A 57,671-nucleotide genomic window follows, 5' to 3' on the forward strand; every position below is an offset into this window, starting at 1 on the left:
TTAGGCTGTTTTATTGAAGAAGAAGCCTATCGAGGACATCACCTTTTGGGCGTATACCTCCCTGATCATATTGCTATAGATCCTTTGAAAGCTACACTTAAAGAACACCATATTGTAGTGTCTTATCGTGGTAATGCCATCCGCATATCACCACATATGTACAATACCATTGAAGATCTAAATCTTTTAACAACACAGTTTACCAAACATTCAAAAATTCACTCTTAAAAGGGCTATCTGTTTCTTGTTAAAAAATACGGCTCATAAATAATGGTTATCATGTTTTTAGAATTTTATCTGTATCCATTATATTTGCCCAAAATTTATATTTCGTGAGTATCACCCAAATCTCGCAAATTGTCGAAAAGTCTCCGCAACAGCAGAAACTAGGAACTGCTATTGCCCAATCTCAAAATAATATACATCTACAAGGACTGATCGGTTCGGCCTTGTCTTTTAGTATTGCAGATGCATTTCAAAAAGCAGAACTGCCATTTTTGTGCATTTTTAATGACAAGGAAGAAGCTGCATATTACCTCAATGATCTAGAACAATTGTTGGGGGATAAAAATGTACTGTTTTATCCGGGAAGCTATCGCAGACCGTATCAAATTGAAGAAACCGATAATGCCAATGTACTCTTGCGAGCCGAAGTACTGAACCGAATCAATTCCAGAAAAAAACCTGCACTGATCATCACCTATCCGGATGCTTTGTTTGAAAAGGTGGTGACGCGAAAAGAACTGGAGAAAAACACCTTAAAAATCGCAACCAACGATACGTTGTCCTTGGATTTTGTAAACGAGGTTTTGTTTGAGTATCAGTTTCAGCGGGTAGATTTTGTAACCGAACCTGGAGAGTTTTCGGTACGAGGAGGGATTGTAGATGTCTTCTCTTTTAGCAATGATGAGCCCTATCGTATTGAGTTTTTTGGAGATGAAGTCGATAGCATCAGAACCTTTGATGTAGAGACGCAATTGTCTACCGACCAGATCAAGAAAATTACCATCATTCCCAATGTTGAAAACAAAGCGCTTCAAGAAACCAGAGAGAGCTTTTTAAAATATATCGCTGCAAAAACTGTTGTGTTGGCCAAAGATATCGATCTGCTATCAGCCAGGATCGATAAAAACTTTGAAAAAGCTGAACAAGCTTTTGAAACGCTTTCCAACGAAATTAAACGCAGTACTCCCGAAGAGCTTTTTGCCACTTCGGCACTCATTAAAAAACAACTACTGGATTTTACGCTGGTAGAAATCGGAAATCGCCCTTTGACCAAGGCAGATTATACCATTAAGTTTGATACCAAACCTCAACCTTCTTTCAATAAACAATTTGATTTATTGATTCAAAATCTAAATGAAAATAACGAAGAAGGTTATAAGAATTATATCTTTTGCGTAAGTGAACAACAAGCCAAGCGTTTTCATGATATTTTTGACGATGCCGATCTGGATGTAAAACAATATGAGACTATTGTTTTTTCAGCATTTCAGGGATTTATCGATCATCAGCAAAAGGTGGCTTGTTATACCGATCATCAGGTTTTTGAGCGGTATCACAAATTCAATCTCAAGAATGGATATGCCAAAAAGCAAGCCATTACTTTAAAAGAACTTACGAATCTCGAAGTAGGTGATTATGTAACCCATATTGATCACGGTATTGGTAAGTTTGGAGGATTGCAAAAAATCGATGTCGACGGCAAAAAACAAGAAGCAATCAAGCTTATTTATGGAGAGCGGGATGTGTTGTATTTGAGCATCCACTCTTTGCATAAAATCTCAAAATTTAATGGGAAAGACGGCAAAGCACCACAGATCTACAAACTGGGATCCAAAGCCTGGAAAAACCTAAAACAAAAAACCAAGGCTCGGGTTAAGCATATTGCTTTTAACCTCATCCAGTTGTACGCCAAACGAAAGTTGCAAAAAGGGTTTCAGTATGCTCCGGATAGTTATTTGCAGCACGAGCTGGAAGCTTCCTTTATTTATGAAGATACTCCCGATCAAAGTTCGGCTACACAGGCGGTAAAAACTGATATGGAAAGTGAGCGCCCGATGGATCGACTGATCTGTGGAGATGTAGGATTTGGTAAAACCGAAGTGGCCATTCGCGCTGCATTCAAAGCAGTAGACAATGGTAAGCAAGTTGCCGTGTTGGTACCTACTACCATACTTGCTTTTCAGCATGCCAAAACCTTTAGAGATCGTTTAAAAGATTTTCCGGTTACGGTGGATTATATCAATCGTTTCAGAACTGCAAAACAAAAAAGAGAAACACTAGAAGATCTAGCCGCAGGAAAGGTAGATATCATTATTGGCACCCACCAGTTGGTCAATAAAAATGTGAAATTCAAAGACCTGGGGCTCCTGGTTATCGATGAAGAGCAAAAGTTTGGAGTTTCTGTAAAAGACAAGCTCAAAACCATCAAGGAAAATGTAGATACACTCACACTTACGGCCACACCAATACCAAGAACATTGCAGTTTAGTTTGATGGCCGCTCGAGACTTATCTACCATCACCACGCCACCTCCTAATCGATATCCGATCGAGACCCATGTGATTCGATTTACAGAAGAAACGATAAGAGATGCGGTGAGCTATGAGATACAACGTGGTGGACAGGTATTTTTTATTCATAATCGCATTGAAAATATCAAAGAGGTAGCCGGTATGATCCAGCGTCTGGTACCTGATGCAAAAGTTGCGGTAGGACACGGGCAAATGGAAGGTAAAAAACTAGAAAACCTGATGCTGTCGTTTATGAATGGTGAATTTGATGTATTGGTATCCACCACCATTGTAGAAAGTGGTTTGGATGTGCCTAATGCCAATACCATATTTATAAACAACGCCAATAACTTTGGGCTTTCGGATTTGCACCAAATGCGTGGTCGAGTAGGTCGAAGTAACAAAAAAGCTTTCTGTTATTTTATCACACCACCCTACTCTGCAATGACCGAAGATGCCAGAAAACGAATTACCGCATTAGAACAATTCTCAGAATTGGGTAGTGGTTTTAATATTGCGATGAAAGACCTTGAGATTCGAGGTGCAGGAGATTTGCTAGGAGGAGAACAGAGTGGTTTTATCAATGAAATTGGTTTTGATACGTATCAAAAAATCCTGAACGAAGCCATTGAAGAACTGAAAGAAAATGAGTTTAAGGAGCTATACGCCGAAGAAGGTGAAGTAAAAACGTATCTGAAAGATACACAAATCGATACCGACTTTGAGCTGTTGTTTCCTGATGATTATATCAATAACATCACAGAACGATTAAATCTCTATACCGAACTCAATACCATCAAAGATGAAGAAGGATTGCAAGGTTATGAAAAACGATTGATCGATCGCTTTGGGGAACTCCCAGATCAGGCCTTGGATTTGATGAATTCTGTAAGAATAAAATGGATTGCCACATCTATCGGGATCGAAAAGATCATTCTGAAGCAAAATAAATTGATTGGTTATTTTATTAGTGATCAGCAATCTGAGTTTTATCAAAGCCCTGCTTTTACCAAAGTCCTACAATTTGTACAGCAAAATCCTAGAGTGTGTAAAATGAAAGAAAAACAAACTCGTAATGGATTACGACTACTACTCACTTTTGAACAAATCAATACCGTAGACAAAGCACTGAACGCCCTACAGCCACTGCAACCAGTACAAACGGAGGTAAAGACTGCTTAAAAAACCAGAAGAGGAATAGTAAAATTCACACAAAAACATGTAAGAAACATCTGTATTTTTGCTATTTGAAATGGAAAAAATTATCCATAATTTGCATCAAAACCCGTTTAACCACAGAAAAACGCATTTCGTCGAAAAACTTTAACCGCTCACCGTTAGTTAATCTTTGATGTGATCGTTTGTTTTTAATTTTAACCAAAATTATGACAATAACACCAACTAAGATCATGAAGAAAAGAGAAGAGTTTAGCTTTTTAAAAGGAACCTTAAAACAATTAGCAAAGTTGAATCAAAGCGTAAACCAGTTGATTCAAAACCTAAATAACGACAAGTTATATGCAATCAACTACGCCAATGTAAAAGGAAGGTTTCTTGAAGAATTGAAGAATTATAAAAACAATCCGGAATTAATTGATATCGATGAGTTCTCTATGAACTATTCTTTTGGATACCACACCTGTAATAACATCGATGACCTTTTAAGCAAGCAAGCGATGTTTGTAGAAGTAAAAAGCTACCTGAATACTTTGAATCTAAGAGCATAAATTAAAAACTATACGTATCGAATATACTTTTACGCTACCCAAACACATCTGAATACACTCCCTTTTGTAGTAACCTACATGCAAATACTTGCCTAAAAAAGTAGTCTACTCCGCATAATTATTCCTATATTTCCAAATCAAAAAAACTACCTTGTTTGTCTTGAATCCCTTATGACATCTGCTTTGTCGGGTAAATGGCGGGTTAAAGACGAGCAAAAAAATTTGAGAACCTATTTCTGGAAACTAATATTGCTGAAGAAAATGAATACAAGTTCTAGTGATCACAAGAATGCAACTAAAAACTTAAAAGTCATGAAACAGCCAGAATTAGGAATAAAAATTTCCGAACTACGAAAACTAAAAGGTCTTACTCAAGAAGAGCTTGTTGAGCAATGTAATATTAGTGTTAGAACTATTCAACGCATAGAATCCGGAGAAGTTACTCCCAGAAGTTATACGATCAAGACCATCTTATCCGCATTGGATTATGATTTGAGTCAAATTCAAACCGAAGAATCCAGAGTTACCAAAGAGTTTAAAAAACTATTCTTGTTAGAAATAGACGACAGCAAAGAAGCTGGATTTTTGAATAGACAACTCACCATATCCTGGATCAGCGGTGTTATCTACTTTATTTTAGGGTTTGGAGAATTTACTCTGGATTACTATCGATATTTTCAAGATGAAATCCTAGGAGGAAATGTTGTCTATAGCCTTACCAAATTAGTGACATTATTGTCGTTGATCTTTTTCTTTAGAGGTTTCGTGTTGTCCGGTAAGATTTTAAAAAACTATTTACTTAGAATTGTCGCTTTCATCCTCATTTTTGTTGGTGGTGTGTTCTATACCTATGATATTTTATCCCTTTATGTTGGCGAAATCGATTATCAAGTTGTGATAGGTGCCTACAGTATTACCTTTGGTATTCTTGGAATTTTATTAGGTGTAGCCGTAATCCGTTTACAAAACGCGCTGGGAACACTTGCCAAAGTGACCGGTATTTTTGAGATTATTGCTTATGGATGTATGGCAACTGTGATACTTGGTATTGTGGGTTATATCGTCCTTACCCCTACGATCATTCTAGAAATTATCCTACTCTACAAGATTTCTGAAATGCTCAAAGCAAAGCAGAAGGAAATCGATATCGACTAGATCAATTCCAATCTTTATTAGTACGTAAAATCATTGATTGCTGATTCAATGCATGCTTTCTATTGCCTAATTTTAACTCCTTTACAAAATGAAAAAAATAATCATTTCAGTCTTTGTACTCATCATACTTATATGCTCTTATTTCCTTTTTGAACCTATTTTTGTGTATACCACGGGATGGAAGCCTCTATCAAAAATCAAGGTAACCAACCCGGTGGTTCATCATAACGATGTACAATCCAAAAAAGCAGATAGTATTCTTAAAGCTATCCATCAACGCTTACAGTCTCCAGCTGTATCCATAGCTGTTGGGCAACACGGGAAAATACAATGGGCAAATGCTATCGGATATCAAAATCTAGACGATCAAATCCCGGTTGCACTGGATACCAAATTCAGGATAGGAAGTACTTCGAAAGCAGTTACTTCTTTAGGAATCGGGGTATTACTGCAAAACCAAAAACTTCGACTAGACAGCAAGGTCAAAGACTTTGTTTCGTATGCCAGTGGTCACTTATCCAATATCAATTTGCGACAGCTAGCTTCTCATACTTCGGGAATCAGAAATTATGGATCATGTCTTTGCTTTCCTATATGGGAGTATTATAATAACGATGAGTATACAGGAGTAGAAGAAAGCGTAGGTATTTTTAATAATGACGATTTACTGTTCGAACCAGGATCCGATTTCAGTTACAGCAGTTATAACTATACCTTACTCAGCGGAATGCTAGAGGGAGCTTCTCAACAAAAATTCCCGGATTTTATGAAGCAAAACGTTTTTAAACCTATCAATATATCCAACATTGAAGCCGAAACTGCTACCCTCATTAAAAACACCGCCAGGTTTTATGACGTGGCAAAAGGCACCTACAAAGAAGTCTACAAAGTAAACAACAGCAATAAATGGGCTGGCGGTGGTTTTTTGGCAACACCAACTGCCTTAGTAAAGATTGGGAATGCTTTTTTGAATCATCAATTATTTGATCCGGATATACAACACCAACTCACCCAACCTGTTTTGTTAGACAATGGAAAAGTAAACCCACAGGAGTATGCTATTGGTTGGAGAAATCATCGCAAAGATCTCTTTAGAAACGGGCAAAAAATCACCGTATGGCATCATGGTGGGATTGCTAATGGATCGATTTCATTATTGGCTTTGTTCCCAGAATACAATTTATCGGTATCGATGCTGGCTAACAAAAACGGCAACTCTGGAGAGTTGTTCGAAAATGTATATGCTATCGCAAAGTTATTTATACAACAAACATCAAAATAGGTCATTCTTCATATCAAAAAACGAACATCAAAAAACCGGGATAAAAATATCCCGGTTTTTTTGATTTTCTAAGAGAATCAAGAATCATTCAAACAAAACCGGATCCAAAGAGAGTTTTTCAACCTCAATTTCTTTGCCTTTAAAAAAGTCTAACACCAATGCTACAACCAAAGGGGATTGCATATATAAATCATGACCCCCATTTTCGACAATCACATGATAACCTTTGGTAAAATCTTTGGCAATTTCTTTTCCTGACGAAACATAAGTGCGTCCATCCATAGTACCACTAAGCAATAATGCATTTACATTATTTTTCTTCTTTGTTCTGAACTCTTTAGGAAGTTTTGGAACATCCAGTCCCATCATCCATTCATAGAGAAAGAAATTTATGGTACTCCCTAAAATAGTTCGATCTATTTGTTCCTTCACTATCTTCATACGACCTTTAGATATTCCTGATTGCATATCCATGGCAAACGGCATTGGCCTGGGCGGCGGCATCATAAACCTTTTCATCATCATCACTTGCGGAGCGATCTGCGAGAAGTCTCCTTCATACAGTTTATTGTAAACTTTGGGCAGTCTTTTTGAATCCCAGGGATTCTTGAGGTAAAATGCGGCGATCGTAGCCTGTAACTCAAAATTTGAAATCCCTACGGTAACTGTTTTTCCTCGACGATTTTCATAGGTAACCACTTGTGGGCTCTCTTTTAACTTTTGATGAACTGCCAAGATCTTATTTTTTAAATTTGGATATTTTGTCTTCGACCCGTAATTATCCTTTGCTTTCTCGGTAATATGAAAGATAAATTGTTCTGTACTGGCAGGCAATTTTATGGTATGATCAGGGCCTTCCAGACTGGCCAATACTGCTTTATCAATATGCTCTTCAAATAATCGTATGTACTCAAAAGCTAGATGAGATCCATAACTAATCCCCCACAAAGATATTTTATCACTGTTAAGTGCTTTACGTAATTCATCAATATCCCTTGCGTTCTCGGTCGTGTTGTAGGCAGCAAGATTCACCTTATTCCTCTTCCAAAACTCCAGGCATTTATTACAATTATCTTTCGTTTTTTGAAGATACTCAGCTTTATCAATAGGCTTAGCAAAATCAATTTCTACCCGAGATTCACAATTGGGTAAACGATGTGACATTCCTGTACCTCTTTGATCAAATGCGATCACATCTGCTATCTCTCTAAGTTTCATAAACAACTCAAAACGTTTTCCTTTTGCTGTACTTATTCCTGATCCTCCTGGGCCTCCTGCCAAATAGACAATAGGACTACCCGGATTTGGGTTTGTGCTCTTGAAACGTATAAAAGAAAGAGGAATCGAATCTTTGCCGTTTTCTCTGTTTTCTAAGACCTTAAAAGTTCCCAACTCAGCTTGCAGGGTGTCTTTTGCTTTAGACACAAATGTATAGGGTTCGATCTTTAGTCGTTGTCCATGGCAGTATATGGATACTAATCCAAAAAATAGTAATCCTAAACAATATTTTGATTTCATCATTAACGGGCTTTAAATCATTACTAAAGTAATACGAGTTCGATTGATTGTACAACCGAACTCATATTAATCAACAAAACTAACTACTTCACTCAATCATATTTTTATCTCAAGGAAATTTTGCGTACTGCTCCCGTGCCTCCAAACTCAGAGATATATAGCGCTTTATTGTATTTGTCTGCTGTAATTCCGTTAGGTCCATTAAAAGACGCTTCTTCTACCGGTCCATCTACCACTGCAGCATCTCCGGTTCCGGCAAATTCTTCAACTTCGCCATCTAGAGTCACCCTAAATATCTTGTTAACTGCAATACCTGTTGCAAAAACCGAATTTCCCAACACAGTAATGTATCCGATACCAAAACCGTTAACCACGATATTCGGAATATTAGCGATCAAAGACACTTCACCATCTGGAGTAATCGACAAGATATCGGCTGTAGCAAAATTACCGACTACCAAATTTCCTCTGCGATCAAAATCAATTCCTACACCTCCTGCTAATCGAGAATCACTGGCAAATACAGTTACTTCTCCTTCTGGTGTGATTTTATGTACAGTAGGGGTCAAAAAATTAGATACATATACATTATTTTGATGATCCAATGTAAGTCCCGTGGGCCATCCATCTATAGTAGCCAATACTGTTTTGGTGCCATCTGGGCTTACTTTAAGAATATCCCCTCTTTGCGTATTGTTGTCGTTACTCACGTAGAAATTCCCCTGGAAGTCAATCGCGTTTCCTAGAGGACCCGAGAGATCAGTGATAAAATCTGAAACCTCTCCTTGTCTAGATACTTTTAATACTCGTGTTCCATTACCCCCGGTATTTTCAAACTGTCCATATTCTGAAACATACACATTTCCTCTTTTGTCGATGGTAACCGCATCGTTACCAGCAAAATCAGATACTATGGTTTCTACTTCGGGTTCCCGATCAACCCCGTCTCCATAGCAAGAAACAAATAATACAGACGCACTTAACAGTACGAATAGCTTACAACTTTTGATGATTTTTTTCATGATTTGATTTTTAATGTTTTCCTCGAATCTATCTCGATATCCATTAAAAATCGACGCTTTGGATCAAGTCGTACCCTTTTTCATATAGTAGACTGATCTTATATTCTGAAATGTAGTTTTAAATCGATACAAGTTGTTTTATGTAATTACTAGGAGTATCATTCATCTCCAACTTAAAAGCTTTATTAAAAGTGGATTTTGAATTAAACCCAACATCCATAGAAAGCGCCAAAATGGTATGCTGATGATGTTCGTTATTGTCTATTTTCTTGATAAACTCCTTTATACGATAATGATTGATGTAATCATAAAAGTTGGTTTGTAATACCTGATTAAGATACCAGGATAGATTATGTGTTGATGTATTGAGATGTTGCGCAAGACCCCTTAATGTAAGGTTGCTTTGTAAGTATAATTTATCTTCCTCAATAGCATGCTGCAAACGTTCTTTTAATAAAGAAATCGCTCTTTCGGGCATTCGTTGCGGTTTGGATTTGGTTTTTTCGACGGGTAAAGGGATTCTAAAAAGCTCGGGTTCTTTCAAACTATAGTATCCAATTACAAAAATGAAAACCGATAGCCCTACCCACAAGGAATCGTACCCTATAGGATATAGCGAATAACTAAAAAACTTCAGTGCGATAAAACTGATTAACCATACCAACAAAAAAACACCCACCGATATCTGAAAGAGGATCAAAAAAGAGATCAGATTTTGACTGTAGGACACCCTATTTTTTTCCTCCCGCTTATATTTTGTGATCAAATTTACGTTTAATCCCCAATAGAACAGATTCGATAATATCCCACCTCCTTCAATGATAAAGAAAGGAAGGTTAAAAGCTCCTGAGTTCACCTTTTGGATATAGTCCTCTAAACTAAAGGTTATTCCATACACAAAAAACAAAAAGTGAAGTCCAGCCGGAATAAAATGGATCCAGGAGAGTCTATACTGTTCATTTTCTAGAAAAGCTAAACGACGTATGTAGCAATAACAAAGTGGCCCAAAAATGAGAATCACCATATCGATCAAAACCGTCCATCGAAATAACATTGGTGTTAAAAACCGAAAGTAAATCATTCTGCCTATGAGCATCACCACAGCGATCAACAGGATAGAGGACAATATGGTATTTGCTCCTTTGTTCTTCCCTTTTAAAAGCTGTATGGTAATCGCCAAAAAGATACCTTGGCTTATACCTAAAAAAAGTATGAGATCAATAAATTCGAATGTAATCACTAACAAAGAATTAAACTGCATACAAAATTATATTTCTTTCTCACTTTTTTCGACCGAATGGATATGCTCGTACCTAAAAATTATCGATGCTGCGCATATATTTTGGGGATATTACTCTTGCCTAACATGGCATATATTTCATTGCTCAAATTAGTTGAGTGAGATGATGAAAAACCTTCTTCTAACTGTTTTTGACTTCTTATTCCTAATACCGCCGAACTAATCGCCGGATGTTGAAGCACATACTGTATTGCTGTTCTGCCCATGGGTTGATCTGATACTGTTACCTCTTTCAATACATCTATGGTGTTTTGTACCTCTGCCACAGTATATCCAAGGTATTCTTTTGCTGGTTTTCCTGCCAAAAGCCCTTTGGCCAATGTACCTCTAGCCAAAACACCAATGTTATTTTCATGAAGCAACGGCAAACAAGCTTCTTCTGCCCTTCTATCAAAGAGACTATATTGCATCATTACACTTGTTATGTTCGATCGATCCACATACTCTCGAATCACATTGGGGCGTATAGATGAAATACCATAATGCCGTATTTTGCCTTCTTTTTGAAAGGTTTCAAAAGCGTCAATAATCTCATCTATTGGATCATCTATAGTTCCACCATGCAATTGGTACAAATCAATATAATCGGTTTGCAATCGCTTAAGGCTTTGTTCTACTGCTTTTACAATATAATCTTTGCTAGGATTCCAATCCCAACCGCTTCCGTCTGGCCGTAACTGATTACCCACTTTTGTCGCAAGAATTATGCCTTTTCTATGTTCCTTTAAAGCGTTTCCTAACAAGGTTTCATTGTTACCACCATCATATAAATCTGCAGTATCAAAAAAATTAACTCCGTAGTCGATGGCCGAATGTAACAGGCGTTCGCATTCGGGATTTTTCCAATCCAACGACATACCGCCAAAAGAAACTTCGCTGATGTTAATGTCTGAATGTCCTAGTTTTCGATAGTTCACCTGTTTCATTTTATCTAAAGATACTTTCAAAAATGATAAAATGCATCTTCAAGATGCTCAATCCGTGTTCCTAATTTATTTTGAATGATCGCAATGATGTCAAAACGTACCTGATGATCCAGATCATTTTCGGTCATAAAATGATCCATTGCTTTTACCAAAGATTGTATTTGTTTCGGTTTTACAAAATCCTGGGGATTCCCAAACTCTGGGGTACTTCTAGTTTTTACTTCTACAGCAATGACCACCTCATCTTTTTGTGCAATGATATCTACTTCTGATTTCAGATACCTAAAATTTCTTTGTAAAATAGCATACCCTCTTTGCTGCAAATGATCTACAGCCAACTGCTCTCCTTTTTTACCTAGCTTGTTGTGTTCTGCCATTGCTATTTATAATTTAGCTTCACCTGATTTGTACCTACTTCTAAAGAAGCTTCGGCTCCAAAAACAAGAGCTCGATTATCTTCTATATGCCCCATGGGAAATTTAAACGCCACAGGGAAATCGTATGCTTTTACAACATCCAAAATGATCTGTTTGGACTTTTTACCAAAAGGGATATTGTTGTCGTGCATTTTTTTCATTCCACCTACAATCAAGCCCGCCAGGTTATCAAAATATCCGTTTCGCTTTAGATTTTGCAGCATACGATCAATATGGTACAAATACTCATCCAGATCTTCGATGCATAAAATCTTACCAGAAGTGTCTATGGCCGATTCAGAACCACAAAGTGAATACAGAATAGATAAATTTCCTCCCACCAATTGGCCAGAAGCTTTACCCAAAATATTTTTCTTTGAAGTTTCGACCGAATACCCTTCACTATGCCCGAAAATTGTGGCTTTAAAAGCATCGATTGCAGTCTTTGTACCACGATGAAAATCTACTGGCATTGGTGCATGTATAGTAGCAACTCCCAAGTTATGAATATGAGAGTGTAAAACGGTGATATCAGAATAACCGATAATCCACTTTGGATGTTTCATAAACTTAGAGAAATCGATTTGATCTATGATTCTAACCGTACCATACCCTCCTCGAGCACACCAAATCGCCTTTATTTCTGGGTCATCCAACATATTTTGAAAGTCTACAGTCCTGTCCTGATCAGACCCTGCAAATTGATGTGCCGCCTTCTCGATTGTTGAACCTATTACCGGCACTAAACCCCAGTTTTTTATGATACTCAAAGAATCCTTGATCTCTCTGTTTTCGATCTTTCGAGCGGTAGATACGATAGCTATTTTGTCTCCTTCCCTTAAAAATTCAGGCTTAAACATGTATTAAATTTTCAAAATATGATACTAATTAACAAATACTTTCGTTATAATCTATTATATTGTGTTGAATTTGTCCCTCAACTTTACGATTAAAATCTTATGCCTATGATCTCTGATACTACATGTAATCTGGATTCCTTGGATGTATATGTTCCCACACCGGAGAACCCTTGGAATGTTACGAAAATAAATCATTTGTATCGTCGGATTGGTTTTGGTGCTTCAAAAGCTGAAGTACTGGCCGCACTATCCCAAAATGACCCCTCTGCACTTGTTGATGCTTTAATTGACGAAGCTCTTGCACTAAATGCTACTCCACCTCCGCTATGGGGATTCTGGAATAGAGACCAATTTGAAGCTGCCGAGGATGCCAACCCCGATAACGATACTGGTTTTTACCGTAGAGAGGGAAAAAATCAAATGATCAACGACCTTATTCAAAATAAGGTTCGTGAACGACTTACTTTATTTTGGAGCAATCACTTTGTAACCGAAGACGATACTTATCGAAGCCCTGCATACCAATCGCAATACTATAATCTATTGCAGATTCATGCGCTTGGGAATTTTAGAGATTTTGTATATGATATCGGTATCTCAAATGCAATGTTGGTCTACCTTAACGGAGATGAAAACGTAAGAGATAGACCTAATGAAAATTATGCTCGAGAGCTGTATGAATTATTTACCCTTGGTGTAGATAATGATTATACCGAAGATGATATTCAAGAAACTTCAAAAGCTTTAACAGGTTATGTAGACACTAATGATATTCCTTGGGGAGACATCTTGTTTAACCCAGGGCAATTTAGTAATGATACCAAAACTATTTTTGGACAGACCGGAAACTGGAACTACGATGATGTGATCAATATATTGTTTCAGCAAAGAACAACTCAGGTAGCTACTTTTATTTGTACAAAACTGTACGCATATTTTGTAAGTCCTACTTGTAGCGAAGCTATTGTTGCGCAAATGGCGCAGACCTTTATCGACAACAATTTCCAAATTGCTCCTGTTCTTCGTCAATTATTTAAAAGTCAGCACTTTTTCAATCAAGAAGCTATTGGAGCGATTATTAAGAGCCCTTGTGATCTATTGATTTGTTTCTATAACGAATTAGGATTCCAGCTTCCTGTTGATGTGAATGATTATGTACGAGGAGCAGTGCGAGTGTTAGGTCAGGATGTACTTAATCCAATTGACGTAGAAGGATGGCAAGGAGATGGAGACTGGATAAGCCCGGATCTTTTGATTGGTAGATGGGAAAGTGTTCGATTCATTATCAATCAAAGCTGGAATCAAAATCAACAGCAATTTAGAGATTTTGTAGTAGGTCTTCCTATCGGAAATACTACCGACGGTAACCTAGACCCAAGTCTTAGTGGTCCAGAAGTAGATATTGTTGTACGTGCTCTTGTTAATTATTTCTTTCCAAGAGGAATAGCAGACGACGTTATTTTTAATGAAATTTCAGGTGTTTTTAGGGATATAGATGCATTCCCGCCTAGTTACTACGAACCAGACGCAGTAGATCCTGCTATCTGGAGGTTAGATCGCCCCGAAGTGGCAGAGCAGTTTGTTGCCCTTCTGAATTATATTGTAGACATCCCTGAATTTCAACTTAAATAAACCGCTATGTGCCAAAATCATAATCACAACCCCAGTAAAATAAAATTAGATAAGCACGGTAATTGTAATACCGACGAACATAAAAAGTGGAACCGAAGATCATTCTTACAAGCTCTTGGTCTTGTAGGTGGAGGAAGCATGATGTTAGCCAACACTCCTCTATCGGTATCGGGACCATCAGCCTTAAGTAGAGCTCTTGCTCAAGGAACAGATCCCGAAAACGATAAGATATTGGTTATTGTACGTCTGCAAGGAGGTAATGACGGTTTTAATACCATTATTCCCGTATACGACTATGATGTATATGCCAATGCACGACCGTTGATCAGGATACCTCCTAGTGAGTTTATCTCTCTAACCGATGATTTTGCAATGCCAAAACCCATGAACAAACTAGAAGGCGTATGGGGAGAAGGACAAATGCGAGTTGTACATGGTGTGGGATATGAAGGTTCTTCATTATCACATTTTAAGGGATCGGATATTTATGCGAATACCAATTTGCAGGAAGATGATCGAACTGGGTTTATGGGACGATATTTTAGTGATATATACGACGATTACTATTTTAACCCACCACCAAGCCCACCATCGATACAAATCGGAAGTATTGGTAACTTAATTTTTAAAGGTCCTGAAAACGATTTTTCTTTTGCGGTTTCCGACCCAAGAAGATTATTACAAATCATTGAAAATGAAACGTTCTATAATCTGGACGATATCGATGAAAACTGTACTTATGGAGATCGATTAAGGTTCTTAAGAGAAGCGACAAATACTACATTCAATTATGCCGATGTCATTAGTGCCGCATATGAACGCTCTACAGATTTTGGTGGGTATTTGGATGATAGTATGGGTAGACAATTTAGTATCATTGCCCGTTTAATTAAAGGAGGACTAGGAACCAAAGTATTTTTGGTTACTCTGGGAGGTTTTGACACGCACAATAATCAAATCCAAAGACATCAGCAATTGTTGACCTCTTTCTCTGAAGGAGTAAGTAACTTCTACGCCGATCTTGCTGCTGCAGGATGGGATGACAAAGTATTGTCGATGACCATTTCAGAATTTGGAAGACGATTTAGAGAAAATGGTTCACTAGGTACTGACCACGGTACTGCCGCGCCTATCATGTTCTTCGGAACCGGCCTTAATGGTAATGGCTTTGTTGGAGAACATCCAGATATCAATAGCTTAACCCGTGGTGGAAATGTTACAGAAACTATGGATTTCAGACAGGTATATTCTACGGTAATGAAAGATTGGTTATGTATCGACCCACAAATGGTCGATAGAGCATTACTTGGTGCTCAGTTTGAATCCTTGGATATTGGATTTAACTGTTCTGGAACAAATCCAAATATTCCTAACGACGGCGAAAGCTTAACACACATCCCTACCTACAGTGACAGCCAAACCTTTATTAATATTGTGAGTCCAGCGACCACACATATTGAGGTTTCGCTTTACAATATTGTAGGGCAAAAAGTAGCGGTGTTGGCCAACGAAATGCTTATGGAAGGTAGAGATCTTATCATTAATGTGAAAGAAGCTGCCAATACCCGATTAAGCACGGGACCATATGTATATCAGATTGAAACCAACAGCGGTAACTTTAGCAAGTCGATTGTAATTTCGTAAACATACTATAACCCGTCATACGTATTCTTAAAATTGAATCTTTGACGGGTTCTTTTTGACCTCGTTTTTATTACCTTTGTGCCTTTATTTTAAGTTATGAGCACCAAGGGAAGATACACCATTACAGCAGCATTACCGTATACCAACGGGCCAATTCACATTGGACATTTAGCAGGAGTTTATGTGCCTGCTGATATCTATTCGCGTTACCTAAGAATAACTGGGCAAGACGTTGCCTTTATTTGTGGTAGTGATGAACACGGAGCTGCCATCCCGATGCGTGCCAAAAAAGAGGGTGTATCTCCACAAGTGATTATCGACAAATACCACGCTATCATCAAAAAGTCTTTTGCTGATTTTGGAATTTCGTTCGATAACTACTCAAGAACCTCCGCTCCTATCCATCATAAAACAGCTTCAGAGTTTTTTGAAAAAATGTATGCCAATGGGCAGTTTATCGAGGAAACCTCTGAGCAATTATACGATCCCGAAGCCGATCAATTTTTGGCCGACAGATTTGTAACGGGTACTTGTCCCAAATGTGGTCATGAAGAAGCTTATGGAGATCAGTGTGAAAACTGTGGGAGCTCTTTGAATGCTACCGATCTTATTAATCCAAAATCTACAATATCAGGTGCAGAACCCGTTTTGAAAAAAACCAAGCACTGGTTTTTACCACTGGATCAATATGAAGATTTTCTTAAAGAGTGGATACTAAAAGGACATAAAAAAGATTGGAAAGCCAACGTATACGGACAAATAAAATCCTGGATCGATGATGGTTTACGCCCAAGAGCGGTAACTCGCGATTTGGATTGGGGAATCCCCGTTCCGGTAGAAGGAGCTGAAGGAAAAGTGTTGTATGTATGGTTTGATGCTCCTATTGGTTATATCTCTTCTACCAAAGAATGGGCAGAACGAGAAGGAAAAGACTGGGAACCTTACTGGAAAGATAAAGACACCAAATTGGTGCATTTTATTGGGAAAGACAATATCGTTTTTCACTGTATCATTTTTCCGAGTATGTTAAAAGCAGAAGGAAGCTATGTATTACCAGAAAATGTTCCTGCCAACGAGTTTTTGAACCTGGAAGGAAATAAACTTTCTACCTCCAAAAACTGGGCGGTTTGGCTACATGAATATCTGGAAGAGTTTCCCGACAAACAAGATGTATTGCGTTATGTATTAACCGCCAATGCGCCAGAGACCAAAGACAATGATTTTACCTGGAAAGACTATCAGGCGCGTAACAATAATGAGCTTGTAGCCATTTTTGGTAACTTTATTAATCGTGTAGTGGTATTGACGCATAAATACTACAATGGGGTAGTTCCCACACCAGGTCAATTCTCTGAAGTTGATGAACAAACCCTTAAAGAATTAAAGGCCTATCCTGCAGTTATTGCAAGCTCTATAGAACGTTACCGTTTTAGAGAAGCCAGCCAGGAACTGATGAATGTAGCTCGATTAGGAAATAAATTTTTGGCAGATGAAGAACCTTGGAAGTTGATCAAGACCGATGAACAACGCACAAAAACAGTAATGTATGTGGCTCTGCAGATTGCTTCTGCCCTGGCAACATTGTGTGAACCGTTTTTACCATTTACTTCCGAAAAATTGAAACAAACCCTGGCGATTTCATCCAACGATGAGGCTACTGGATGGAATGATATTGCCCAAAAAGAAGTGCTACTTCCTGCTGGACATCAAATCGAAAAAGGAGGATTACTATTCTCTAAAGTAGAAGATGCTGAAATCCAAAAGCAATTAGACAAACTAGAAGCTACCAAAAAAGCCAACGAAGCTGAAAATAAAACAATAGAACCTCAAAAAGACACGACTACTTTTGAGGATTTTACCAAATTGGATATGCGCGTAGGTACCATCATTGAAGCCGAAAAAATGCCAAAGGCCAAAAAATTATTAGTCTTAAAAGTGGATACCGGTATCAACACTAGAACTATTGTTTCAGGTATTGCCGAGCACTTTTCTCCAGAAGAAATCGTGGGTAAAAAAGTAACCGTTTTGGTCAATCTAGCCCCAAGAAAACTACGTGGTGTAGAAAGTGAAGGTATGATTTTGATGACCGAAACTCCGGAAGGTAAATTGGTCTTCTTAAATCCAGATGAAGATGGCGTTCTTCCTGGAGCTACGATTAACTAATCCATTTTCTAGGTAACATAATACACATCTAAAACATAAATAAGAAATTCTTATTTTATGAAACATACTATTGTAGTAGTTCTATCCATTTTATCTATACATTCTAGCATTCTTTCTCAGGAAACCCTTTCTATAGAGGAGATGCAATTGAAAGGAGGATTAAGTGACAGACGAGAATCAATTCCTGTTATTAATGATAAAACTGATGAATTATCTCTTTTTATTGTAGACAGAAAAAAATTCTATCTTAACAAATACAATACGGCATTCAAATTAGTAGATCAAAAACAATTTGATCGCCCCAAAAAAAGTGCAAAAAACATCATCAAGGCCATTGTGACAGACCATCAATATGTCTTTCTTTTAGCCAATGATAAAAAAACACGGTTTGAATTATTAAAGTTTGATGCTGTGCACTCAACAACAATCGTAAACAAAGATCCTCTATTTCCTGATGACGAAAGCTATGTAGACGCATTTACCTATCGAAATCAGATTTGTGTAATGACTTTACAAAAAAAGACCTCAAAACTAAATATCTACAAAATTGATGTTACTGGAGCAAAAAAGGCTATGCATTATGACTTTGGCGATGTAGTTTTTTTGGATAAACTGGGTAAAGAAATACCCTTACATAAATCCTTACAAAAATCAACTACAGGGCTTATGAAATCTTCTTTTGATTTAGGAATGATTGAAACCGATATCCCTAACGCTCTTGAAATTGCCGCTAAATCCAAAAAAATATACATCGAGGAAGATTCAATTATCATATCCATAGATAACGATCATAAAACAACACAACTCCTAACACTCCATCTAGAAGATAACACCTACGATGCTCGTAGTTTTAAAAAACCTGATCTACTCTATGTGAAAAACAACGAGAATATTTTTATCAAATCAAACTCCTTTTTGGCGAATAATAGGCTATATCAAATCGTTGGTAAAAAGGGACAAATGCGACTCTTTGTAACTGATATACATTCAAAAGAATTAGTAAAACAATTGGCTTTGCAAAAAGAAGATAGTATTACTTTTAAGAACTCTCCTATTATTCAAGAAGGAGGGTATTATAGCAACTACAGAGAAATGGAGAAAACACAGAAGTTTTTAAGAAAGATTGCTTCTGGTGATATCGCTGTAGCCGTACAACAGCTAGGAGACACTACAAAAGTAACTCTAGGCGGAGTAAAAGAAATAAATACTGGTGGTGGTTATGGTATGCCCATGATGGGATTTGGTGCTGTCGGAGGTGCTATGACCGGTTTAGCCAATGCATTTATGACTCCTACTTTCTATGCATATTCGTCCTATACTACCACAAAATCCACTAGAATTCACTGCTTATTTAATGAACAACTTGATCATTTGTCTGGTGAAGTGTCAAAAAATGCATTTGATAAAATTAAAGAGTTTTCAAAAGAACTCTTAAACGAAAAAGCGGAAACCATTTTTAAATACAATGGGTACTATGTTTATGGGTATTATGAATCTTTGCACAAAAGATACTATTTAAGAAAGTTTATGGACTGAGGTTTTAGATTACTTACTTAACCAAAATATCTATTTTCGTCCTATATACCATTACGTTTATCCTTCAGACTCCAAGTCTTTTCTAAGATCCAATTTCCTGAAGGCTGGAGAAATAATAGAGGTGAGAATCACGGTAAGCAAGGTCATACTACCTCCAAATACCACTGCGGTAACTGTTCCCATATATTTGGCGGTAATACCACTTTCAAAAGCTCCTAGTTCGTTAGAAGATCCTACGAATATAGAATTTACAGAAGATACTCTTCCTCTCATATGATCTGGGGTCTTGAGCTGTAATATCGTTTGCCGAACCACCATAGAAATGCCATCGGTGACTCCACTAAAGAACAGCGCTACTACCGAAATCCAAAACACCGAAGAAAGCCCAAAAACGATGATACAGATCCCGAACCCAAAAACGGCTAGTAGTAATTTCTTTCCTGCATTTTTACTAATAGGAAAATAAGCCGTGGTAAACATGATTATAAATGCTCCTACGGCGGGAGCAGCTCTTAAGATTCCAAACCCCTGAGGTCCTACTTTAAGAATATCCTGAGCAAAAACCGGCAATAAAGCTACAGCACCCCCAAAAAGGACTGCAACCATATCCAAAGTAAGGGCACCTAAGATTGCTTTAGTCTTAAAAACGAATCGAATTCCTTCACTCAAACTTTTCAACACAGGCTCTCCTATATTGGGGTTCAATATTGGTTTTTTAGGAATCCTAAATAGACAAACAAAAGCCAGTGATGCCCAACCAACAATAACCAGCATAGACCAGTTCACACCGATCAAGTTGATAGCAAAACCAGCCAAAGCAGGTCCTAAGACAGCACCTATTTGCCAGGTTGAACTGCTCCAAGTGGCAGCATTCGGATACACCTTCTTTGGCACCAATAATGCAAGAAGAGAAAAAACAGTGGGCCCCAAAAACGCGCGTACTACGCCTCCTAGAAAGACCAAAACATATATCCCTAACAAAATAGAGGATTGCTTGAAGGAAACAGTCACTTCAGGTAATGTAAGTAGAAATAACCCTGTGCTAATCCCCAGAAAACCTAAAATACAAATCCGTAATAAATTCTTCTTTTCTTTCTGGTCTACTATATGCCCTGCAAACAAAGCCAAAGATACCGCCGGAATCACCTCCATCAAACCTATTATCCCTAAAGAAAGTGGATCTTTGGTGATACTATAGACCTGCCATTCGATAACTATAAATTGCATGGTCCATGCCATGACCAAAGAAAAACGGATGAATAAAAAAATGCTAAATTCTGGATATCGTAATGCCTGATACGGATCGTTTTTCATTAAAAAGAGAAGTTTGTCAGGACAAAGGTATATATTACAGGAACATTCATTTCAAAATAAAATCTTAAATCATTTCAATACCAAAAAAGATAGTATATCTTCGTTTGTGTTTTATGAATTTATTGTTGCTATCCACTACATGCTCAAAATAGCTTATCATCCTATTTATACCCATCCATTACCGAATGGTCATCGATTTCCGATGATAAAATATGAGCTATTACCAAAGCAATTGATTCATGAAGGAACTTGTGAGGAAGAGAATTTTTTCACTCCAGAAATCCCTGATCCAAAACCCATACTTGCAGTTCATACCGAGGATTATTACAAAAGTTTACAAGAACTTTCCATTCCTCGAAGGGAAGCTAGAAAAATCGGTTTCCCGTTATCCCAAGAACTGGTAGATCGGGAAGTAATCATAGCAGATGGCACCATCAAAGCCGCACATTATGCCCTACAGCATGGTATTGCAATGAATATAGCTGGAGGCACGCATCATGCGTATACCGATCATGGAGAAGCATTTTGTTTACTCAATGATCAAGCCATTGGTGCCCGTTACTTGTTGCAGCAAAACTTGGCCAAAAAAATCCTGATCGTAGACCTGGATGTACATCAAGGAAACGGCACTGCTGAAATTTTTGCAAAAGATGATCTAGTGTTTACCTTCTCGATGCATGGAGCCAGCAACTACCCTTTCAAAAAAGAAATCTCTGATCTCGATATCGCATTACCTAATGACACCAATGATGAAGAGTATCTAAATATTCTGAAAAATACACTCCCCAAACTAATTGACGAACAACAACCCGACTTTATTTTTTACTTGAGTGGTGTAGACATCTTGGCAACCGATAAATTAGGAAAGTTGGGGTGTAGTGTTAAAGGCTGCGCAGAACGCGATCGATTTGTTTTGCAAAGTTGTAAAGATTTACAAATCCCTGTGATGTGTTCGATGGGTGGTGGATATTCACCAGATATCAAAATTATTGTAGATGCTCATGCCAACACCTTTAGGTTAGCGCAAGATATTTTCTTCTGAAAAAGCCTAGTCGTTTGTAAACGGATATTTATTGTATCTTTCTAGTCCATAAAAACTTAGTTATGAGATTACAGCTCACATTCTTACTTTTTATAATGATCATTTCGACAACCTTTGCGCAAGAGCAAGCATCCAACGTTTTAAAGTTTGCTGAAGGCAAGAATTCTCCCAAAGCATCATTGCAAGATGTCTCGTGGATTAGTGGATATTGGCGTGGAGAAGCTTTTGGAGGAATTACAGAAGAAATCTGGAGTGATCCCTTGGGGAACTCTATGATGTTTTCTTTTAAACTAGTCATAGACGGTAAAATCCAGTTCTACGAAGTAGGAGGCATTACCGAAGAGAATAACACACTGTTACTACAACTCAAACATTTTCACGGAGATTTTAAGGGTTGGGAAAAGAAAGATGAAACTGTTGATTTCAAGTTGGTAAAGGTGGAGAAAGATCGGGTATATTTTGACGAGTTCACTTTTGAAAAAATAAGCGATTCCGAAATTAACCTTTATGTAGTCGTTCATAACGAAGATGGTTCTAGTGAAGAAGTAAAATTCAATTATAAGAGGAGGTAATTAATGACTAAAGAATGCCCAGTTTGTGGAACAAAAATTATAGGTAGAGCAGATAAAAAATTCTGCAGCGATTATTGTCGAAATGCATTTAATAATCAATTAAATAAGGATAGTAAAAATCTTATCAGAAATGTCAATAATCGATTGCGAAAAAACTATCGCATTCTTGAAGAATTGAACCCAAACGATAAGACAAAAACTACAAGAACAAAACTCATTGCTAAAGGCTTCGACTTTCAGCATTTTACGAGTATTTACACCACAAAAACAGGAAACATCTATTACTTTGTGTATGACCAAGGGTATCTACCTCTGGAAAATGAATTCTATGCTTTGGTAAAACGAAATAGTTGATTGGGAATTAGAAAAAGGAAGTCATTTGGGGTTTGAAGAGATTGATCTGGTCGATCAATACTCTTCAGGTTTTAAAAGATTTTGGTACTGTGTTGGCGAAGAAGATAGTTATAAATCTCTCCAATGTTGACTGTTAAGTTTTAAAGCAGCTTTCATCACATCTTTTTGACTGATCTGCCCTACTAACTTACCATCTTCAATAATTGGAAAGCGTCTTCTTTTGGTTTGTAAAAACTTGTTGGCAGCATCAAAAATATTAATATTACCATCGATCGTTTCCACATCTCTTGCCATAAAATTCTCTACTTTGGCATCATCAATAGGCATGTTGTAATAACGGCTTTCATTAAGCTGTTTAATACAATCTCCCTCAGAGATAATCCCTAACAACTCATTGTTGTCATTAACTACTGGTCCGCCGGATATTTTATTCTTAACTAAGGTTTCAATAACTTCCATAACCGATTGATTTGGACGAAACGTAATCAAATCCCTTGTCATATAATCCGACACCTTAATGGGGGTATCATTTTGCTTTTTTACCTTTGATCTAGCCCCTTGAAAACTGATAATTCCCATAATGTTTAGTGATTTTGTGAATCTTAAATATAGTGATTTTCAAAAACTTAATCAAACCAAACTCTGTGTTTCACCACCTCCAAACCCTATTTTTATGATCTCTTCAACGAATTCTTTAGTATCCTTTAATCGATAACATGTTTTTAAGCTAACCTTCAATTTAATTTGTAAATCTTTAATAATTGTGGCTAATTTCTTACCTTTAGCTAAACTGATACACATATGCGAAAATTCTCTTCACTTTTCACCTTTGTTCTCCTGATTCTTAGCATATTTTTCACTTTTTACACCTCAAAATCCCACAGCATTTCAGATTTGGATACTCCAGATCAAGAATTCTCTACCCTTAGAGCTCTTGAGCATGTAAAAAGTATTGGGAAGGCTCCTCATTACCTAGGAAGTCCTGCACACGAAGAGGCTATTGCTTATATCGTACAAGAACTAAAAAATATGGGGCTACAGCCTGAGGTACAAAAGGGATTTTCGGTAGGAAAGTCTGGAAATTGTAGTGAACCTCAAAACATTTTAGCAAAGATCAAAGGAAGTGGAGATGGTAAAGCGGTAATGTTGATGTCTCACTACGACAGCTCACAGCATTCTTCTTTGGGAGCTAGTGATGCTGCGAGTGGAGTCGCCACTATTCTGGAGGGAGTACGAGCCTACTTGGCCACCAACAAAACACCAAAAAATGATATCATCCTTTGTATCACCGATGGAGAGGAATTAGGGTTAAACGGAGCAGATCTTTTTGTAAAAAAACACCCCTGGGCAAAAAATGTAGGTATCACTCTTAATTTTGAAGCCAGAGGAAGTGGTGGCGATTCGTATATGCTTATCGAAACCAATGGAAAGAATGGGAAATTGATGCAAGAATTTGCAGAAGCTGGGGTGCCTTATCCAGCTACAAATTCTTTGGCCTATAGCATCTACAAAATGCTTCCAAATGACACCGACCTTACCGTACTAAGAGAGCAAGGGGATATCGAAGGCTTTAATTTTGCTTTTATCGGGGATCATTTTGATTATCATACCGCAAATGATACCTGGCAAAATCTTGACCTCAGCACTTTGCAACATCAGGGAAGCTACTTGATGCCTCTTCTATCCTATTTCTCCGAATCTGATATTAGTAATCTGAAATCCGACAAAGATTATATTTATTTCAGCATTCCTATTTTTAAATTGATCAAATATCCTTTTAGCTGGATATATGGGCTATTAATTGCCACTATTATAATATTTGTCGTTCTGCTGTTTTATGGTAAAGCTGCCTATCGTATTAACTTGAAAGACGTACTACTAGGTTTTGGTGCTCTTTTTTCATCCATACTGCTGGCCGGATTATTTACTTTTGGATTTTGGGAACTACTGAAAATAATTTATCCACAGTACAACGAGATCCAACATGGTTTTACCTATAATGGATATTACTACATCGCTTTTTTTGTCTTTCTATCCGTTGCTATTTGTTTTAAAATCTATGCTCGATTCAAGAAGCCACAAAGTTTGCCAAGTATGATGATTGCTCCAATATGTATGTGGTTGGTTATATCCACTTTGGCTGCTATGTATTTGAAAGGCGCCAGTTATTTTATCTTTATTGCAATATTTGGCTTGGTTTCTTTATTTGTACTTATCCGACAAAAAAGACCCAATCCTTATTTGATGGTCCTTTTATCCTTACCTTCAATTTTTATCCTGGCGCAGTTTATTGCGATGTTCCCGGTAGCACTTGGACTCAAAATTCTATTCGTATCCTCGGTATTATCGGCGCTGTTATTTGGTATTCTTTTACCAGTAATTGGCTTCTATAAAAGAAAAAATCTGGTAGGTAATATGGTCTTGGTGTTTTCATTAATTCTATTGATCACCGCCCACTTGAAATCCGATTTCACAGAAGAACGACAAAAACCAAATAGCTTGGTGTATTTGTTGGATACCGATCAAAACAAAGCAGTTTGGGCCACCTATGATCACTTATTGGATCCCTGGACTCAAAATTATATCGACAAAACCTCAAATATTGCAGATACTTATAATAAAAATGCTCTACAGAGTAAATACGGAAGAGCGTTTACTTTTGCCAATCAAGCGCCAATCAAAACCGTTCCTAATCCGAGAATTGACATTAGTAAAGACACTATAATTAATGGTCTTAGACATTTGGATCTGTGTATTGCTCCTCAAAGAGATATCCAAAGAATAGATCTGTATACTCAAACTATATTCAACTTTGATACATTGACAGTAAACGGCGAGACTGCTATCGATTTTGAACATTCTGATGGTGAAATATATAATGCCCTTACCAAACGCTGGAGAAATCGTTTACTTACCTACTTTGTAAGTAACAACAAACCTTTGGAGTTAAAAATGAGTTTTCATAGAGATTCTTTGCCTAAATTTGTGATCTATGAGTCTTCCTATGATTTATTGCAAAATAAACATTTTACAATTCCGCCAAGAACCAAAGATATGATGCCTAAACCCTTCATATTAAATGACGCGGTAATTGTAAAAAAGAACTATACGATTGCGCAATATCAAGAAAAACCAAAAGACTCTATTTCAATAATACCTGAAGAAACGTCGACTCTAAATGAAGCAACAGATTAGTATCCTTGGACTGGGCTGGTTAGGACTGCCTACCGCATCCAAATTACTTGAACATAATTATCAGATAAAAGGTTCTACCACCTCGGCTCATAAGATTGAAAAACTACAAGACAAAGGGATTAACACCTACCAAATAGAATTAACCGAAGAAGGACCAGTAGGTAATATGACTGGTTTTTTGGAAGGTAGTAAAATACTACTAATTAATGTTCCTCCCGGGTTGCGAAGAAATCCAGAAGTTAATTTTGTTGCTAAGATTGAAAGCATCCTTCCTTTTATTGAAAAATCAACCGTGCAAAATGTACTTTTTATAAGCTCTACGTCAGTTTTTGCCGATATTGAAGGATTTCCCTTAATTTCGCAAGAAACGCTTCCAAATGCTACTTCAAATGCGGGAAAACAGCTAATAAAGACAGAACAATTGCTGCAAAGCAATAAAAATTTTCAAACTACCATATTGCGATTTGCTGGTTTGTTTGGACCCGAGAGACATCCAGCTAATATGCTATCTCGTAGATCCAACATCAAAAACCCAAAAGCACCAGTAAACTTGATTCATCTTGAGGATTGCATGGGTGTCATTTCTGCCATCATCAAAATGGATCAGTGGAATACCGTTTTTAATGCTTCTTACCCCGATCATCCTGAAAAAGCAATATACTACTCCAAGGTTTGTGAACAAATGGGGCTACCCCAACCAGACTATGATTTTGATACTCCTTCTAAAGGGAAAATAATCGATTCTAAATCACTTATTGATAAACTGAATTACACTTTTAAAAGTAAACTTTAAACCACTCCAATTTTCATCAGAGTGGCTTTTCACAAACTAACTAAGACATCCTCAAGTTATTTTTTTTCTTTTATTTTTGTCAATGTTATTTCTGACAGGGTAGGCCTGCTATCGTCTGTACCTCCAACGATATAGCGTAAAGATTTACCTTTGATAATATTCCCCTTGTTTTCTTTCAAAAAAGTAATGGATAATGTATTCATTGAGTCCTAATTTTATTTATAATCTACTCTATTGAAGGCTTTTCGATTTCCGCCTGGTTATTCTTGCAATACTTATTTCTACTATTAAGTGTCACTAGCCATACAGATGTTACCCCTTACAGGTAGATTTTCTCTATAAACATGCTTGTTTATTTTCCGCGGAATTTTTCATTCACTCTATGATTTAAAATATTAATTTTTCAAATAAACAATCTAAAAATTACAAAAACCATCGTTTTTTAACAATTTACTTATATATTTGTAAATATTAAATTGGTCAACCAATTTAATATAATGAGATATTAACACAAACCTATTACTAATGATTCACACAAATTATAAGCGGTTGAACGATCAACCTCTGTCCTTACTTTTGGTGATCTGCATTTCATTTACACTCTTCTTTTTAGCTGGATGCTCTCATGAAGAATTCTCAAATGAAAGTATTGAAACCAACATTGATCTCTCCAAAGCCATAGGTGATTGTTCTTCTATTGCTTTAAAAGGTAACAACGGAAAATACGTAAGTTCTGAAAACGGAACCAAACCTATGAACTGTAATCGAACTGCACAAGGCGCATGGGAAAAATACACATTGGTCGATGTAGGCAACGGACAATTTGCTTTACAAGGCAATAATGGGAAATATGTAAGTTCTGAAAACGGAACCAAACCTATTACTTGTAATCGTACACAAATTGGATCCTGGGAAAAATTTACTTTCGAAAATCTCGGTAATGGTAACTATGCTATTAAAGGGAATAACGGAAAATACATTAGCTCAGAAAATGGAAGCAATCCTATGACTTGTAATCGAACCAGTGCTCTTTCCTGGGAACGATTTACAGTAGAAGAACTCTGCGGTAGCAATCCCAATCCAGGAAGTAATACTCCCTTTGACCTCCTTGGGTTAGTTAACTGGAAACTTAACGGTCTTTCTGGAACCAAATCCAACAACCAATATGTGGACGAAATTCCTAATCTACCTTCTTACACAAATCCTGATTGGTTTTTTGTACAAGATGGTTGGGCAAAATTTCAGGTATGGGCAGGTAGCGATACCTCCTCCGGGTCTGGTAATCCAAGAATGGAATTAAGAGAACTTACTGCAAATGGGAATGGTCTTATCTATTGGGATGGTACAACGAGCAAAGAACATCGTATGCGCTGGAAAGTACGGGTGGATCGCTTGCCTAGTTCTGGTAAGGTATGTTTTGGTCAAATACATGATAAAACTGACTTCTTCGATGATGTAATCCGTGTACAATGCCAGGGTAGTGCAAATCAAACTAGCGGTTCGGTAAAACTGCGAATCAACGGTTATGTTACAGAAGTATTAGAAGGCGGCGGAAAAACCGTGGGTAATTTCAATCTTGGTGAAGAACTATATTTTGAATTGACTTATCAAAACAGCGTGGTAAAATTATACGAATTAAATACTAGTGGAAGTCGTGTAAGAACCATATACACCTCTCAAAGTGCACCTGCCAAAGAAAACTATTTTAAAGCAGGATGTTATCTACAATCTATGAAAGGCAAAAGCTACAACAGCTCAGATTATGGCAGTGTGGCTATTAATAAATTAGAGGTATTTCATTAAATAATAGCAACACCCTTAATTTCATATTATATTTTTTTAGTTACGCAAAAAGCCGAAGTTATACTTCGGCTTTTTGTTTTATATATTAGGTAAATAATTACCCTTTCAAACTAGCTTTCAAATACTCACGATTCATTCGTGCGATATTCTCTAGAGAGATTCCTTTAGGACATTCAATCTCGCAGGCACCAGTATTGGTACAGTTACCAAAACCTTCTTCATCCATTTGATTTACCATAGCCAATACGCGTTCTGTAGCTTCGACCTGTCCTTGCGGCAACAATGCAAATTGCGAAACTTTTGCAGAAGTAAACAACATTGAAGAAGCGTTTTTACATGCTGCCACACAAGCTCCACATCCAATACAAGTAGCTGCCGCGAAAGCATCATCTGCATTTTCTTTTTCGATTGGAATTGCATTAGCGTCAATCGTATTACCAGAAGTATTGACAGATACATACCCTCCTGCTTGTTGGATTCTATCAAATGCACTACGATCTACCATAAGATCTTTAACCACCGGGAACGCCTTAGCTCTAAAAGGCTCTATGTAAATGGTATCCCCATCGTTAAACTTACGCATGTGTAACTGGCAAGTAGTGATCAAACGATCTGGTCCATGTGGTTCTCCATTAATCTGTAGCGAACATGCTCCACAAATTCCTTCTCTACAATCGTGATCAAATACCACAGGCTCCTCACCTTTGTTGATCAAATCTTCATTCAACACGTCTAGCATTTCTAAAAAAGACATGTCTCCTTCGATACCAGATATTTGATAATCTACTATCTTTCCTTGTGATTTAGCATCCTTTTGACGCCATATTTTTAGTGTAAGATTCATAGCTTTTTATTTATAAGAACGTGTTTTTAATTCAATGTTTTCGAAGGTTAATTCTTCCTTATGTAATTCGGCGTCTTTTGGTTCACCTTTGTACTCCCAGGCAGCAACGTACTTAAAGTTCTTGTCATCTCTAAGCGCTTCTCCTTTTTGTTCTCCTTCTTGTTCTACCGACTCTTCTCTAAAGTGTCCTCCACAAGATTCATTTCTATTCAACGCATCCTTTGCAAACAATTCTCCTAATTCTAAGAAATCTGCTACCCGACCTGCTTTTTCTAGCTCTGGATTCATACTATCTGCAGTACCTGGAACTTTTACGTTCTTCCAGAAATCCTCACGTAGGGCAGCAATTTCTTCTATTGCTTCCTTAAGGCCTTGCTCATTACGAGACATTCCGCATTTGTTCCACATGATCTTACCAAGTTTCTTATGGTAATAATCTACAGAGTGTGTTCCAGATCCTCCCATTAGTTTTTGGATACGATCCTTAACATCTTTTTCTGCCTGGTCAAACTCTGGAGTATCTGTTGGTATTTTACCTGTTCTGATATCATGAGACAGATAGTCCCCAATAGTGTATGGTAATACAAAATATCCATCTGCCAAACCTTGCATCAATGCAGATGCTCCCAATCGGTTAGCTCCGTGATCAGAGAAGTTTGCCTCTCCCGCAGCATAACAACCAGGAACAGTAGTTTGTAAGTTATAATCTACCCAAAGACCTCCCATGGTATAGTGCACCGCTGGGTATATCATCATTGGGGTTTTATATGGGTTTTCGTCTACAATCTTTTCATACATCTGGAAAAGGTTACCGTATTTATTTTCGATAACTTCTTCTCCTAGTTTTGTGATCTCTTCTTTTGAAGGATTTTCCATACCTGAAGTCAAAGCCTTCTCACTACCGTATCGTTGTATCGCCGAAGCGAAGTCAAGATACACAGCTTCTCCTGTTTTATTCACTCCAAAACCAGCATCACAACGTTCTTTGGCAGCTCTAGAAGCTACATCACGAGGAACCAGGTTACCAAATGCCGGGTAACGACGCTCCAGGTAATAATCTCTTTCGTCTTCTGCCAGTTGTGTCGGTTTTAATTTACCAGCACGTATCGCTTCTGCATCTTCTTTTCTCTTTGGTACCCAAATACGTCCATCATTACGCAATGACTCAGACATTAAGGTAAGCTTCGATTGATGATCTCCAGAAACAGGAATACAGGTTGGGTGAATCTGTGTATAACATGGATTTGCGAAGAAAGCTCCTCTTCGGTGTGCTCTCCAGGCTGCCATCACATTACTACCCATGGCATTCGTACTCAAGAAAAATACGTTTCCGTACCCTCCTGTCGCTAATACTACCGCGTGAGCAGAATGACGTTCTATTTCTCCGGTAACCAGATTACGAGCAATAATTCCTCTCGCTTTTCCGTCTACCTTAACCAAATCCAACATCTCATGACGATTGAATGGCTGTATTTTTCCTCTATTGATTTGGCGATTCATTGCAGAGTACGCACCTAACAGTAGCTGTTGCCCAGTTTGTCCTTTGGCATAAAAGGTACGTGATACCAATACCCCTCCAAACGAACGGTTATCTAGTAATCCACCATATTCGCGGGCAAAAGGTACTCCTTGTGCCACACACTGGTCGATAATATTTCCTGAAACTTCTGCTAATCGATATACGTTAGCCTCTCGAGATCTGTAATCTCCTCCTTTAACGGTATCGTAGAATAAACGGTAATCAGAATCTCCGTCTCCTTGATAATTCTTTGATGCATTTATTCCTCCTTGCGCAGCAATAGAGTGTGCTCTACGAGGAGAATCCTGATAGCAAAAAGTCTTTACATTATATCCTAGTTCTGCTAAGGTAGCAGCAGCACTACCTCCTGCTAATCCTGTACCTACTACAATAACATCGATATTACGTTTATTAGCAGGGTTAACCAGGTTGATCGTATTTTTATGTTTTGTCCACTTATCTGCCAGTGGCCCTTCAGGTATTTTAGAATCTAAAATTGACATACTCGTGGTGTTTTTAATGGTTTTGATTTAAATGAAGTACTAATGAAATAATGATAAATCCTAATGGAATCACTATCGCAAAAGCTTTGGCAAATTTGGTCAACCCAACAGAATATTTGTTGTTAAACCCAACAGATTGGAAAGACGAAGCAAATCCATGCCATAAGTGCAATGCTAAAAACACAAACGAAACTACATACAATCCCGTTCTAACCGGGCTTACAAATTTTGCGGTTAACTCATGATAGTATCTCGTTGGATCTTCAGGAGCAAATTCTACATATTTATGAACCATTTCAGGAATCCAAAAATCGTAGAAGTGCAATCCCAAAAATGCTAAGATTACCAATCCAGAATAAATCATATTCCTAGACATCCAGGAAGCATTAGCGCCTCCATTATATTTTGCATACTTTACCGCTCTCGCGTTTTTATTTTTAATTTCTAACACAAATCCCATCACAAAGTGAAAAACCACTCCAAAAATCAAAACAGGTTGCAATGCGAATTGTACCACCGGATTTGTTCCCATGAAATGTGATAATTCGTTGAATGTATCTGCGCTAAAAATTGAAGTAAAATTGATAGTAAAGTGCTGTAATAAAAAGAAAACTAAGAAAAGTCCCGAAAGTGCCATGGCAACTTTTCTAGCTATTGAAGATTTTATCAATCCACCCATTATGTATAACGTTTAAATAGTTGAGCAACAAAAATAGTGCTCAGGCTTATTTTAGCCAAGCTTTGCCAAGGGTATTTGCTTATTTATAATGAATATAAAGTAGCTTTTTTTCTTTGTTTACGCTTTCCAACGAAATCGTTTGAAATTTATACTAAACTTTAAACAAAAAAGAAGTTGTTTTTTGTAAATATTATAATTTTAAGGCATGCAAAATATCAATTCCAAACTTCCAAACGTTTCCACCACAATTTTTACGGTGATGAGTCAGATGGCAAATTCATACAACGCCATTAATCTTTCTCAAGGGTTTCCCAATTTTGAAGCTCATCCCAAATTAATCGAACTCGTATCACAGGCCATGCAAAAAGGATACAACCAATATGCTCCCATGCCGGGTTTACTTTCTTTGAGATCGATCATTGCTGAAAAAACAAGCACCTTGTACGGTTACGATTATCATCCAGAAAGTGAAGTTACCATTACTTCTGGTGCTACCCAGGCGATTTTTACGATCATCTCTGCTTTTGTTGCCCCTGGAGACGAAGTAATCATCTTTAAACCTGCCTATGATTCCTACGAGCCTTCGATCGAATTATTTGGAGGAACGGTCATTCCAGTTCAACTGTCAGCTCCTGATTTTACAATAAACTGGGAGGAAGTGACTTCAAAAATATCGAAGAAAACAAAGATGGTAATCATCAACACTCCCCATAATCCAAGTGGTACTGTACTCTCTAAAAATGATATGTTACAACTAGAGAAGTTATTGAAAGGAACTGATATTATTTTGCTGAGCGACGAGGTTTACGAACATATTATATTTGACCAACAAAAACACCAAAGCGCATGCAAATATCCAGGATTGGCAGAACGAGCATTTATTACCGCATCCTTTGGAAAAACCTTTCATACCACCGGTTGGAAAATGGGATATTGTCTGGCTCCCGCTGCTTTGATGCAAGAGTTTAGAAAAGTACATCAGTTTAATGTATTTTGCAGTAATCATCCCGTACAATTTGCGCTTGCAGAGTATTTAAAGACCCCGGAGAATTACTTGTCTTTATCCGATTTTTATCAGCAAAAACGAGATTTATTTTTATCACTCATCAAGGATTCGCGATTTTCATATACTCCCGCTTCTGGCACTTATTTTCAGCTATTGGATTATTCTGACATCACCGACGAAGCTGATGTTGATTTTGCAGAACGACTTACCAAAGAACATGGTATAGCATCTATACCGGTTTCTGTATTTAACCTAGACCAAAAAGACGATCATGTACTCCGTTTTTGTTTTGCGAAGACTGAGGATACTTTGAAAAGGGCTGCCGAAATTTTATGTAAAGTTTAAGCAAAATTTGGAAATTTTTTATCTTCATTGTAATGAAACACAAATTCTTGGACGTTCTCATCTATTGTTCGATCTTCCTTATTATTCCATTCATTTATATCTAGCTTTTCCGTATTAATATTATAATATTGATCAACTTTACTTTTAACAAAATGAACATCTATTAACGACTTCATAAACTCATAGTTTTCCTTAGTTAATGGCCCAAAATAACTTCCATTCCAATATCCTGGAAAATTCCTTACAAACAAACCTACAAGTTCTTTAGAATCTAAATTACTTCTTATAAAATCCTTAAAATTATCTTCATCAGAATTCTTCCAAATTTGCATAACCATTTTGTTCATAATGTTCTCGGGATATTTAAAAAATGGTTGATATGACGAGTCTAAATTTTTAACTTTTTTAAGAATTTTTTGATTCAAATCCTCCCTTATCGGTTTGTCCTTAAATTTTCTTGTGAAATGAGAAAGCTCCTGATAATTAAGTTTTTCGGCTAATTCAATTATTAGTTCTTTATAAGATATCTCATTATCTAACTCAGAATTCATAATTATTGCTACTCTTTCGATTAACTCGGTTTTAGTGGTTTTACCAAAAATATTTGGATCATTACTACTAAATAAATTTCTGAATTGAATGATAGATTTGAGCATTTTTTGTGTCTTTAAACTATCTGTCTCCAAATTTATGATTGATTCCAATTCATATAAAGTCTTTCTATCTCCATATTTCTGAATCAAATCTTTTATTATTATTCCCGACTCATCTTCTAAATCTTGTAAAACTTTATTCACAAACTCATTAAAATCTCCTAAAACCAGTTTATTCATTAAATGATAAGAAAAGTATTTATCAAAGTGATCTGGTTGATTGATTCTGTACTTAGAATCTATTCTATTCCCAAAACTATTTGTAAAATCATCAAATACAGTCCTTGCTTCTTTAGGCAGTATAAAACTCACAATTTTTAACTGTATTGAATTGAAACTATTAATTTCTAAATCATCAAAAATGTTGTCATAGCTTATTAGCTTAAAACCTAAAAAAGATTTAATGTTATACTTCTTAATTTTTGAATATATATCTGGCATTATCACTTTCAGATATTCTATCCAGAATAAATCAGCCAAATGAACCTCTTTGCCTATTGAAAATAAGCCAATATAAAAACTGTTTAAAACTCTAATAATTTCTCTAGGAGTTGTAAATAAATCCGTAAAGTAATTATCTGTTATTTCTTCTAACTCATTTCTTTTTTTCTCTAATAAATTCGAATCAAAATCATTAATCCTGTAGACTTCTTCTAATTTCTTACTAAAAAAAATTCTAAGATCAGAATATTCAATTTTGGGTAAATTGATAGGAATATTTATGATTTTCTCTAAAAACATATATCCGTCTTTTATGTCATCTCCAAATCTATTCTTAATGGCTTTTGCCACTTGCTCTTGGTCCATAGGTATTAGATAGACCAGATTTTTAAAGCTCCCATTGAGCTTGATTATCTTTAAAAGAGTATAAATTTCATTTTTATCTAAGCGATCAACATCATCTATAAAAATTACTATTTTCCAATTAGCTACATTCAGTGACTCATCTATTTTATCCTTAAATAACTCTAAGGATAGCTCTTCTCCTTTTAAGTCATTTCCTAAAGTCTCAAAAATAACACTTGGATCAAAAGTCACTTTTGATCCAATACTACTAACAGGTAAACCAACAGATGCAGATAACTTAATTGCCTTTAAATATTTACCAAAACCTTTAATATATTTACCCGCCTTATGTAAATTAGATTCTTTTTCCAAAAAAAGGCTTTGAGCCAAACCTTCAAAAAAAGAAAATATCATTTCATCCTCAGTTTTATATCTCCAAGGATTAAAATGATATCTCATTATTCCCTTATCTCCATTTTCCTTTCTAAAAATATCAATCTGATTTCTAACAAGATTTAAAAAAGATGTCTTTCCTTCTCCCCATTTACCATAAATTCCTAGAGTTAGAGGGCTTGGATTATTTACATTTTTCTGGATAATTTTACGGATCTTTTCAGCATAATGCCTATAATTTAAAATGTCATCTTCAGATTGCTCTATTGGAGATTCAGATAAGAAGTAATTGTTTTTATCTTTTTTTGTTTCGGACATATAATCATATTTATTCTTTAAATTTAGAAAAATTAAGGAGGAATTCCGATCAGAAATATCTCACTAAAAATCAAACTTCAGCTGAATCACTTCAAACTCCTTTTCTTCTTTCTTTTTGGGTTTATCTTTTCCAGTATTCAAATTAGATAAAGAAATCCCGAGCAGACGGACAGAGTTTTTCATTTTTTCCTGATACAGTAGTTCCTTTGCTGTTTCAAGTAAAATGGCAGCGTCACTTACATAATACGGCAAGGTTTTACTTCGGGTTTGCAGGGTGAAATCGCTGTACTTGATTTTTAAGGTCACGGTTCTACCTGCTACCTTACTTCGTTGCAATCGTCGCTGCAACTCCTCGGCAATACTCTCTAAGCGCTCCAACATATAAATTTCAGAAGATATATTTTCGCTAAAAGTCCTTTCGGCTGCCAGGGATTTGCGCTCCCTATTAGGTTTTACTTCGCTAAGATGAATTCCTCTTACGATGCGGTAATAGTGACCTCCGGACTTGCCAAAATGTTGAGTAAGAAACTCTTCTGATTTTGATTTTAAGTCTTTCCCCGTATAAATTCCCATTTGGTACATCTTGGCTTGGGTAACCTTTCCTACTCCGTAGAACTTTTTGACATCCAGGTTTTCCAAAAATTCTATAACTTCTTCTGGATTTACTGTCTTTTGACCATTGGGCTTATTATAGTCACTTGCTACTTTGGCTATAAACTTATTAATAGAGATACCCGCAGATGCGGTAAGACCCACCTCATCAAAAATTCGCTGTCGTATTTCTTGCGCCAGCAATGAGGCACTTGGATTTCCTTTTTTGTTTTGGGTCACATCGAGATAGGCCTCATCCAAAGATAGTGGCTCAACCAAGTCTGTATAGTCAAAAAATATCTTTCGAATTTGGACAGATATTTCTTTGTAACGATCAAATCTGGGTTTTACAAAAATGAGATCAGGACATAATTTTCGGGCTTTAAATCCAGCCATGGCAGAACGCACACCAAAGACTCGGGCTTCGTAACTGGCCGCACTAACTACTCCTCGTTTTGATCCACCTCCTACAGCCAACGGTTTCCCCTTTAACTCTGGGTTATCCATCTGCTCTACCGAAGCATAAAACGCATCCATATCTACATGAATAATTTTTCTATGTGCATCCAATTCTTCCACAATACAAAAATAGTGGTTATTCTAACGTCTACTGTTATAATTAACGATATGCGGTGTAGATCACAATGATGCCCTCGTTATTAATATCGGTCGGAAGTACATTTTGCCCTGCATTAGTGATATTTCCATTGGTGTAGGTAACATTGATGGTAAAACCGTTGGATGTGAATGTAGTCACATTTCCTGTAATACTACCCAGAAAGTTACCATTTTGGTCCCCATATCGTAATCCTATGGCACTGGTATTAGACGCAAATCGAGCAATATCATTAATCGAGTTCCCATGAGCTCCAATATAAATCACCTGCTGGTTAATCGTTGCTCCGTTTTGCCTAGCAAAGCCGTTCATACTACCAAAAGAATTTCGGATTCCCCTATCATTATTGGCGGTACCATTATCACTATTCAGATTAAAACTTTCCACATTTGCATGGGCAACAAAAGTAACTGAAGTAGGTTGAAATGGCACATCGATTACATTTACAGTACCTGCGGCCGATATTTGGAAAGCCCCTACAAAAACATTACCAGTCTGTCGTAATTCTTGCCAACCTGTATTGGTATATACAAATACGCTATTCGCATCGGTATCATAGACCAGTGAACCAATCTGCACTCCAGTAATTGCATTTCGTTCTGTAGTAGTAGCCGTAGGTAATCCTTGTAGCGCATTAGCGTCGATTTGGGCAAAGCTGATTTCATAAAAAACAATGAAGAATATCACCAAGAAGAATACACGAATTGGCAAAAAGCAATTCGCAGTTTGTAGCAGTTTTTTCATAGCAGGGGGAATATTTTATAGACTTTTTAAAACCAAAGTATTTTTATTTCATTTTTACTATTATCGTTTTACATTTTGACGTTTAAATATACTAATTTTAGAAGATTTTCAACCTGTTACTTATGAAAACAGCAATAATATTGGGAGCTACAGGACTTACGGGGGGAATTTTACTCAAACACCTCATCGAAGATACGAGGTACTCCAAAATTATTCTTTTCTCTAGGCAAACAACTGGGAATTCACATCCAAAAGTGGAAGAGCATATTATAGATCTACTCGCCCTAGCTGATCATCAAGATAAATTTATAGCCGACGAAGTGTTTTGTTGCATTGGGACGACCAAGGCCAAAACTCCGGATAAAAATCTCTATCATAAAATTGACTATGGCATCCCGGTAAATGCCGCTCAACTTTGCAAAGCAAATAATATCTCTACCTATATTGTGGTATCCGCATTGGGTGCGAATCCAAACAGTAATGTGTTTTATAATCGGACAAAAGGAGAAATGGAAAGAGACGTGTTGCAATGTCAAATTCCTAAAACGCATCTCTTACAACCCTCACTTATTGGAGGTCAAAGAACTGAAAAACGTCCTGGAGAATATTTTTTCAAACAACTCATGAAAGTGGTCAATCCCCTACTGATTGGAGGGCTTAAGAAGTACCAAACTATCCCTCCTGAAACGATCGTTCTGGCGATGATTTGGTTAGCTAATCATGAATTTGCCGATCGCATCATTATTTCTGATCATATCAAAGAAATCGCACAAAAACAAGAGTAAAAGTAGTGCGTTTACCGTATCCGTATCTTTTGGAGCGCCTTTATTTACCGGAATCTGAAAGCAGTTTCTACATTTGTTTGAAATTAATAATCTCAAAAATCAAAAATCATGAAACTGTTAAAAATTATCACATTACTAGTTATCTTTATAGGCAACACTTCTCTTTTTGCTCAGGCCAATATTAAGTCTGTTAACTTAAAGAAAGGACAAATATTGGATATCCTTATGTTAACTACAAAACCGGAAACCGAAAAAGCTTTTGAAAAATATAGAAAAACAGCTTTCCCGGTGGCCTTCAAACGATCCTATAAACCTCTACCCGGCTTTAGAATTATAGAAACCACACAAGGAAACATCCAACCTACCAGTTTTATATTTGGGCAATGGAGCGATCTAAACAACAGAGAACAGTTTATCTCAGAAATTGAAACGGTTGTCCCTGATTTTCATGAGCAACGAAGAACGATTTGGTCCATTTTTAATTTGGTGTATTATGAAATGCCCGAAGACCTTTCGTTTAGCATGGACAAAAACAAGTATAATGTAGTAACTGCCTATTGGAAAAAAGACAATTCTTCCTTTGATGCCTTTACCAAACAATGGTTTCAAAAATCTGTTGCCACGGGAGGAAAAACGGTTTTAAAGCTTACCAACGGTAAATCACCTGCAGGATATTATTATAATCCTGATTTGTTAGTAGTAACAGAATGGGAAAGCAAAAAAGAATTCGAATCCTTTATGAAGGATAAGGGTATTCATAAAAATGAAAGTGTATTGCATGTAAATCAATTTGTGATAAACTAGTATATTCAATCAAAAATTTGATAGTAGACCCATGCAAGCACTACTTAATCAGCTGGTATATTTCGCGTATTTTCAGAGTTTGTTTCTGATCTTTATTTATTTCTTTTCCAAAAAAAACAGGAGTATAAATAAGTACATCGTGATTTTAGTCTTCGCTTTAGCCATTGGGTTAACAGGTAGGGTGTTCTATATTTCAGGCTTCTTTACCGATAATTATCGCTGGGTGATTTTTTCAGAATTTGCCACCTTGTTATTTGGAGCGACAATCTATCTGTTTACCCGGTCCAGCTTGATTAAAAAACCATTTTCAAAGAAAGAGCTTATTCATTATGTCCCTGCTCTGGTGTATAATACCTTGGCAACCATCTATTTTATTTTACCCTCAGACCAGGTATTACAAGAAAGAGCCGCCAGTGGACTTACCTCAAAGGTTACCTTAACATTTATAGCCGTTGGGTTATCCTTTAATATCACCTATTGGATACTCAGCCTTCGGATCTTTTTACAGTTTAAAAAAGATATCCAACAAGAACTAAGTTATAGCGTTCAATCCAGATTCTTTTTGAGCTTTTTGGTAGCCATAGGGATATGTTTACTCTGTTGGTTTGCTATGTTCTTGAACTGGGCAGTAGGATATTCTTTTTTCACCAAAGTAAACTGGCAAATAATATGGATAAGCATTGCTATCATGACCCTTTTTATCGCTTTTTACAGCATAAAAGAACCACAGCTGTTTAAAATCGATGCTTTTGTCTCTTCCAAGAAATACGCGCAATCCAAGTTTTCTAACCAACAGTTGGATACGCTAAAAAAGCAATTAGAACACCTCATGGAAGACAAAAAACCCTATTTGAACAGAAAGCTGCTAAAATCAGAACTGGCAGAAATGCTTGGGGTGAGTAATCCCGAAATGGCACGTCTGCTCAATGAGCGTATTGGCATGAATTTCTTTGAATACATTAACTATTATCGAATCAAAGAATTTATCGCTTTGTCTCAAACAGAAAAGGCCAAGCATATGACCTTTTTTGGGCTTGCGCAAGAGGCCGGTTTTAATTCCAAAACCACATTCAACAAATCCTTTAAGGATCTTATGGGAGCTACTCCCAAAGAGTATTTCTCAAACTTATAATCTTTCAAAATCAAAACATCATGTTCAAAACATTCATAATTTGTATGCTGTCGGTATGCGCCGTTCAAGCACAGCTTACTATTCCAGCATTAAGTCCGTCTTCAAAAACCATACAGACTATCGGGATCATCGATATAGAGTTAGAATATTCCAGACCTAGTCAAAGAGGAAGAGCTCTTTTTGGTCCAGAAGGCTTACTTCCTTATGGTACTTTTTGGAGAACAGGCGCCAATGCTGCTACAAAGATCACGGTGAGTGATGATATTACCATACAAGGAAACGCATTAAAAAAAGGAACGTATGCCATACTCTCCAAACCAAACAGCACCTATTGGGATATCTATTTCTACACGTATGACACTGGAAACTGGAATACCTATACTTCTAGAACCCCCGTATTACAATTGAAGGCAAACGTAACCAACCAACAAGATACCGTAGAATCATTCTTGACGTATCTGGATCAGATTGAGCTGGATAGTGCAGATTTGGTATTTGCCTGGGGAACCACTAGGGCTTCTTTACCAGTCAAAGTAGAAGTGCATGAAAAAACTATGGCTAATATCAAAAAAGTATTATCTGGACCTACAGATTTCGATTACTTTCTGGCCGCATTATATTTGCATGAAGCAAATACAGATTTGGAACAAGCGCTGCAGTATATCCAAAAAGTCACAAAAAGTGAGAAAGCACTATTTTTTCAGGTATATCGAGAAGCTTTGATATTAGGAGATCTGGGAAGGAAAAAAGAAGCTCTGGCCGCTGCCAAAAGATCTTTAGTACTTTCGGAAAAGGCAAAAAACGAAGATCTTATCAGACTGAATCAAAAATTGATTGAGGAATGGTCGAAGTAATTCCTACGAAAATTTCTCAAAATGTAATACATTAGAGTAAATTTCCCTGAATCGATTATAGATTCAGGGATTGTTTATTACAACAACATGACAGAAATAGAACGAAAATTCCTGGTAACCTCTGAAGCATTCAAAAAAGAATCAACCACGCAATACCGAATCGTACAGGCATTTCTGAATACCCATCCCGAGCGAACAGTACGAATCCGTATCAAAGGCCAACAGGCATTCATTACCGTAAAAGGTATTGGAAACGCAACAGGTACTTCTCGATTTGAATGGGAAAAACCGATTTCTATCGAAGATGCGGAAGCACTTCTTCCCCTTTGCGAACCAGGAATGATCGAAAAAACTCGCTACGAAATAAAATCTGGCAAACACATTATTGAAGTGGACGAGTTTTTTGGACAAAACCAGGGGTTGATTCTTGCAGAAATCGAATTAGAAGAAGAAAATCAACCTTTTTTAAAACCCAATTGGCTCGGAAAAGAAGTAACAGGAGAAAACAGATACTACAACTCACAATTAAGCAAAAATCCATTCAATTTATGGTAAAGTCGTAACTCAAAAACGGCTTATTTCTCCTTTTGATTTGGTTAACCAAAAGATAACATATTACCATGTAAGGTAAGTTATTACCCTCCGTCTAAGCAGGCCTATTATTAACCAAAATTGAAAATTATGTTACACAATTTCACAAGATCCCTAATTGGGATCACAACCCTCTTATGCTTTTTTTGTAATGTTTCTGCACAGATCCCTGTCAACGGTTTTTATCCAGAAAAAAACACCATTACCGTTGCTCCAAGTTATTCTTACAAAAGCTATGATCAGTTTTACAGAGGTTCTTCATTATCTGATGGAAATCCGGCCGGACTGGGTGAGATTTCCTCATCCATCGTTTCCTTTTATGGGCAATACGCCATTTCAAACTGGATATCATCTACCATTACCTTACCCTACATACAGGTAGAAAGTGAAGATGGAGCTCTAGACCCTGTTCAGCAGGTTGCAAAAGTAGATGGTATCCAAGATCTGGGAGTTTTTATGAAAGCAAGAATTTTGGAAAAGCAATTTCAGAACAATTCCAGAATTACTTTAGGCGGCGCTACAGGGGTGACTCTTCCTGTAGGGGATTACGAAGGAGCTGGGGTGCTTTCTTTGGGAAATCAAGCTACTACCATCAATGGCACTGCAATTGTGCAATACTCATTACCCTTCAACATATTCAGTGAAGTGCAATTGGGGTACAGCCAAAGAAGCAGTGATGATTTTGATATCCCAAACGCCATGATGTATAGTGCAAAAATTGGTTTTCATAATGAGCTCCTATATGTGCATGCCAAATTGGATATACAAGACTCTATGTCGGGCCTAGATATAGGAACTCCAGAGTTTGGTGAAGCCGGAGGTGCGGCAATTCTACCTGAAACCGAAGTAGATTTTACCAATCTATCTTTCGATTTTTATGTGCCCGTATACCAACAGACTCTTGGCGTGTCCGGAAGTTATGGAGCCACTATAAGCGGTAGAAACCACAGTAAAGAATCTGGCTTGGCTTTTGGATTAGTCTATACGGCTAGGTAAGATATTTAACTCGTACAATCTTGATCGCCTTCAGCGCATTTCTGAAGGCGATTTTTTATGCTTGTATCTCAAAATAGTTTGAAAATAAACCTGTCTTACAAATGAGTATTTCCCAAAACAAAAACGTATTTCATCGATGTTATTTGCTTTTTATGGGGTAATTTTCTAATTTACCTATCTTAATCTTAAAATTTTAACAATATTATCTCAATCCTACCAACGTAAATAAACAACTGCCTATGATATGAAAATTACTATGAACAACCCCAAAATGATGATCATAATAGTATACCTATCTATATCATCACTATCGGCACAAACCCTTATTAATGGGTTTTTCCCAAAACAAAATGACCTAACCCTCGCTTCTTCCTATTCGTATAAAACATTTGATAATTTCTATAGAGGAGAAACCTTGACTGAATCCAATCCTATGAACATGGGAGAAATCACTTCATCAATCATAAGTATTTATGGAGAATATGGCTTCTCAGATTGGCTTTCAACCACAGTAACCGTGCCTTACGTATCCACCAGTAATGAGATGGGTGTAGATGATCCTATTATTGGTGAGAGTCAGGTAGAAGGTGTACAGGACCTAAGTGTGTTTTTGAAAGCTAAAATCCTGGAAACCAAACTGAACAGTGCATCAAAAGTAGCTTTTGGCGGTGCAACCGGAGTAACATTGCCTGTAGGCGGATACGAAGCTGCGGGAGTATTAGCGCTGGGTAATGGTGCAACTGCCTACGAAGGATGTGGCTTTGTGCAATTTACAGCGTCTGCTAATGTGTTTGTAGAATTACAAGCCGCGTATAGTTTAAGAAACAGTTCTGATTTTGAAGTACCAAACGCGATGTTATACAGTGCAAAATTAGGGTACTATAACAAATGGTTTTATGCGCATGCCAAGGTGGGAGTACAGAACTCCTTAAGCGGTTTTGATATCGGATCACCAGAATTTATTGCAGCAGGTGGTGCAGCAGCTTTACCAGAAACTGAAGTAGATTTTGCAAACTTATATCTGGACCTTTATGTACCCGTATATAAAAACAATTTTGGCATTTCTACCGGTTATGCTGTAAATATGGAAGGCCAGAATTATAATAAAGCATCGTCCTTTTCATTAGGACTTGTGTACAAAACCAATTGATCTGGCGTTAATTGGCTAAGATAGATTTAAGCAATGCACTTTCAAATGTTTATCTTTGGAAGTGCATTTTATATTATCCATCTTATGAAATCCAGTAAACAACTATCCAACATTGCCTTAATTATCGGTCTTTTAATTTTGCTTGTTACCACAGGGTGTCAAAAACAAAAGGAATCTATTTCTGATCCGGTCAAAACCACTGAAGAAATTGTAGAAAAACCTTCTGTAAAATCAATCAAAGAAAAGTTAGAAAAACAAGGGTATCAACTCTTTGATTATGTGGATCAGGAAACGGGTGACACTACCATCATGCAACAATACTTTATTGCTTTTTTAAAAAGAGGTCCAAACCGCTCACAAACTAAAGAAGCTGCCGATAGTTTACAAAGACTACATTTACAACATTTGGGTAGAATGTACAAAGAGGGATACGCAGATATTTCCGGACCCTTTGGAGATGATGGGGACATTAGAGGAATCACTATTTATAACACACCTACTCAAAAAATGGCAGATAGCCTTGCCAATATGGATCCAATGGTCAAGGCAGGACGTTTGGTGATTGAAATACATCCCTGGTGGGCTGCCAAAGGATTTCCATTACGATAGCACACATTTAATATTATGGTAATCAAAAGTTTGGGATAAGCCCCTACCTTTAGAAAAATACTATCTCATGAAACGCTTTCTCTTTATAATAATTCTATTTATCGTAAGTTGTTCTGATGATGATAACGAACAACCTATTACTGATTTTGATCTACTTGTAGGTACTTGGGATATACAAAGTAGATCGATAAATAATTTGACTACTCTTGAAGCTCTTAACGGAACATTAGTCTTTAGTGATAACGAAAACGTTTCTGATAATACTGGTATTTTGAATGCTAACGAATTTGGAATAGAAATCATACTCGATTTTGAACTCTCCGAAGTCGATGGTACTATTACCTTTATCAAAGAAAATGGAGAAATTCTTATTTGGTCGTATATCCTGACAGAAGATGATACTAATAATTTGTTTCTGAACTTCACTTATATCGAAGACGGTAATACACACAGGGAATCCTGGAAAAAAACAAGATAGAGCTTGTATTACTTTAGAAATACTTAATCGTCCAATCAATTAATTTTTGTTTGAACGCTGTATAAGGAGGTGTCATCAATTCGATCGCACTAGGTAATCGTTGTTTAAACATCGCACGTTCGTTGGTAAATTCGATAAATCCATAATGCCCTCTGGATTTCCCAATACCACTATTATTTACTCCACCAAATGGTAAATTAGGATTACCGACATGTACCGAAGACATATTGATACAAGTAGCTCCTGCAGTAGTATTCTCTATAAAATAGTTGATATTTTTTTTATTACTGCTATAAATGTAAAGGGCCAAAGGCTTTTCTTTATTACTCACAAAATCAATTACTTCTTCCTTATCACGATAGGAAAGTATAGGAAGAATCGGGCCAAAAATTTCGTGTTTCAACACATCAGAATCCACAGACATATCAGTGATAATAGTCGGTTCCATATAATTTTGGGTTTCATCCATTGTTCCTCCGTAAATTACTTTTGCGCCACTAAGTACTGCATTCTCAAGATATCCTTTCAATCTTAAAAAATGCTTTTGGTTAATAATGCGTAAATAATCCGGAGAATCTATAGCATCTTTCCCATAGTGTTTTTGGATTTGGGCACTAAGCTGTTGAATAAATTCTGCTTTCTTGCTTTCGTGTATCAACACATAATCCGGAGCGATGCATACCTGCCCTGCATTCACATATTTTGCCCATGCAATCCTTGAAACGATCGTTTTAATATTAGCCGTTTCATCAATAATAGTAGGAGATTTACCGCCTAGCTCAAGGGTTACACTACAAAGATGTTTGGCAGCAGCAGCCATTACAATTTTACCAATTTCGGGTGCTCCGGTAAAGAAAATATGATGGAACTTTTTGTCTAACAACGCTTTTGACACCTCAACACCTCCTTCTACAATGGCTATTTCATGTTCTTCAAAACAATCTGCAATAATTTGTTTCATTACTTCTACCGTATGTGAGGTAAACTCCGAAGGTTTAAGCATCACCACATTCCCCGCCGCAATAGCAGAGACCAAAGGCGCAAAAAGCAATTGCATAGGGTAGTTCCAGGGTGCTATAATCAGGCTCATTCCCTTAGGTTCATACCGCACCCAGGAGGATGAGCCTATCATAGGTATTGGATGCGGAACTTTTTTAGGGCGCATCCAATCTTTTAGATGTTTGATCGCAAATCGTATTTCAGAAAGTACTGGATAAATCTCAGTAAGATCCACCTCAGCTGCAGGCTTATGAAAATCTTTCTTCATAGCCTCTTGTAAGTCCACTCGAAAACGTAAGATGGTTTTTTCAAACGCTTTTAGCTTTCGAATTCGCTCTCGTGCTGTTGTCTTTCCTACTTGCCTGTAATTTGCTTTTTGTTGATCATAAATAGCATGAATTACGGCAACTTCGGTTTCCTTAAATGAAGTAACCATGATTTACAATGCTAAAGCATTACGAGAATAGGGATTGGAGTTTCATGGCCACTCCCATGTCACCTTTAATTTTTATTTTTCCACCCATAACAGCCGCCATCGGGTTAAGTTCTCCTTTGATCAACGACATAAAATCATCAAATCCGACATCTACCTGGCAATCTGCATCTTTATCTTCTGCAGTTACCACATTGGTATCTCCCGTACCATCGATATATAACTGTTCATCACCAAAGTTGAATTTTAAGGTATTATTTAGGCTATCTGCCTTTGCTGCTCTTTCCTGAATCGTTTGCAGGATACTGTCTATATTACTCATAATATTAGTATTGGTATTATTAATTGAATCATTCTTTTCTGCTTGTTTGTAAGATACGTCGTCGATCACCATTTTTGCAATAATCTCCCGCATAATCTCTGAGGTCCCTCCGCCAATTGTTCCGATTCTACTATCCCGAAACATTCTTGCAATCTTAAACTCTTCCATATATCCGTAACCCCCAAAAGATTGCAAACATTGGGTCATGGTTTTATCAGATAACTCAGTAGCCAAAAGCTTAGCCATGGAACATTCTTTTACGGCGTATTTCTTGTCGTTATTTAACCTCGAACAGTACAACACAAACTGCTTACAGGATTCGATTTCTGAAGCCAATTGTGCCATTCTATGCCGCAGTACCTGAAACTTATTAATCGGCCTCCCAAAAGCGGATCTTTCCGACATATATTGAAGGGTATATTGCATTGCAGCTTCACAAGCACCATACCCCATTATGGCTCCTACCAGTCGCTCTACTTGTAAGCCACCCATCAAATAATAAAACCCTTGTCCCTCTTCTCCAATCAGATTTTCTTTAGGAATTTTTACATTATCAAAGGCCAATTCTGCAGTATCCGAGGCATGCCATCCCAATTTTTTGAGCTTTGTTCTACTCACCCCTTCTCTATCCAAATCTACAATTAATAAACTTACCCCTTCTGGACCAGCTTTGGGATCAGTTTTAACCACACAGACCACAAAATCTCCATATACCGCATTGGTAATAAAGGTTTTAGAGCCATTTACTACATAGTGATCTCCTTGTAAAATTGCGGTGGTTTTAATATTCGCCACATCAGAGCCTGCAGTAGGTTCTGAAATACCGATACAACTAATTCTCTCTCCCGAAATGATTCCGGGAAGATATTTTTCTTTTAATCGTTGTGACCCATATTTCAAAATATAAGGTCCCGACATGTATTGTACCACCGCCTGAGTAATCGCAAATCCTCCTGAAAATACTTTTGCAATCTCTTCACAAAAGATCACATCATAAAAGAAATCAAGATTTGCTCCTCCAAACTCTTCGGGATAGGATAATCCTAAAAACCCCATGTCTCCCATTTTTTGCCATACTTCTCTAGGAATACGACGATCTTCTTCCCATTGATCGATATTCGGCACTACTTCTTTCTGTAGAAACGCTTTCAGGCTTTCCCGAAACAAAGTATGTCCTTCATCAAAATAATAACTGTTCATGACGTAACGGTTTAGATTTTATATTGATTTTCCTGAATAAAATGAGATGCAATTTTTCTGCGTAGGGCTATAATATCAATAACCGGTAACTGCAGTAATTGATCTGTCGCCTCTATTGTTTTTTGCACCATTTCTTTATCTGCAGCTTTGTAGGCAACTTCTTTGAGTGCTATCTTAATCTTATCCGTAGCTTCGTTCATAAAAACAACAGATATAGCTTCTTTAATTTCCTGATGTTGTCCATTACCTTTAAGCGTTCTGAGTAACATCGACTCCATCATATAGATCTGAATAATCATATCGGCAAGTCGGGACAACACTTCTTGTTCTTCCTGAATTTCTTGCTGAAACTTTTGCATCGCCAATCCACTGATCAGTAAGATTGATTTTTTACAATGTTCGAGAAAACCAATGGCAAATTCTTTCAATGGTAAGTCTGGATCAATAGGAGTATTATTTCCAGATTGCACCTCTTGAAAAGCCTGCATGGCTGCTTGCATCAACGGCAACTTTCCTTTTAAAGCATATTTGAGGATGGTTCCCGGAATTACTAACCGATTGATCTCATTGGTCCCTTCATAAATCCGATTACCTCGTATATTTCTATAATGCATAGAGATTTCACTTTCTTCAGAAAAGCCCATTCCTCCATGAATTTGCAGTGCTTCGTCTACCACAAACTGTTCGATTTCGGATCCAAAGACTTTTATAATGGCACATTCTGCTGCAAACTCCTGTGCAACTTGTTGTTTAGCCTTTAGTGGTGGCGTTCCGGTATCTATAAACTGGTTATAAAGCACATCCATATCTCCTCCCAATCGATTCCAACCGGATTCTAAGGCATAGATATTGATTCCCATTTTGGCTATTTTTTCCTGAATAGCTCCAAACGAAGCGATGGTTTGTTTAAACTGAACACGTTGATTGGCATACTGCACCCCAAGATGAAATGCTCTTTTAGATATAGCTGATCCTGCCACCCCAATCATTAATCGTCCCATATTAAGGGCATTCATAGCGATTTTGAAGCCTTTATTACGTTCTCCTAATAAATTCTCTACAGGCACTTTTACATTTTCAAAGAAGACCTGCCTCGTAGAAGATCCATGAATTCCTAACTTGTTTTCTTCGACTCCCAATTGTACTCCCCAATCCTTTTCCACCAGCAAACAAGATAAGTTTTCGTCATCTTCGATCTTACAGAATACCGAAAACACATCTGCAAAACCAGCATTCGTGATCCACATCTTTTGTCCATTTAGGATGTAGTGTTTTTGGTCATCACTAAGTGTGGCATGTGTTTTTCCGGAGTTCGCATCAGAACCGGCATTAGGCTCGGTTAAACAATAGGAACATTTTAATTTTCCGGTTAGAATACCGTCTAGATATTTAGCTTTTTGCTGATCTGTACCATAAAACAAAATGGTATTGACCCCTAATCCTCTTTGTACACCAAGTGTTTGAGAAAAAGAATAGCTATCAGACATTACTTCTGAAGCTGCTAGGTCGGTTTTGATATCGCATCCCATCCCTCCGGATTCTTCAGGCACCGAAATGGCCAAAAATCCCAGTTCACCTAATTTCTCCAGCTTTTCTGGAGCTAATTTTGTTCCTTCTTTGCTATCGAATGCTTCTTTTAAAGGCTCTATTTCCTTATTTATGAAGTCACGAATCGCTTCTCGAAGCATCTGATGTTCTTCAGAATACTCCTCTGGAGTAAAAACAGTTTCAGGTTCGGCTCCCTTGATTAAAAACTCTCCCCCTTTGATCATGGTTACTTTTGATTCCATCGGTTATGAGATAAATGATTTTAAGACATTTGCTAATCCCATCTTATCAAAGTTGAGATGCTGCGCACCATCTACATATAATGAGATTCCGGTAATATATTCAGCCATAGGGCTTGATAAAAAGGTCACGGCATTCGACACGTCCTCCACCTTTCCGAAACGTTTTAAAGGGATGGCTTTTTGTGCCTCTTCAAACATATCTTGTATTTGTTTTGGATACGTATCCAAACCACTGGATTCTATAATTCCTGGAGCCACGCAATTGATTCTGATATTAAAATCGCTCCATTCCATAGCTAGCGTTTTGGTCAAATTCTCGACTCCAGCTCTAGCTGCTCCCGTATGCGCCATTCCCGGAAATCCACGAAACACATCCACTATAATATTAATGATCACTCCACTTTTTTGAGGAATAAAAAATGCATTCGCCATTTCCCGAATCATAGAGAACGTTCCATTGAGGTTATTGTTGATTACTGCATTCCACCCTTTATCATTAATATATTCTGCCAGTGCGGGAAACTGCCCTCCGGCATTATTGATCAGGATATCCAATCGCTCATATTTTTCTTTAATCATTTGGGCCAATTGCTGTATCTCTTCGGTTTTTCGAATATCACAAGCCTGATGAGTAACTTCTCCAAAGTTTGATAATTCTTTGGCTGCCTTTTGTAGCTGTTCTTCTTTACGAGAACAAATAATCACCTTAGCACCCAGTTGTAAAAAGTCCTTTGCAATCTGATAACCAATGCCTGATCTTCCTCCGGTTACCAATACGATTTTATTGTTGAATGTGTCTGATCTAAGCATGATTATGAGTTGATTTTTTTCGGAATGTTCAATAGTTCTCTGGCCTCTTCGATACTGGCAATCTCCCGACCGATCATTTGAGCCAACGTGGCTCCTGCTTCTACCAATTCTCCATTCGATTTGGCCATCTCTCCATTGGGTAAATAAAAATTATCTTCTAATCCCACTCTGAAATTCCCTCCCATTGCTGCGGCAATTGCAGAGAGTTGCCATTGCTTACGGCTAATCACAATAGATTGCCAAAAAGCACCTTCAGGGATTTGCTTGATTTGATGTATCAAATTCTCTGGAGTTGCAGGAATTCCCCCCATAACTCCCATAACCAAACTATAGCATGCATTATCTGGCAACAAACCCATTTCGCGAAGCGGTTCTGCATTTCGAATATGCCCAGTATCAAAACATTCCATCTCTGGACAAATATTATGCTCGTTCATAGTAGTGACAACTTTGATCATATCATCGAATGAATTTTCGAATACACCATTCCAGATAAACTGCTTATTTCGTTTGGAGAATATAGCGTAGTTCATACTACCCATATTAAAAGCAGCCATATCAGGCTGAGTAGCCGGCAAATGTTTTAATCGATCTTCGATAGACAATCCGATGGCCCCCGTAGAATAATTGATAATTACATCCGGGCAATGCTTACGTACTTCGGCAGTGATTTCTTCAAATACTTCTGTCCTCCAACTTGGTAGTCCATTATCTTCTCTTGCATGGATGTGCACTATTGCAGCTCCAGCATCAACTGCTCTTTTGGCCTCCAACCCCAACTCTTCGGGAGTATAAGGAATATGAGGGCAATGAGATCTGTTGGTCGCTGCACCTGTTAGCGCTGCAGAAAGAATCATTTTCTTTAATGCCATATCTTTTTCATTTCGTTATACATTATTCTCCGGTCCATTCGGGTTTTCTTTTTTGTCTAAAAGCCAATAAACCTTCCTGACCATCTTTGGAACCTATGGTTTTCTGTAACATTTCCATCAAATACTGATGCTTGGATTCGTGTTGTGTAATGATACCTAATGCTTCCAGGCCATGTCGAATTGCAGTAGGTGAATTTTCTTTGATATCACTAATGATGTTATTCGCAATCTGAACTGCAGATTCTTTATCTGCGATATGCGTAATCAAACCATACTTTTTGGCATCTTGTACGCCTAGATTATACCCTCTTATGCACCAATCTATAACGATTCGCTTTGGCATGACCTCTAGCAACGAAGCCATTACTTGGAAGGGAAATAATCCTCTCTTTACTTCTGGTAAACCCAACGTGACTTCTGGATTACATACCACATAGTGTGCACCAGTAAGAAAAAAGAAACCTCCGGCCATTACCCTACCTTCTACCAAGGTAATTATGGGTTTATGAGTTCTACCAAAAAGTTCCCCCAAGAGCACTTCTCCCTTGGATTCGGGGATTGAGGAATCAAACTCCCCCACCATACCCATAAAAGCCTTCAAATCCGCACCTGAGCAAAAGACATCACCGGATGCACGAATCATAACAGCTCGTATCTCTTTGGTTTGGTTGGCATATTGTAACGCAAAGGCAATTTCATGAATCATATGTGGATGCAATGCATTCTTCTTCTCCGGTCGATTCAATGTTACTATCATTACATGATCTTCTACCGCTACCAGGATAAAAGCGAATTTTTGCACTAATGCCTTTTCTACGAGTTCCTTTTCAAAAAAATCCATGATTATTCTTCATTAATTTTCAGTAATAAAAATCCAGCTTCTACATTCTGCCCTTCGGCTACGTATATTTCTTCTACTTTACCATCCTGATTGGCTACCAAAACGTTTTCCATCTTCATCGAAGACAATATGATAAGTGGATCCCCTTCTTTGATAGCATCTCCCGATTGGATATTAATTTTAACCACTTGAGAAGGAATTGGGGACTCATACCCACCACTTACCTTTTCCTTTTCTTTGATCGGAAATCGACCTTCTTGAGTAATTTTCACATTACCTATGGTAGGCGAATGCACAAAATAATCCTCACCAACCTTCGCAACAGTATACGTCTTTTGTAGTCCATCTATATCTATGCACAAGGTGGTTTCATCAATACCTATCATCCCTACCTTTCTTTCCCTGTCTGCAAAAAGAAATACAAAACCACCTTCTACATACTGATACTGCACTTGAACAGCCTGTTCATCAATATGAAAAACTTCTTTTTGATATTGATAAAAGTTGTTTCTCCATCCCGAAGGAAGACTTCGAAGTGTTTTTCTCGATTGTTCTCTCTTATTCCAATCATATAGCGTTGCGACTATAGCCACTTCCTGTATATGTCGATCTGATATTTTATTGATCTGAGAAAGTTCTATCTTTTCCTGAACAAAATGCGTATTGTAATTTCCCTTCTGAAATTCTTCATGTTGTAGCAACGTTTTCAGGAATGGTAAATTGGTTACAATACCCTGACATACGAGTTGCTGAAGCACATACAACAACTTAGTATGTGCATTGGTTCTATTGGTATCTTTTACAATGATCTTAGCGATCATTGGATCATAGAATATTGATATTTCTGAACCTGACTCAATAGCAGACTCTACCCGTAAACCATCAACATCTGGGAATTGGTAATTGTGAATTTTGCCGGTTACAGGTGCGTAATTATTTGCTGCATCTTCTGCATACAACCTCGCTTCAATGGCATAGCCATTTCCTACCACCTCTTCTTGAGTGATTTGCAAAGGAATGCCTTGCGCAGATTGGATTTGCATTTGCACTAAATCCAACCCGGTTATAGCCTCGGTAACAGGGTGTTCTACTTGTAATCTGGTATTGACCTCCAAAAAGTAGAATGCTCCAGAAGTATCGTCATAAATAAATTCTACAGTTCCCGCATTATCATAACCCATAGCTTGGGCTGCAAGTACCGCGGCATCACCCATAGACTTCCGCAGAGCTTCTGTCATTATCGGAGAAGGGCTTTCTTCGATCACTTTTTGATAACGTCTTTGGATTGAACATTCTCTTTCCAGTAAATGAATGACATTCTTATGCTGATCTCCAAAAATCTGAAATTCGATATGTCTTCCAGAGGCAATGTATTTTTCGATGAGTAATTCATCATCTCCAAAGGCATTTTTGGCTTCTCGTTTTGCCGAAGCAATGGCTGTTATTATTTCTTTTTCTTCATGAACAATTCTCATCCCTTTACCTCCACCTCCTGCGGTGGCTTTCAGTAATACCGGAAATCCTATTTTTAAAGCTTCTGCTTTTAGTGTAGCTTCAGATTGATCCTCCCCATCATAACCAGGTACAACAGGCACTCCTGCCTGTTTCATCATGATTTTGGCCTTGGATTTTGATCCCATTGCTGCTATAGCCTCTGCGTTGGGACCGATAAAAATGATTCCTTCGGTTTTACATAATCTGGCAAAATCTGCATTTTCAGATAAAAAACCGTAACCCGGATGAATGGCATCGGCACCAGTACGTTTTGCAGCAGCAATTATTTTATGTTGATCGAGATAGGATTGTAACGGTTCTGAAGCTCCGATATGTACTGCTAAATCTGCTTGTCTAACGAATGGGGCATTTTTATCAGCATCAGCATAGACCGCTACACTAGTAATTCCCATTTTTTTGCAGGTACGTATCACTCTTGAAGCGATTTCTCCCCGATTAGCAATCAATATGGTGTTTATACTTTTCATATACAATATCTTCCTTTTTTCTTAATGCCTCCAGACACCATAACTATTTGATCCCTTTATTTCTTGGTTGTATAAAACCGCTAGTGAAAACCCTAAATAATTGCGTGTTTCTTTAGGATTAATAATCCCATCATCCCATAATTCTGAAGTAGAATGCCATGCAGAAGATTTGGCTTCGGCCTCAGCGATTAACATATTTTCGATCATTTTAGCTTGCTCTTCGTCGTAGGGTATTCCTTTGGCTTTTGCCGATGCTTTTTGAATGATCCGCATTACCCCAGCTAATTGTTGTGAACCCATCACTCCTATTTTTGCATTGGGATAAGAAAAGAGAAAATTAGGCTCATAGGATCTACCGTTCATCCCATAATTACCTGCTCCAAATGAAGACCCGATCATTAAGGTTATAGATGGTACTTTGCTATTAGAAACTGCATTGATCAGCTTAGCCCCATTTTTAATGATTCCTCCTTCTTCATAAGCTTTACCCACCATATATCCAGTGGTGTTCTGCAAAAACAATAAGGGTATGTTTTTTTGGTTGGATAGTTGTATAAATTGTGCTGCTTTGTTGGCGGACTCTGAAAAAATAACTCCGTTGTTTCCTAAAATCCCCACGGGGTATCCATGAATTTTTGTCCACCCGCAGACCATTGTATTTCCATACTCAGATTTGAACTCTGCAAATTCGGATCCATCTGTAATTCGCATGATCAATTCTCTTACATCAAATGGTGTTTTACTATCTTCTGGGACTACACCTAAAATCTCATCGGCATCAAAAAGCGGTGCTTTGATAGGCAATTCTGGGATCATATGAGGATTGGATGCTGGTATAAATTCCATAATCTCTCTGGCGATTCGGATAGCGTCTTTTTCATCTTCGGCTAGATAATCTGAAACTCCAGATACTCTACTGTGCATTTCGGCACCACCTAGTTCCTCGTCGGTTGCAATTTCATTGGTTGCCATTTTTACTAGTGGAGGTCCCGCCAAGAATACTTTTGCAGCTTGCTTTTGAAAAATGGCATAGTCGGACATCCCTGGCACATACGCTCCCCCTGCCGTAGCATTACCAAATACTACAGATATTGTTGGAATGCCCATTTCAGATCTTCTTGTAATCTCTCTGAAGGCTTCACCTCCATAATTGAATATTTTGGCCTGGTCCGGGAGGTTGGCCCCACCGCTTTCTACCAAATTAATTGAAGGCAACCCACATTCTCTGGTAATTTTTGCAATACGGAAACCTTTAAAAACAGTTGCATAGTCTACAGATCCTCCTTTACGTGTTCCTACATTGGCATTGATCATACACAATTTACCTTGTACCAAACCGATTCCTGAAACGTTGGTTCCACCAGCACCAAAACCATTCTTATTTTGCATACCTGCCAGTGGTAATAATTCAAGAAAAGGGCTGTCTTTGTCCAACAACAATTCGATGCGTTCTCGTGCGAGTAATTTGCCTCTGCTTCTGGCTTTATCAATGGATTTTTCCTTCCCTTGAAATCGACTTTCTTTAAGATGTTCCTCTAATTTGGCGACCAAATCGAGCATGGCTTTCTTGTTGTTCTGGAAAGCTTCACTTGTCGTATTAATTGTAGATGATAAGGGCCTCATTATGCTATTTCTTTAATTTCTTTTCTGACTAAAAACTGTTGAAATCTATAGGGAAGTAATCCAGAGATTCGGTATAACATTCTCATCTTTCTACCACTTATGATAAAATCTTTTCCGCTGCTAAACCCTTTCCAGATATCACTAGCCACCTCTTCGACAGTTGTTGCCGCAATACCTTGAAATGTTCTTACCTTTTCCATATTCCCTGATTTCTTGAAGTTGGTATTCTCGATGGCCGCGGGACATACACAAATTACTTTTACCTTCGATTGCTGCATTTTCAATTCTTCATTTATACTTCGGCTGAAATGGGTAACAAATGCTTTTGTTGCACCATAAGTGCTTAATTTGGGAGTTGGTTGAAAAGAGCTATTCGAACTAATGTTGATAATAGTCCCCTTGTTTTTGTTCGTCATATCTTTCAAAAACAACTTGGTCATTTCATACACACATACCACGTTGAGATGAACCATCTTTAGTTCTTTTTCGCGAGTTGTATTGCTCAAATATCCATAGGTACCAAATCCTGCATTATTCACCAGAACATCAATATCCCATTCGTTTTTAGTAACCCATTGATGCACGTTATGTGCTGCATTTGTTGTGGACAAATCTTCAACAAGAGTATGTATCGTGCATCCTTTGATTTCTTGTAATAGTTTTTTCTTAGACGCTTCAATTTCTTCTGGCAAAAGAGAAACCCAAAGAAGGGTGTATCCTGCCTTTGCAAAATATCTGGATAGGGAATACCCAATACCACTAGAACCTCCCGATATGAGCACCATTTTACTCATACCAAACTATATTTTCATTACGATCATGCCACTCCAAAAAGTATTTACTATATCGCCTATCGATCTCTCCTCTTCTGATTTTTAATGTTGGAGTAAGGAATGCATTTTCCATATTCCAGGTATTCTGATCGATAACAATGGTGGATACTCTTGTATAATTCGCCAAAGTATCATTCAATTTGGAAAGCGTTTGATCCAGTGCTACCTCAACTTCTTCTTTTGGAGTATCATGTGCAACTTCAGAAAGATTCACAATCGCAATAGGTTGAGGAATGCCTAAACCAGCAATGCATACCTGTTCTACCAATACATTTTTCTCTATTTCTTCTTCGAGAGGATTGGGTGTAATGTATTTTCCTTTGCTTGTTTTGAACGCATCAGAAACCCTACCTATAATTTTCAGGAAACCATTTTCATCAAAACTCCCTTTATCACCGCTATGGAGCCATCCATTCTTTAGCACTTTTGCTGTCATTTCTGGATCTTTGTAGTACCCTTTCATCATATAGGGAGATTTCATTAACACCTCTTGTGTATCCTTTGCAATTTTGATCTCACAACCGGGAATGGGTTTTCCTACGGAATCTTTAGGTGCATCTAACATGGGGGTATTGGTAATCGAACCACAAACTTCGGTCATCCCATAGGCTTCGATAAGATGAATCCCAAGATCCGCATACCATTCTTTGAGATAGGTGGGTGTAATCGCAGATCCTGTGGCCACTATTTTGGCTTTCGACAATCCTAAACCATATCGTATTTTCTTTTTCAGAATCCCAGAAATAATCGGAATGCTAAACAGCAGTTTTTGTTTTTTTAATGATATTTTGTTGGCAACT

The 57,671-nt window shown here is 37.4% G+C and carries 50 protein-coding genes (2 of these 50 cut by a window edge); 25 read left to right on the plus strand and 25 right to left on the minus strand.

From position 1 onward, the window contains the following. The 5 genes from ACXAGJ_RS15110 to ACXAGJ_RS15130 all read left to right on the plus strand — a co-directional run. On the plus strand, positions 1 to 228 hold the 3' end of the coding sequence (locus ACXAGJ_RS15110) for an aminotransferase class V-fold PLP-dependent enzyme (protein ID WP_474840982.1). 936 nt of this gene lie to the left of the window's left edge; the window shows 228 of its 1,164 coding nt (coding positions 937-1,164); its start codon lies beyond the left edge, outside the window; the stop codon is at positions 226 to 228. Positions 229 to 332: 104 nt separating this feature from the next. Further along, entirely contained in the window at positions 333 to 3,698 is a 3,366-nt protein-coding gene (gene mfd / locus ACXAGJ_RS15115) for a transcription-repair coupling factor (protein ID WP_474840983.1), read from the plus strand. Between the two features lie 227 nt (positions 3,699 to 3,925). Continuing rightward, positions 3,926 to 4,243, plus strand: a complete 318-nt coding sequence (locus ACXAGJ_RS15120) for a hypothetical protein (RefSeq protein WP_073320261.1) — start codon at positions 3,926 to 3,928, stop codon at positions 4,241 to 4,243. Positions 4,244 to 4,555: 312 nt separating this feature from the next. Beyond that, positions 4,556 to 5,398 (plus strand): helix-turn-helix domain-containing protein, encoded by an 843-nt coding sequence (locus ACXAGJ_RS15125; RefSeq protein WP_474840984.1) that lies wholly within the window; start codon positions 4,556 to 4,558, stop codon positions 5,396 to 5,398. Positions 5,399 to 5,486: 88 nt separating this feature from the next. Continuing rightward, positions 5,487 to 6,680, plus strand: coding sequence for a serine hydrolase domain-containing protein (locus tag ACXAGJ_RS15130; protein ID WP_474840985.1), 1,194 nt, complete (start codon positions 5,487 to 5,489; stop codon positions 6,678 to 6,680). 84 nt (positions 6,681 to 6,764) lie between these two features. Here ACXAGJ_RS15130 and ACXAGJ_RS15135 read toward each other — a convergent pair whose 3' ends face one another. The 6 genes from ACXAGJ_RS15135 to ACXAGJ_RS15160 form a co-directional block, all read right to left on the minus strand. Further along, on the minus strand, positions 6,765 to 8,201 hold the full coding sequence (locus ACXAGJ_RS15135; RefSeq protein WP_474840986.1) for an alpha/beta fold hydrolase: 1,437 nt from the start codon (positions 8,199 to 8,201) through the stop codon (positions 6,765 to 6,767). Between the two features lie 101 nt (positions 8,202 to 8,302). After that, positions 8,303 to 9,220, minus strand: a complete 918-nt coding sequence (locus tag ACXAGJ_RS15140) for an NHL repeat-containing protein (RefSeq protein WP_474840987.1) — start codon at positions 9,218 to 9,220, stop codon at positions 8,303 to 8,305. A 118-nt stretch (positions 9,221 to 9,338) separates the two neighbouring features. After that, entirely contained in the window at positions 9,339 to 10,481 is a 1,143-nt protein-coding gene (locus ACXAGJ_RS15145; RefSeq protein WP_474840988.1) for a helix-turn-helix domain-containing protein, read from the minus strand. Between the two features lie 59 nt (positions 10,482 to 10,540). Beyond that, complete coding sequence (locus ACXAGJ_RS15150) at positions 10,541 to 11,446, minus strand: aldo/keto reductase (RefSeq protein ID WP_474840989.1); 906 nt, start codon at positions 11,444 to 11,446, stop codon at positions 10,541 to 10,543. A gap of 17 nt (positions 11,447 to 11,463) precedes the next feature. Then, positions 11,464 to 11,823: a YraN family protein gene (locus tag ACXAGJ_RS15155; protein ID WP_474840990.1), complete on the minus strand. Its 360-nt coding sequence runs from the start codon at positions 11,821 to 11,823 to the stop codon at positions 11,464 to 11,466. A gap of 2 nt (positions 11,824 to 11,825) precedes the next feature. Then, positions 11,826 to 12,722, minus strand: coding sequence for a S66 peptidase family protein (locus tag ACXAGJ_RS15160; protein WP_474840991.1), 897 nt, complete (start codon positions 12,720 to 12,722; stop codon positions 11,826 to 11,828). Positions 12,723 to 12,827: 105 nt separating this feature from the next. On the opposite strand from ACXAGJ_RS15160, the gene ACXAGJ_RS15165 reads away from it, so the two are divergent. From ACXAGJ_RS15165 to ACXAGJ_RS15180, 4 genes are all read left to right on the plus strand, one after another. Then, on the plus strand, positions 12,828 to 14,354 hold the full coding sequence (locus ACXAGJ_RS15165; protein WP_474840992.1) for a DUF1800 domain-containing protein: 1,527 nt from the start codon (positions 12,828 to 12,830) through the stop codon (positions 14,352 to 14,354). 6 nt (positions 14,355 to 14,360) lie between these two features. Beyond that, on the plus strand, positions 14,361 to 15,998 hold the full coding sequence (locus tag ACXAGJ_RS15170; RefSeq protein WP_473284855.1) for a DUF1501 domain-containing protein: 1,638 nt from the start codon (positions 14,361 to 14,363) through the stop codon (positions 15,996 to 15,998). 96 nt (positions 15,999 to 16,094) lie between these two features. After that, positions 16,095 to 18,161, plus strand: a complete 2,067-nt coding sequence (metG, locus tag ACXAGJ_RS15175) for a methionine--tRNA ligase (protein WP_474840993.1) — start codon at positions 16,095 to 16,097, stop codon at positions 18,159 to 18,161. A gap of 57 nt (positions 18,162 to 18,218) precedes the next feature. After that, the gene (locus tag ACXAGJ_RS15180) at positions 18,219 to 19,697 is read left to right on the plus strand and encodes a hypothetical protein (protein WP_474840994.1); all 1,479 of its coding nucleotides are present in this window, start codon (positions 18,219 to 18,221) and stop codon (positions 19,695 to 19,697) included. Positions 19,698 to 19,754: 57 nt separating this feature from the next. Here the strand turns inward: ACXAGJ_RS15180 and ACXAGJ_RS15185 are convergent, their stop codons facing one another. Continuing rightward, complete coding sequence (locus tag ACXAGJ_RS15185; protein WP_474840995.1) at positions 19,755 to 21,011, minus strand: MFS transporter; 1,257 nt, start codon at positions 21,009 to 21,011, stop codon at positions 19,755 to 19,757. Between the two features lie 139 nt (positions 21,012 to 21,150). Here ACXAGJ_RS15185 and ACXAGJ_RS15190 point away from each other — a divergent pair, with 139 nt between their 5' ends. From ACXAGJ_RS15190 to ACXAGJ_RS15200, 3 genes are all read left to right on the plus strand, one after another. Continuing rightward, a complete protein-coding gene (locus ACXAGJ_RS15190; protein ID WP_474841095.1) occupies positions 21,151 to 22,053 on the plus strand; it encodes a histone deacetylase family protein in 903 nt (300 codons plus the stop codon). 62 nt (positions 22,054 to 22,115) lie between these two features. Then, positions 22,116 to 22,625, plus strand: coding sequence for a DUF6265 family protein (locus ACXAGJ_RS15195; protein WP_474840996.1), 510 nt, complete (start codon positions 22,116 to 22,118; stop codon positions 22,623 to 22,625). A 3-nt stretch (positions 22,626 to 22,628) separates the two neighbouring features. Next, complete coding sequence (locus ACXAGJ_RS15200; protein WP_474840997.1) at positions 22,629 to 22,979, plus strand: hypothetical protein; 351 nt, start codon at positions 22,629 to 22,631, stop codon at positions 22,977 to 22,979. Between the two features lie 108 nt (positions 22,980 to 23,087). Here the strand turns inward: ACXAGJ_RS15200 and ACXAGJ_RS15205 are convergent, their stop codons facing one another. After that, the gene (locus ACXAGJ_RS15205) at positions 23,088 to 23,558 is read right to left on the minus strand and encodes a CBS domain-containing protein (RefSeq protein WP_073320219.1); all 471 of its coding nucleotides are present in this window, start codon (positions 23,556 to 23,558) and stop codon (positions 23,088 to 23,090) included. A gap of 222 nt (positions 23,559 to 23,780) precedes the next feature. Between ACXAGJ_RS15205 and ACXAGJ_RS15210 the strand changes: the two genes are divergently transcribed. Together ACXAGJ_RS15210 and ACXAGJ_RS15215 are read left to right on the plus strand one after the other, a co-directional pair. Continuing rightward, positions 23,781 to 26,174, plus strand: coding sequence for a M28 family peptidase (locus tag ACXAGJ_RS15210; protein ID WP_474840998.1), 2,394 nt, complete (start codon positions 23,781 to 23,783; stop codon positions 26,172 to 26,174). Further along, on the plus strand, positions 26,158 to 26,967 hold the full coding sequence (locus tag ACXAGJ_RS15215) for a Rossmann-fold NAD(P)-binding domain-containing protein (protein WP_474840999.1): 810 nt from the start codon (positions 26,158 to 26,160) through the stop codon (positions 26,965 to 26,967). Before ACXAGJ_RS15210 ends, ACXAGJ_RS15215 begins: the two co-directional genes overlap by 17 nt. A gap of 56 nt (positions 26,968 to 27,023) precedes the next feature. Here the strand turns inward: ACXAGJ_RS15215 and ACXAGJ_RS15220 are convergent, their stop codons facing one another. Beyond that, positions 27,024 to 27,170 carry a hypothetical protein gene (locus tag ACXAGJ_RS15220; protein WP_474841000.1) on the minus strand — a complete coding sequence of 49 codons (147 nt, stop codon included), beginning with the start codon at positions 27,168 to 27,170 and terminating at the stop codon, positions 27,024 to 27,026. Between the two features lie 322 nt (positions 27,171 to 27,492). Between ACXAGJ_RS15220 and ACXAGJ_RS15225 the strand changes: the two genes are divergently transcribed. Beyond that, positions 27,493 to 28,770, plus strand: a complete 1,278-nt coding sequence (locus ACXAGJ_RS15225) for a polysaccharide lyase family 7 protein (protein ID WP_474841001.1) — start codon at positions 27,493 to 27,495, stop codon at positions 28,768 to 28,770. A 97-nt stretch (positions 28,771 to 28,867) separates the two neighbouring features. Here the strand turns inward: ACXAGJ_RS15225 and ACXAGJ_RS15230 are convergent, their stop codons facing one another. From ACXAGJ_RS15230 to ACXAGJ_RS15240, 3 genes are read right to left on the minus strand one after another with little or no spacing between them, the layout of a single operon-like run. Next, a complete protein-coding gene (locus ACXAGJ_RS15230; RefSeq protein WP_474841002.1) occupies positions 28,868 to 29,614 on the minus strand; it encodes a succinate dehydrogenase/fumarate reductase iron-sulfur subunit in 747 nt (248 codons plus the stop codon). A gap of 6 nt (positions 29,615 to 29,620) precedes the next feature. Continuing rightward, on the minus strand, positions 29,621 to 31,636 hold the full coding sequence (locus ACXAGJ_RS15235; protein WP_474841003.1) for a fumarate reductase/succinate dehydrogenase flavoprotein subunit: 2,016 nt from the start codon (positions 31,634 to 31,636) through the stop codon (positions 29,621 to 29,623). Positions 31,637 to 31,649: 13 nt separating this feature from the next. After that, positions 31,650 to 32,315 carry a succinate dehydrogenase cytochrome b subunit gene (locus ACXAGJ_RS15240; protein ID WP_474841004.1) on the minus strand — a complete coding sequence of 222 codons (666 nt, stop codon included), beginning with the start codon at positions 32,313 to 32,315 and terminating at the stop codon, positions 31,650 to 31,652. A gap of 205 nt (positions 32,316 to 32,520) precedes the next feature. Here ACXAGJ_RS15240 and ACXAGJ_RS15245 point away from each other — a divergent pair, with 205 nt between their 5' ends. Further along, the gene (locus ACXAGJ_RS15245; RefSeq protein WP_474841005.1) at positions 32,521 to 33,666 is read left to right on the plus strand and encodes a methionine aminotransferase; all 1,146 of its coding nucleotides are present in this window, start codon (positions 32,521 to 32,523) and stop codon (positions 33,664 to 33,666) included. Here the strand turns inward: ACXAGJ_RS15245 and ACXAGJ_RS15250 are convergent. The 3 genes from ACXAGJ_RS15250 to ACXAGJ_RS15260 form a co-directional block, all read right to left on the minus strand. Continuing rightward, complete coding sequence (locus ACXAGJ_RS15250; protein WP_474841006.1) at positions 33,663 to 35,816, minus strand: KAP family P-loop NTPase fold protein; 2,154 nt, start codon at positions 35,814 to 35,816, stop codon at positions 33,663 to 33,665. The genes ACXAGJ_RS15245 and ACXAGJ_RS15250 overlap by 4 nt on opposite strands. A 63-nt stretch (positions 35,817 to 35,879) precedes the next feature. After that, positions 35,880 to 36,986 carry a DNA polymerase IV gene (gene dinB / locus ACXAGJ_RS15255; protein WP_474841007.1) on the minus strand — a complete coding sequence of 369 codons (1,107 nt, stop codon included), beginning with the start codon at positions 36,984 to 36,986 and terminating at the stop codon, positions 35,880 to 35,882. 40 nt (positions 36,987 to 37,026) lie between these two features. After that, positions 37,027 to 37,767, minus strand: coding sequence for a hypothetical protein (locus ACXAGJ_RS15260; RefSeq protein WP_474841008.1), 741 nt, complete (start codon positions 37,765 to 37,767; stop codon positions 37,027 to 37,029). Between the two features lie 122 nt (positions 37,768 to 37,889). Here ACXAGJ_RS15260 and ACXAGJ_RS15265 point away from each other — a divergent pair, with 122 nt between their 5' ends. From ACXAGJ_RS15265 to ACXAGJ_RS15305, 9 genes are all read left to right on the plus strand, one after another. Next, positions 37,890 to 38,552: an NAD-dependent epimerase/dehydratase family protein gene (locus ACXAGJ_RS15265; protein ID WP_474841009.1), complete on the plus strand. Its 663-nt coding sequence runs from the start codon at positions 37,890 to 37,892 to the stop codon at positions 38,550 to 38,552. A 108-nt stretch (positions 38,553 to 38,660) separates the two neighbouring features. After that, positions 38,661 to 39,356, plus strand: coding sequence for a hypothetical protein (locus ACXAGJ_RS15270; RefSeq protein WP_474841010.1), 696 nt, complete (start codon positions 38,661 to 38,663; stop codon positions 39,354 to 39,356). A gap of 139 nt (positions 39,357 to 39,495) precedes the next feature. Next, positions 39,496 to 40,488 (plus strand): AraC family transcriptional regulator, encoded by a 993-nt coding sequence (locus ACXAGJ_RS15275; RefSeq protein ID WP_474841011.1) that lies wholly within the window; start codon positions 39,496 to 39,498, stop codon positions 40,486 to 40,488. A gap of 20 nt (positions 40,489 to 40,508) precedes the next feature. Next, positions 40,509 to 41,342, plus strand: coding sequence for a DUF2911 domain-containing protein (locus tag ACXAGJ_RS15280; protein ID WP_474841012.1), 834 nt, complete (start codon positions 40,509 to 40,511; stop codon positions 41,340 to 41,342). A gap of 87 nt (positions 41,343 to 41,429) precedes the next feature. After that, a complete protein-coding gene (locus ACXAGJ_RS15285) occupies positions 41,430 to 41,897 on the plus strand; it encodes a CYTH domain-containing protein (protein WP_474841013.1) in 468 nt (155 codons plus the stop codon). Between the two features lie 126 nt (positions 41,898 to 42,023). After that, on the plus strand, positions 42,024 to 42,929 hold the full coding sequence (locus ACXAGJ_RS15290; protein ID WP_474841014.1) for a hypothetical protein: 906 nt from the start codon (positions 42,024 to 42,026) through the stop codon (positions 42,927 to 42,929). A 244-nt stretch (positions 42,930 to 43,173) separates the two neighbouring features. Further along, complete coding sequence (locus tag ACXAGJ_RS15295) at positions 43,174 to 44,079, plus strand: hypothetical protein (RefSeq protein ID WP_474841015.1); 906 nt, start codon at positions 43,174 to 43,176, stop codon at positions 44,077 to 44,079. A gap of 84 nt (positions 44,080 to 44,163) precedes the next feature. Continuing rightward, positions 44,164 to 44,688 (plus strand): YciI family protein, encoded by a 525-nt coding sequence (locus ACXAGJ_RS15300; RefSeq protein ID WP_474841016.1) that lies wholly within the window; start codon positions 44,164 to 44,166, stop codon positions 44,686 to 44,688. Between the two features lie 67 nt (positions 44,689 to 44,755). Further along, positions 44,756 to 45,166, plus strand: coding sequence for a hypothetical protein (locus tag ACXAGJ_RS15305; RefSeq protein ID WP_474841017.1), 411 nt, complete (start codon positions 44,756 to 44,758; stop codon positions 45,164 to 45,166). 13 nt (positions 45,167 to 45,179) lie between these two features. On the opposite strand, the gene ACXAGJ_RS15310 is transcribed toward ACXAGJ_RS15305, so the two are convergent. The 10 genes in view from ACXAGJ_RS15310 to ACXAGJ_RS15355 are tightly spaced (at most 22 nt apart) and all read right to left on the minus strand, a layout consistent with a single transcriptional unit that may run on beyond the window. Further along, the gene (locus tag ACXAGJ_RS15310; protein WP_474841018.1) at positions 45,180 to 46,601 is read right to left on the minus strand and encodes an aldehyde dehydrogenase family protein; all 1,422 of its coding nucleotides are present in this window, start codon (positions 46,599 to 46,601) and stop codon (positions 45,180 to 45,182) included. Positions 46,602 to 46,620: 19 nt separating this feature from the next. After that, positions 46,621 to 48,120: an acyl-CoA dehydrogenase family protein gene (locus ACXAGJ_RS15315; RefSeq protein ID WP_474841019.1), complete on the minus strand. Its 1,500-nt coding sequence runs from the start codon at positions 48,118 to 48,120 to the stop codon at positions 46,621 to 46,623. 11 nt (positions 48,121 to 48,131) lie between these two features. After that, positions 48,132 to 49,910: an acyl-CoA dehydrogenase family protein gene (locus ACXAGJ_RS15320; RefSeq protein ID WP_474841020.1), complete on the minus strand. Its 1,779-nt coding sequence runs from the start codon at positions 49,908 to 49,910 to the stop codon at positions 48,132 to 48,134. Positions 49,911 to 49,913: 3 nt separating this feature from the next. Then, positions 49,914 to 50,720, minus strand: a complete 807-nt coding sequence (locus ACXAGJ_RS15325) for an SDR family oxidoreductase (protein WP_474841021.1) — start codon at positions 50,718 to 50,720, stop codon at positions 49,914 to 49,916. 2 nt (positions 50,721 to 50,722) lie between these two features. Continuing rightward, positions 50,723 to 51,592 carry a beta-keto acid cleavage family enzyme gene (locus ACXAGJ_RS15330; RefSeq protein WP_474841022.1) on the minus strand — a complete coding sequence of 290 codons (870 nt, stop codon included), beginning with the start codon at positions 51,590 to 51,592 and terminating at the stop codon, positions 50,723 to 50,725. Between the two features lie 22 nt (positions 51,593 to 51,614). Next, entirely contained in the window at positions 51,615 to 52,433 is an 819-nt protein-coding gene (locus ACXAGJ_RS15335; protein WP_474841023.1) for an enoyl-CoA hydratase/isomerase family protein, read from the minus strand. Between the two features lie 2 nt (positions 52,434 to 52,435). Further along, positions 52,436 to 54,415, minus strand: coding sequence for an acetyl/propionyl/methylcrotonyl-CoA carboxylase subunit alpha (locus tag ACXAGJ_RS15340; RefSeq protein WP_474841024.1), 1,980 nt, complete (start codon positions 54,413 to 54,415; stop codon positions 52,436 to 52,438). A gap of 21 nt (positions 54,416 to 54,436) precedes the next feature. After that, on the minus strand, positions 54,437 to 56,038 hold the full coding sequence (locus ACXAGJ_RS15345) for an acyl-CoA carboxylase subunit beta (RefSeq protein WP_474841025.1): 1,602 nt from the start codon (positions 56,036 to 56,038) through the stop codon (positions 54,437 to 54,439). Further along, positions 56,038 to 56,832, minus strand: a complete 795-nt coding sequence (locus ACXAGJ_RS15350; protein ID WP_474841026.1) for an SDR family NAD(P)-dependent oxidoreductase — start codon at positions 56,830 to 56,832, stop codon at positions 56,038 to 56,040. The genes ACXAGJ_RS15345 and ACXAGJ_RS15350 overlap by 1 nt, the downstream gene beginning before the upstream one ends. After that, positions 56,825 to 57,671 carry the 3' portion of an AMP-binding protein gene (locus ACXAGJ_RS15355; RefSeq protein ID WP_474841027.1) on the minus strand. Its footprint extends 842 nt past the window's final position, so only the last 847 of its 1,689 coding nucleotides appear in the window; the start codon falls outside the window, past its right edge; the stop codon is at positions 56,825 to 56,827. Before ACXAGJ_RS15355 ends, ACXAGJ_RS15350 begins: the two co-directional genes overlap by 8 nt.

The organism is Aquimarina sp. AWH4_224, assembly GCF_056160245.1.

What these genes read in the sequence shown, in the direction of transcription:
- ACXAGJ_RS15120 (WP_073320261.1), top strand. Translation starts at nt 3,926, where the DNA reads ATGAAGAAAAGAGAAGAGTTTAGCTTTTTAAAAGGAACCTTAAAACAA.
- ACXAGJ_RS15125 (WP_474840984.1), top strand. Translation starts at nt 4,556, where the DNA reads ATGAAACAGCCAGAATTAGGAATAAAAATTTCCGAACTACGAAAACTA.
- ACXAGJ_RS15130 (WP_474840985.1), top strand. Translation starts at nt 5,487, where the DNA reads ATGAAAAAAATAATCATTTCAGTCTTTGTACTCATCATACTTATATGC.
- ACXAGJ_RS15135 (WP_474840986.1), bottom strand. Translation starts at nt 8,201, where the DNA reads ATGATGAAATCAAAATATTGTTTAGGATTACTATTTTTTGGATTAGTA.
- ACXAGJ_RS15140 (WP_474840987.1), bottom strand. Translation starts at nt 9,220, where the DNA reads ATGAAAAAAATCATCAAAAGTTGTAAGCTATTCGTACTGTTAAGTGCG.
- ACXAGJ_RS15145 (WP_474840988.1), bottom strand. Translation starts at nt 10,481, where the DNA reads ATGCAGTTTAATTCTTTGTTAGTGATTACATTCGAATTTATTGATCTC.
- ACXAGJ_RS15150 (WP_474840989.1), bottom strand. Translation starts at nt 11,446, where the DNA reads ATGAAACAGGTGAACTATCGAAAACTAGGACATTCAGACATTAACATC.
- ACXAGJ_RS15155 (WP_474840990.1), bottom strand. Translation starts at nt 11,823, where the DNA reads ATGGCAGAACACAACAAGCTAGGTAAAAAAGGAGAGCAGTTGGCTGTA.
- ACXAGJ_RS15160 (WP_474840991.1), bottom strand. Translation starts at nt 12,722, where the DNA reads ATGTTTAAGCCTGAATTTTTAAGGGAAGGAGACAAAATAGCTATCGTA.
- ACXAGJ_RS15165 (WP_474840992.1), top strand. Translation starts at nt 12,828, where the DNA reads ATGATCTCTGATACTACATGTAATCTGGATTCCTTGGATGTATATGTT.
- ACXAGJ_RS15170 (WP_473284855.1), top strand. Translation starts at nt 14,361, where the DNA reads ATGTGCCAAAATCATAATCACAACCCCAGTAAAATAAAATTAGATAAG.
- metG (WP_474840993.1), top strand. Translation starts at nt 16,095, where the DNA reads ATGAGCACCAAGGGAAGATACACCATTACAGCAGCATTACCGTATACC.
- ACXAGJ_RS15180 (WP_474840994.1), top strand. Translation starts at nt 18,219, where the DNA reads ATGAAACATACTATTGTAGTAGTTCTATCCATTTTATCTATACATTCT.
- ACXAGJ_RS15185 (WP_474840995.1), bottom strand. Translation starts at nt 21,011, where the DNA reads ATGAAAAACGATCCGTATCAGGCATTACGATATCCAGAATTTAGCATT.
- ACXAGJ_RS15190 (WP_474841095.1), top strand. Translation starts at nt 21,151, where the DNA reads ATGCTCAAAATAGCTTATCATCCTATTTATACCCATCCATTACCGAAT.
- ACXAGJ_RS15195 (WP_474840996.1), top strand. Translation starts at nt 22,116, where the DNA reads ATGAGATTACAGCTCACATTCTTACTTTTTATAATGATCATTTCGACA.
- ACXAGJ_RS15200 (WP_474840997.1), top strand. Translation starts at nt 22,629, where the DNA reads ATGACTAAAGAATGCCCAGTTTGTGGAACAAAAATTATAGGTAGAGCA.
- ACXAGJ_RS15205 (WP_073320219.1), bottom strand. Translation starts at nt 23,558, where the DNA reads ATGGGAATTATCAGTTTTCAAGGGGCTAGATCAAAGGTAAAAAAGCAA.
- ACXAGJ_RS15210 (WP_474840998.1), top strand. Translation starts at nt 23,781, where the DNA reads ATGCGAAAATTCTCTTCACTTTTCACCTTTGTTCTCCTGATTCTTAGC.
- ACXAGJ_RS15215 (WP_474840999.1), top strand. Translation starts at nt 26,158, where the DNA reads ATGAAGCAACAGATTAGTATCCTTGGACTGGGCTGGTTAGGACTGCCT.
- ACXAGJ_RS15220 (WP_474841000.1), bottom strand. Translation starts at nt 27,170, where the DNA reads ATGAATACATTATCCATTACTTTTTTGAAAGAAAACAAGGGGAATATT.
- ACXAGJ_RS15225 (WP_474841001.1), top strand. Translation starts at nt 27,493, where the DNA reads ATGATTCACACAAATTATAAGCGGTTGAACGATCAACCTCTGTCCTTA.
- ACXAGJ_RS15230 (WP_474841002.1), bottom strand. Translation starts at nt 29,614, where the DNA reads ATGAATCTTACACTAAAAATATGGCGTCAAAAGGATGCTAAATCACAA.
- ACXAGJ_RS15235 (WP_474841003.1), bottom strand. Translation starts at nt 31,636, where the DNA reads ATGTCAATTTTAGATTCTAAAATACCTGAAGGGCCACTGGCAGATAAG.
- ACXAGJ_RS15240 (WP_474841004.1), bottom strand. Translation starts at nt 32,315, where the DNA reads ATGGGTGGATTGATAAAATCTTCAATAGCTAGAAAAGTTGCCATGGCA.
- ACXAGJ_RS15245 (WP_474841005.1), top strand. Translation starts at nt 32,521, where the DNA reads ATGCAAAATATCAATTCCAAACTTCCAAACGTTTCCACCACAATTTTT.
- ACXAGJ_RS15250 (WP_474841006.1), bottom strand. Translation starts at nt 35,816, where the DNA reads ATGTCCGAAACAAAAAAAGATAAAAACAATTACTTCTTATCTGAATCT.
- ACXAGJ_RS15260 (WP_474841008.1), bottom strand. Translation starts at nt 37,767, where the DNA reads ATGAAAAAACTGCTACAAACTGCGAATTGCTTTTTGCCAATTCGTGTA.
- ACXAGJ_RS15265 (WP_474841009.1), top strand. Translation starts at nt 37,890, where the DNA reads ATGAAAACAGCAATAATATTGGGAGCTACAGGACTTACGGGGGGAATT.
- ACXAGJ_RS15270 (WP_474841010.1), top strand. Translation starts at nt 38,661, where the DNA reads ATGAAACTGTTAAAAATTATCACATTACTAGTTATCTTTATAGGCAAC.
- ACXAGJ_RS15280 (WP_474841012.1), top strand. Translation starts at nt 40,509, where the DNA reads ATGTTCAAAACATTCATAATTTGTATGCTGTCGGTATGCGCCGTTCAA.
- ACXAGJ_RS15285 (WP_474841013.1), top strand. Translation starts at nt 41,430, where the DNA reads ATGACAGAAATAGAACGAAAATTCCTGGTAACCTCTGAAGCATTCAAA.
- ACXAGJ_RS15290 (WP_474841014.1), top strand. Translation starts at nt 42,024, where the DNA reads ATGTTACACAATTTCACAAGATCCCTAATTGGGATCACAACCCTCTTA.
- ACXAGJ_RS15295 (WP_474841015.1), top strand. Translation starts at nt 43,174, where the DNA reads ATGAAAATTACTATGAACAACCCCAAAATGATGATCATAATAGTATAC.
- ACXAGJ_RS15300 (WP_474841016.1), top strand. Translation starts at nt 44,164, where the DNA reads ATGAAATCCAGTAAACAACTATCCAACATTGCCTTAATTATCGGTCTT.
- ACXAGJ_RS15305 (WP_474841017.1), top strand. Translation starts at nt 44,756, where the DNA reads ATGAAACGCTTTCTCTTTATAATAATTCTATTTATCGTAAGTTGTTCT.
- ACXAGJ_RS15310 (WP_474841018.1), bottom strand. Translation starts at nt 46,601, where the DNA reads ATGGTTACTTCATTTAAGGAAACCGAAGTTGCCGTAATTCATGCTATT.
- ACXAGJ_RS15315 (WP_474841019.1), bottom strand. Translation starts at nt 48,120, where the DNA reads ATGAACAGTTATTATTTTGATGAAGGACATACTTTGTTTCGGGAAAGC.
- ACXAGJ_RS15320 (WP_474841020.1), bottom strand. Translation starts at nt 49,910, where the DNA reads ATGGAATCAAAAGTAACCATGATCAAAGGGGGAGAGTTTTTAATCAAG.
- ACXAGJ_RS15325 (WP_474841021.1), bottom strand. Translation starts at nt 50,720, where the DNA reads ATGCTTAGATCAGACACATTCAACAATAAAATCGTATTGGTAACCGGA.
- ACXAGJ_RS15330 (WP_474841022.1), bottom strand. Translation starts at nt 51,592, where the DNA reads ATGGCATTAAAGAAAATGATTCTTTCTGCAGCGCTAACAGGTGCAGCG.
- ACXAGJ_RS15335 (WP_474841023.1), bottom strand. Translation starts at nt 52,433, where the DNA reads ATGGATTTTTTTGAAAAGGAACTCGTAGAAAAGGCATTAGTGCAAAAA.
- ACXAGJ_RS15340 (WP_474841024.1), bottom strand. Translation starts at nt 54,415, where the DNA reads ATGAAAAGTATAAACACCATATTGATTGCTAATCGGGGAGAAATCGCT.
- ACXAGJ_RS15345 (WP_474841025.1), bottom strand. Translation starts at nt 56,038, where the DNA reads ATGAGGCCCTTATCATCTACAATTAATACGACAAGTGAAGCTTTCCAG.
- ACXAGJ_RS15350 (WP_474841026.1), bottom strand. Translation starts at nt 56,832, where the DNA reads ATGAGTAAAATGGTGCTCATATCGGGAGGTTCTAGTGGTATTGGGTAT.